A 41,316-nucleotide genomic window follows, 5' to 3' on the forward strand; every position below is an offset into this window, starting at 1 on the left:
AACCGCCCGCTCTACCCGCTGCTGCACGAGTTCCTGCGCACCAGCGAGGTCCCGGTGCTCGCCGTGTGGGGCCGCAACGACGAAATCTTCGGCCCCGCGGGCGCGCGGGCCTTCGCCCGCGACGCCAAGGACGCGGAAGTGCACCTGATAAACGGCGGTCATTTCCTGCTCGAGAGTCACCTGGACGTCGTCGCGGGTTACCTGCGCGGCTTCCTCGGGCGGGTGCTGGGATAAGCAAGGCCGGGGCTGGAACGCGGTCCAACACCGCCGGCGGCCTGCATACACGGGCCACAGCACCACCCTGCCGCAGGTCGCGGCCCGGGCGGGCCCTCGTCGAGCTGTTCGTCCCGGCCGAGGCAGGGCACCCGTGGACGGGCTGGACTTTCTCCGCAGAGTGGGGCAGCCGCGAGACCCTGTACGTAATCTCGTGCAACCCGTCTTGGTCGTCGAGGTCGGAGTCGACGTGAGCCCGGGACAGCGCCGCCCGCTGGCGGCACCCCGCGCGCTGGCACCAACCCCGCCCCGACCTAACGGTGGACGATGTCCTGCTGGACAGGCAAGCTCACCGGTTGACCTGCACTCAGAACTTTGTCTCACTCGCCGCGGACGACGAGTAGCCCGCCCTCGACCCTGGCCAACTTCCTCCCCCTGGGACTGGCGAAGATCGCCGCTGTGCCGTTCATGCGCCAGGCGGCCGCGCACCTCGGCATGTCACCGGACCTGTACCGCGTCATCGGCACGCTGGAGATCGCCGGAGCCGCCGGGCTGTTGCTCGGACCGGCTTCGGCCCCGCTCGGCGTCGCCGCCGCCGTCGGGCTGGCGCTGCTCATGGCCGCTGCAGTGGTGGTTCACCTGCGCCATGGCGACCCGCCGGTCCGGATGCTGCCCGCCGCCGTTCTGACCCTTGCGGCATTGGCACACGCCGGGGTGGCGGTAGCCGCCGGCTGACAACCCGCATTGCGCGCCATCCCGCACCGGAGGCTCGGCGGCGCCTGATGACTCACGAGCCTCCCGTGCGGCGTAACGTCGACAGTGTGGAGCTGACGGCCGACGGCCCCATGTCCCGTGTCGCGCGTGAGCTCGCCCCGAGAGCGGACGATCCGAGCGCGGACGTGACGCGGTGCCTGCGTCGTGAGGTTCCCGAGCTGTGGAGTGCCCCGGAGTTCCCCCCCATCTGCGCCGGGCCCGCGCCTTCGACGAGGGCGGGCACGCCCAGCTCCTCGTCGCCCATCTCGCCGAGCACTGCGGGAAGCGCCATGTCCGGCACGCAAGACGGTCTGGGCCGAGTGAGCCATGGAAGGGGCGGCGTTGAGGGCCGGGCCACCGCTTCCCTGACATGCTGCGGCGGGATCCGCGTAGGCGCCCCGCCGCCGCACAGCTGTTGCATCAGGCGGCTGGTCGGAGGAACGAACAGGCTGCGAGGCAGCCAGTGTCTGCGTCCCCGGTAGCACGAAGCGGATGGTTCCAAGACCAAGACCAGGTCCGGCCCATACCGGCTTCACCCCGCTGGGACCACACCCGCAGTCCCCCCGGGACCTGGAACTTGGTGCACGACCATGATCGCTGCGGTCGACGTCGAGACACGGGTCGCAGGGGCGCTTACATGATGCGGATCTGTGAAAACGGCCAGGCCGACTCTTGGCCCCAGACAGTTGACCGTTGGAGTGGCCGGAATCGCGTCACCCTGCGAGGGATATCCGACGATCGCGGGTCGGCGTCGAGGCCTCAGCGGTGGGACGGGTTGACCTTCACGCATGGGTCAATGCCTAGCGTCGGCAGTATGAAGTCCTTTGCGACGAACGCAACGTTGCCCGCCTTTTCCAGCCTGCCCAGTACAGCTCTGGAGGTCCGACTCGCCGCCCGGCCCGTTGGGCGCCCGACCCTCGACGACTTCGAGATTGTCGAGGTCGGCATCCCGGCCCCAGCACCGGGCCAGGTACTGGTTCGCAACCTGTTCATGTCGCTCGATCCTGGCATGCTCATGTTGATCGCGGGCGGGTCCGCGCTGCCGATGCCAACCTATGAGGTGGGCGAGGTGATGTATGGGGATGCGCTCGGCGAGGTGGTCGCCTCGGCAGACCCGTCGCTGGGCGAGGGAGAGCTGGTGATGCATCGGCTCGGCTGGCGGGAGTACGCCGCTGCCGAGGCCGGTGCATTCCGCCGAGTGGACAAGGCGGCCTACCCCACTCCTTCCATGCACCTGGGATTCGGCCTGGTCGCCTACACAGGGCTCATGGACGCGGCAGGGCTGCGGCCAGGCGACACCGTTTTCGTCTCCAGCGCAGCAGGGGCCACCGGGAGCATGGCAGGCCAGATCGCCCGACTCAAGGGAGCCAGCCGGGTGATCGGCAGCGCCGGCTCGGCTGACAAAGTGGCCCACGTGACCGGCAAGCTCGGGTTCGATGCGGCCTTCGACTACCACGACGGCCCAGTGCTCGACCGACTGCGCGAAGCGGCCCCGGACGGCATCGACGTCTACTTCGACAACGTCGGAGGCGAGCAGCTGCGCGCCGCCATCGAGGTCATGAAGGTGCACGGCCGTATCGTGGTTTGCGGAGCCCTGAACCGGCAGAGCACCGCCCGCCCCGACGAGGGCCCCGGTGACCTGCTGAGTGTCCTGGGCAAACGACTGACCATCCGGGGCTTCATCCTGTGGGACCACCTGGACCGGGCCGCGGAGTTCGGCGAACAGTTTCGCGACTGGCTGCGCGAGGGATCCATCGTCTACGACGAGACAGTGATCAACGGGCTGGAGAGCGCACCCGAGGCACTCCTCGATCTCGTCCGCGGCCGGTACACCGGGAAGACCGTGGTCCGCCTCACGAGTTGACCACAAGGTATTCGTCATACCTGACAACCAGCCCGGAGGAGGCCGCGTGTTGATCGGTGAACTGGCCACACAGACAGGGACCACGACCCGCGCCCTGCGCTACTACGAGGAGCAGGGCCTACTGGAGTCCGACCGGACAACCTCGGGCTACCGCGTCTACGGCCCGCACGCGGTGACCAGGGTCCGAAACCTCCGTAATCTGCTCGCCTCAGGGTTCACCGTCGAAAACGTCAAGTCCTTCGTGCGCTATCTCGACACCGATCTGCCCGAGGTCTTCGCATACTCGCCCTTGTGCGCCGACGGGTACCGCGTCCGCCCACAACGGGTGGCCGAACTGGGGGAGAAGATCACAGCTCTGACACGGCTGCGCGACATCCTCGTTCATCGGATGCCCTGGTTGGCGACGCCCAGTGATGTGCCGCAGAGAGAGGAAGCCTGAACCAGCGCCCCCCTGACCGCTGCTGACCTGACTCAGGAGCGGTCCGTCCACGGGTGGGGAATCGCGGCGAGCCGGTACGAGCCGGTCGCCTGGCAAGCGGGTGGGTGGGTGTGGCCGGGGTCAATCGCTTTCAGCGATGAAGCCGGCCAGAGCGGCAGCGACGGCGTCGGGTTGTTCGTCCGGGATGAAGTGGCCTGCGTCCGGCACGACGACCCCGGTGGTGTTGTCGGCCCACGGTTTGATGGAAGCTGCCATGTCGGGGATGGAACCGTGGCTGCTGGAAATCCCGAGAACCGGCACCGTCAGGTGGTGCTGTTCAAGGGCCTCGTGGTTCTTCCGCGCCGATTCAGTGGCGTCCCGGTAGTAGGCCAGGGAAGCCCGGAGTCCGCCGTCAGCGGTGATGGCCGCGGCGTACTGCTCGATCTCGGCGTCGTCGAAGGTGTCGGAGGCGAGGGTCTTGGCCTTCAGGAACCAGCCGACGTACTCGCGTTCACGGCCTGTGAGCAGTGTTTCGGGCAGGTCGGGCACGAGATGGAATGCGAAGTGCCAAGTCTTCCACGCCACCTCGGGGTCGGTCGGGATGGTGTCGGGGAGGGTGATGCCCGGGATACCGGCGTCGAGCAGTGCCAGGCCGTGCAACCGGCTCTCGTACTTCAGGGCGAGGGAGAAGGCGACCCAGGCACCGATGTCGTGGGCGGCCAGCCAGTATGTCGACACTCCGAGTGCCTTAACGGCGGCGTGGACGTACGCGGCGACTGTATGCGTGTCGTAGCTGCCGTCCGGGCGTTCGGAGTGGCCCTGGCCCGGCAGGTCGATCGCGATGACGTGGAACTGGTCGGCCAGGCGGGGCATCACCTTGCGCCATGCCCACCAGGTTTGCGGGAATCCAGCGAGCAGCGCGACGGCTGGGCCGTTTGGCTGGCCGCCCTCGACCGCATGAAGCCGGATGCCGTCCGCGTCGACCCAGCGGTGGGTGAAGCCGGCCAGGTCGTGCAGGGGCAGGTCGCGGACCGGGTTGTCGGGGACACGGGTGGTGGTTGCCGGGTCAGTCACGGTTTTCCTCCATCGATATCGGTGTACTGGTTCGGTATGTCGGCCGGGGCGGGGCCCGTGAGCGCGGTGGACGCGACGAGAGCGGTGCCCATGTGCACGAGTTCCGAGCAAATCGAATATTCAAGGTGTTCAGCGCCGCCATGGACTTGCCCTGGGCATCCATTCGGAGCCAACAGCCCGGCCTCGGACACCGCGGCACGCGCCACGAGGAACGCCGACGTCGGCCGGCGCCCGGAGGTCCGCCGCTCCGGGCGGCCACCTGCGCGATGAGGGCGACGATGAACAGCAGACCGACCTCTGCGCCGACGGCTGCGACGTTGTGGACGTGCAACTGTTCACGGAGAAAGGAGGGTACGAGAGACGAGAACAGTCCACTGACCGCGAACGCGGCGCGGACAGCCGTGGCCGCTCTCAGGAACCCGGTCCGGGCTGCCCGCCGGTCGGGAAAGGCCGGGCGGCGCATGGGCATCACAGGGCGCTGGCGGGACGTGACGGTCTCCGGGGTGAGATGACGGCCACAAGCCCTGGGACCAGGCCGGCGAGGTAAGCCCAGAACGCCAGGTGCGTGGGGTTCGCTCCCGTATTGTGCGAACAGGCCCGCGACGATGGTGCCCAGCCCCAGCCTGCCCATGTTCGCCGCCGTGGAGACGGTCGACACCAGTCGGGTGCGCTCGGCTCCGGCCGGCTCGCCCAGTGCCGCGGCCCCTGTGGCAGTGAAGACGCTGTGCTCGTGGCCGCGGCGAGTACGGCGGCGGCCGGGGAGAGGACGGCGGCCCACACGGTCGGACAGCGACGCGAACACCTTCGGTGCCGGCGCGGTCCCCACGGCGTAGACGGCGAAGACCAGCGTGGTGGTGAAGGGCCCGAAGCCCATCTGTGGCGCCCAGGGCACATACAGCGGAATCGGCAGCGTCCCGCCCAGCATGACCACGGTGTACGCAGCGGCTACGAGCCAGGACCCGGCGCGCGATCGGCGTCCGCCCGACAGGCGGAACAGTCCGCACGCGGACGTCCGACGCTATGTGGTCGGTCATGGTACGGCCTTTCGAGTGCGACAACCGGGACCTTCACGCTAACCATCTTGGATCGATCGGTCAAAGATATGTTGACCGATCGATCCAAGATGCGAGTAGGATCACCGCAGGGACGTACAGGAGGAGGTGGACGCTGTGTCCGGCCGGAAGCAGTTCGACATCAGCGCGGCCCTGGACCAGGCCATGCGGGTGTTCTGGCAGCGCGGATACCCAGACGCCTCACTCGATGCCCTCGGTTCGGCCACCGGCCTCGGCCGCGGCTCCCTCTACGGCACCTTCGGCAACAAGGAGACGCTGTTCGGCAAGTGCCTGGACCGCTACGCGTCGATTTACGGCGCGCAGTATGAGCAGGCGCTCGCGGCACACCCCGGTGACCCGGTACGGGCGGTCGAGGCATTCTTCGATGTCGTCCTCAGCCGTATCGCCGACCCGTCGGTCCCCGTGGGATGTCTCGTCGCCCAGTCCGCCGCGCAGTCACTGACGCTGAAGGAGGAGAACGCCATGCAGGTGCGTGGCCTGCTCGACGTGCAGCGCCAACGGGTACGTGTGGCACTGGCGGACTCCTCGGCCGACAGCCGGACGCTCGACGAGCTCGCCACGTTCGTCGTCGCCGTCAACCAGTCGCTGGCCGTACTGAGCCGTGCCGGCACCTCGGACGCCGAACTGCGCTCCGTGGCCCGACTCGCATGCACAACGGTGGCGGACACCATCGCCCGGGCGGCATCCGAGGCAGTCGTGGTGCGGCCGTTCTTGAGTTAGCTCAAGGCCGGTTGACGAGATCCCGCCGATTTTCATGATCGGTCGGGATCTTTGTCGTTTCCGGGTCTGGTCGAGCCTCTTCGGGGCGATGGACGGCGGCGGAACCGGACATCCTGGACGTGGCGGGGGACCGGGAGCTACCGGGGGAGGAGGGGGCGCTCTTTACCAGCCCTTTGACAGCGGACCGGCAACCGCATAGCTTCAAGATCCATCTGTATCGCAACAAGTATCTGAGGGGGCGGTCGTGCGGTCTTCGCTTCTCACCAAGCGCCGGTACCTCGACTTGCGCCGGTCCACTTCCACGGGATGTTGAGCGGTCCCTTCCCGCGCCGCCAGTTCTGCCTTCGCACTTCCCCTGGACCGCCATGCCCTCCGCCCGCGTATCGCGGCGCGGCCTGCTCACGCTGGCCGCCGCCATCCCTATCGGCTCCTCACTGCTGTCGGCTTGTGGCGCCGGCGACGGCTCCGGGGAGAAGGTCGTGCCCTTCTACACGACCGAGTCGGACCCCAAGTCGCTCGCCCTCTACCGCTCCGTGATCCGGAAGTTCGAGCACGAACATCCCGGTGTCACCGTGAAGATGACGCTGTACTCGGACGAGAACCAGCTCCAGTACCTCCAGACGGCCATGCAGACCGGCACCGACATCGGGGTCTTCGCACCGCCCGCCGCGAACATCCTCGACTGGGCCGTCAAGGGCTATCTGCTGCCCCTCACCGGCATGATCGAGGACATCGGCGAGGACGACTTCCTGCCCGGCACCCGCATCGTGCACCGGGGCGAGGACTACGCCATGCCGTTCCAGGCCAACGCCTCGGTCCTCTACTACCGGCGGGACCTGCTCGACAAGGCGGGCATCGAACCGCCGCGCACCTACGGCCAGTTCCTCGGCGCGGTGCGCGAGCTGCACGGCAGGGACGGCATCGACGGCATCTCCTCCGGCGCGGGCAATACCCCGGGGATGACGACCCAGTTCCTCGCCCCGTACGTCTACCAGGCGGGCTGGGACTACTACGGCCCGGACGGCGAGGTCCTCTTCGGCGAGGACGAGGTGCTCGACGCCGTGAAACGGCACGTCGCGATCATGCGGTACGCGCGCAAGGGCGCGTACAACACCAACTATCCGGACCTGATGAACACCTACATCTCCGGGAAGGCCGCCTTCGCGACCATGGCGGGCAGGCTCGGCGTCAACCTCGCCGCGCAGAACCCGCGGATCGCCGAGGTCACCGGCGTGCTGCCGGTGCCCGCGGGCCCGTTCCGCACCGGGCGGCTGGCGTACGGAGGCAAGAACCAGTACAGCGTCTTCGCGCACACCCGGCACAGGCGCGAGGCCCGGGCCTTCCTCAAGGAGCTGACCACGGGGGAGAACGCGCTGAAATTCGCGCTCACCGTCCCCGGCCACCTGGTGCCGCCGCTGAAGTCCGTCAAGGCCCGGATGCGCGAGGAGATCGGCGTCTCTGACGACCCTTACCTGAGGAAGCACGGCGACTGGGTGCGTACCATCCTGGATCTCGTCCCGCACGCGATGAGCCCCGACATGGCCATGGGCTCGGTCGTGCACGGGGTCTACGACGGCAAGCGCTCCAACCCCTGCCCCTGGGCGGGCAAGGCGTGGGCGCCGCCTCCGCCCGACGCCTCGATGGTGCAGTCGATCCTGCTGCGCGGCGACGACCCTGAGCAGGCGTGGCGCCGGGCCGTGGACGAGTTCGCCTTCGCGGCCCGGGACTGGCAGTCGGCCAACCCGCAGTGGAGGCCGGCCGCATGAGGACCCTCCGCCTCGGGCGCGCACTCCAGTACGCGGCGCTGGCCGCCGTCGTGGTCATCGCCGATCTGCCGCTGCTGTGGATCGTATTCACGGCCGTCAAACCGGACGATGAGATCATCTCCTACCCTCCGACGTTCTTCCCGCACGCCTTCACGCTCGACAACTTCCGCACGCTCTTCGAGATCTCGTCCTTCGGCACCTACGTCACCAACTCGCTGATCGTGTCCGCGGTCTCGACGCTGCTGGTGGTCCTGCTGGGCACCTGCGCCGCGTACGCGCTCGTCCGGTTCCGGATACCGGGGCTGCGGTGGATCGGTGAGCTGTCGCTGTTCGCGTACCTGGTGCCGCCGATCCTGGTGCTGGTGCCGGTCGCACAGCTCGTGGCGCGCTTCGGGCTCGCCAACAACCTCCTCGCGCTGATCATGATCTACACGGCCACGCTGCTGCCGTTCGCACTGTGGACGCTGCGCTCGTACTTCCACGGGCTCACGATCGAACTGGAGGACGCGGCGATGGTCGACGGCTGCACCCGGTTCGGCGCGTTCGTACGGGTGGTGCTGCCGCAGTCCGTGCCGGGCCTGATCGCGACCGCCGTGTTCGCCTTCAACGCGGCCTGGAGCGAGTACCTCTTCGCCTCCACCCTGATGGCCGAGCCGGACAAGCTGACGCTCAGCCCGGGGCTCTCGCTGCTCATGGACCAGACGAGCGTCTACTCGTGGGGCGTGCTGATGGCCGCCGCCCTGATCGTGGTCGCGCCCGTGCTGGTGCTGTTCGTGATCGTCCAGAAGTTCCTCGTCGGCGGCATCGGACAGGGGGCCGTGAAGTGACTGCCGTGTACCGCACCAACCCCACCGCCGCACGGTCGGACGACCGCGCCCCGCGCCGTGGCCTGTCCGACCGCGCGCTCGGCACCCTCATGCTGGTCCCCGCGCTCCTGCTGCTGCTCGTCTTCGCCGTCTACCCCTTCCTCGCCTCCGTCTTCGACAGCTTCTTCCACGTCGACTTCCTCACCCGCGAGCACACCTTCCTCGGCCTGGACAACTACCGCCGCCTGTGGGAGGACCCGGCCGTGCGCGGCGCGTTCGGGCGCAGCGTGCTATGGGTCGCGGGGAACATCGCGGTCCAGGCCGTCGCAGGGGTCGCCGTAGCGCTGCTCCTCAACGCCGGGCTGCGCGGCCAGACCCTGGCGCGCGGGCTCGTGCTCTTCCCGTACGTCGTCCCCGCCGTGGTCGCCGCGATGGTCTTCCGCTTCGCCTTCAACGACACCTCGGGAATGGCCGGTTACCTGCTGCGGACGCTCGGGCTGAGCGACACCCTCATCAACCCCTTCGCCGACCCGGCCATGGTGATGTCCGCCCTGGTCGTCGTGAACTGCTGGAAGTACGTGCCGTTCATCGTGATCGTCGTCCTCGCCCGCCTCCAGACCCTCCCGAGCGAGCTGCGCGAGGCGGCGGCACTGGACGGCGCCGGGCGGTTCGGGGTCTTCCGGTACGTGACGCTGCCGTGGATCGCCCCGGCGCTGCTCGTCGCCCTGCTGATGCGCACGATCTGGACGGCCTACGACTTCGACCTGCCCTATCTGCTCTCCGGCGGCGGCCCGATGGACACCTCGACCACCGTCCCGCTGGAGATCAGAAAGCTGGCCTTCGCCGACCAGGACCTCGGCCTCGCCTCCGCGCTGGCGGTGTGCGTGGCGATCCTCCTGGTCGCGGGCGCGCGCCTGTACCTGCGCGCGTACCGGGCGAGCGAGGACGCGACGGGCTGAGCAGCCCCCTCACGGGCTGAGCACGCCCCTCACACTCCACAGAAAGGCATCACCCGCCGTGTCCGAAACGCATGACGTGATCGACACCGTCGCCGGCACACCCGCCGCCCTGCGGACCTACCGCGACAAGGCGTACGTCCACACCCAGGGCACCCATGACGCGCTCCTGCCCGGCACCGACGGCCTGCCCCGCGCCGAGCGCGCGGCGCTCGCCGCCCACGCCGCCGAGCTGGACGGCGCGCCGGCGCTGGCCGCGCACTACCGGGCCCTCGGCCCTGCACCCGCCCCCGCCCCGTCAGGGCGCTTCACCGCCCTGCGGCGCCACGCCGAACTCCTCGTCCTCGCCCCGTCCAAGGCGGGCCCGAAGGACATCGCGGCCCTGACGGAGGCGGGCTGGAGCGCCCCCGAGGTCGTCGCGGCCTCGCAGCTCGTCGCGTTCGTCACTTACCAGACGCGACTCGCGGCCGGGCTGCGGGCGCTCGGCGGGCTCCCCGCGGAGGGTGCGGAGGTGCCCGCCTACGAAGTGGCGAGCGAGGGCCGCCCGTTCACGCTCGACGCGCTGGAGTGGGACGCCTGGGTGGAGACGGTCGACGTGGACCGCGCCACGCCCGAGCAGCTCGCCGTCCTGGAGGAGTCCCTGCCGACGGCCAAGACCTCGCCGTACTACCTGGCGCTCGTCCACGACGTGACGGCGCTGCGCGAACGCTCACGGCTCTACAACGCGATCATGTACGCACCGCGCGGCCTCGACCGTCGCGACCGGGAGATCGCCGCGCTCGCCGTCTCCCACGTCAACGGCTGCGTGTACTGCGCGTCCGTGCACGCGCGCCGCTTCACACAGCTCAACAAGGACGCCGGTCCGGCGCAGGCCATCCTCGACGACGGCCCCGACGCCGAACTGGGCACGGCACGGCGGCGTGCCGTGGTCGACTTCGCCGTACGCCTCACCCGGGAGCCGGGCCCGCCGCTCGACCTCACAGCGCTGCGCACGGACGCCGGGCTGGACGACACCGAGATCCTGGACCTCGTGCACGTCGTCGCCGTCTTCGCCTGGGCCAACCGCCTGATGCTCACCCTGGGCGAGCCCCGTACCACCGACTGAGGAGAACCCGCATGACCGCCACGCTCGACCACCCCCTCGTCACGGCCGCCCGCCGCCTGGCCGACGACGTCCTCGCCCCCGCCGCCGAGGCGCACGACCGGGAGGGCGTCACACCCGAGGCCATCGCCGCCGTCAAGGCGTCGGGCGTGCTGGGTGTGGCCGCCCCGGCGGCGTACGGCGGCGCGCAGGCCCCGGCGGCCGTCGGCCGGGAGATCGCCGAGATCCTGGCCGGCGCCTGCTGCTCGACGTTCTTCGTCCAGGCCCAGCACCACACGCCGGTGCGCACCCTGGCCGCCGGGGAGGAGGCGGCGCGCGAGCGCTGGCTGCGCCCGCTGAGCGACGGCACGACCCTCGCCGGGATCGCCTTCTCGCACCTGCGCGCCTACCCGAAGCTGCCCGCGCGGGCCACCCGGGTGGCGGGCGGCTGGCGCTTCGACGGGCGCGTCCCGTGGTACACCGGCTGGGGTCTGAACGAGGTGGTCCTGCTGGGCGGCGCGACCGAGGACGGCGAAGTGGTCTTCGGCATCGCCGGTGCCCACGAACAGCCCGGCCTCACCGCCACGGCCCCGCTCCAGCTCGCCGCGCTCACCGGTTCGCGCACGGTCGGGCTGCTGCTCGACGGGCTCGTGGTGCCCGACGAGGCGGTGGCGGTGCGCCTGCCGTACGAGCGCTGGGCGACGGAGGACCGCCCGAAGAACACCAACACCAACCCGGCCGTCTTCGGCGTGGCCCGCGCCGCGCTCGACCTTCTCGAGGCGTCCGGCGACGGGGAGGCGAAGGAGACGGCGGGCACCCTGCGGACCCGCCTGGACGCGGCGCGCCGCGACGCCTACGCCCTGGTCGACGAGGTCCCGCCCGCCGAACGCCTGGACGACAGGCTCGCGGTCAAGACACGGGCCTACGACCTGATGCGCGCCGCCACCACGGCCGCGATCGCCGGGGGCGGGGGCCGCGCCTTCGGCCTGACCCACCCGGCCCAGCGCCTCGCCAGGGAGGGCCTGTTCCTCGTCATCCAGGGCCAGACCACCGAGGTCCGTGACGCCCATCTGAGGGCGCTGCGCTCCTGACGCCGTCGCCACGCAGCGCTGTCACGCATCTCGCCAACTCCCTGCCCCCACCCGCCCCTTCAACCACGGGGGTCCATTCGGCAGAAGGAACACACGGTGCGACGAAGAACGCTCCTCACGGCCCCAAGCGCCACCGTCCTCGGCGATTCCGCGCCAGCGACTGCCGGCCCGCTGAAGCCAATCAAAGTCCTGGGACGCTGACACCATCGGAGGAAACGCACCGGACACTGACCGGACGTAGCCACAACGGAACACCCCCGCGTCGGCGGGGATGGCTCTGTTCACGAGAACGGACGCCGTGCTGGACTCGTGTGGACCTGCCACCACCGCTCTGCCTCGGCGCGAGCCAGTTCGGCGTCGTACTGTTCGGCGTCAAAGTGGAACTCCGGCGGCGGGGAGACGGGGGCGTGCGGAACCTGCCAGTCCGACCACAGCACGATGTCCCCGAACCGCTGCACGACGACGGACAGGAAACCGCAGCAACCGCCGGTGCACTCCGGTTCCCCCAGCTCCAGACGGCGCGCCTCGCTGGCCGCCCGCAGGAGGCTGGGCCGGCCAGCAGGCAGCACATCAGCCGCGAACGGCCCACGGCCGCCCGCGTAGACCGCCCCTTCGATCACGTCCTCGCCATTGAGCCAGAACCGCAACTGGGCAGCGAACCGGCGTCCCGGCGGCAGCACCTGGATCTTCAAACGATCGAACATCAGACCACCCTATGGGGTGCGCTGAAGTCGGCGAGTGGCCCCGCCGACGCCCACCTCCACCCGGCCGGGGGAAGCGAAGACGAGGTGCCTCCCGCTCTCGTGAACATCGACCACGGACCGGGCGGTGCGCCTCCCGATGTCGTGCACATCTGCCGTCGGAACTCGTGAGCAGGACCATGGGGGTCCTGTCCACGACGATCCTGCGCCTACTGTGCTCCCCATCGTCGTGGGTCACCCTGCGCGTTGCGGCTCGGTCGAGGGGTTTCCGAGACGGTTCAAGCCCTGGCATCAACAAGCCGCGCGCTGCGCCATCCAGAAGCCCAAGGAGAGACGTCGTCTTTCCAGCGCCCGTAGAAAGGTGGAGCGTGGCAGTGTCGACTCGCTTGTCGGAAACGGGCTGGTGACCTGCCGCTTGGCCGCGCTGGGGTCACCAGCCCGAGTCGTACGCAGCTGCTCTCGTAGCTTGATTCCGCCAGCCACTGGTGGTGCTACCTCAGCGCCCTGGCCTATCGCGGCGGTCAGGCCGGCACCCACGGCGGGCTGCTGCGGGACGGGCGCGGGGTCAGGCGGCTGGACGGGCTTAGAAACGGCGTCTAAGGGGGCTGGTGACTTCAGCGTCTGGTTGATGTCGCGGGCCCCGCCACAGGCGAGAACCGCAACGACCCGTTGTAGGTATGCGGGGAATTTCCGCATATCGGCGCGGGATTTTCACCCACCAGCCTCCACGTTTCAGCGGTCGGAGAATTCCGTCGGTTCTCCAGCGACAGCCGCATCCATCACGTCACCAGCCTCGCCCTGGGCGCCCGACAAGGTGACAGGGGAAGGAGGGGCCAGGCCCCTCTCCCCCCGGTACACGTGCAGGCCTCCCGGTGGGCGCCTCCCTCCCGGTCACCTGTTGCTGGCCCGGAACCACGGGCCCGGGGGCAACGAGCGTGTGCCTACGAACCTTGGTCGTTGCTGGGGGTGACCGGGAAGGATGCCTCGTCGCGGTCGGTGCCGTCGGTGATCCACCATTTGTTCCCGCTGAGAAGGGCCAGTTCTGCGCGGCCGTCGCCGTCGAAGTCGTGGACGGCGAAGAGCGTGCCGTCGACGGGGCCGTCGTCACCTGGCACGGAGCGCTTGGTGTCGCGCCAGGGCTTCGACCCGAGGCCGTGCTCGGAGCCGCCCCGCAGCACCTCGATCCGCGCGTCCCCCGTTTCCTTCTTCTTGGTGAGCTGTACGGCCAGGTCGTCGCAGCCATCGCCGTTGATGTCTCCGGCGGCGAGCCTGGTGCCGAAGCCCTCCTTGAAGTCGCCGCCCTCCATGGTGACCCACTTCCCCGGCTCTTTCCCGTAGCGGACGCTGACCTGGCCGCGCTGGTGGGGTGTGTCGATCTCGTCGTAGCTGTCGACGAAGCTCCGGCCGATGGCGATGTCCTGCCTCCCGTCGCCGTCGAAGTCGCCGAAGACGACGTTCTCGCCCTCCGGCAGCCGCTCGGGCTCCTTGCTCAGGCCTCCGGCGGTACGGGCGCCGCCGGTGAACAGCAGGGGCGGATCCCACGGGGAGTCGTAGAGCGAGAGATCGGTGGCGCGGTCGTCGTTCGCGTCCCCGGCGACCAGCACGGGTGAGGCGCCCTCGTGGACCGGGCTGGGGATCTCCACGGTCCGGGTGGGTGCGCCGGAGCGCTTGAACGGTCCCTTGAGGACGACCAGTTCCTGATCCTCGTTCGAGTCCCTGAAGGCCGCGAGGTCGGTGTGGCCGTCCCCGTCGAAGTCGCCGGCGATCGGCGCGGTGTCGTATCCGCTGCCCGGCAGTGGGACGCGCCCGTGCGGTCCGCCGGCCTGCGGGCCCTTGGGGCCTCCCCACAGGACCTGGGCGGCGCCGCTGACGATGAGGTCGGCGTGGCCGTCCTCATCCAGGTCGGCGACCGTGGGCTGCCACGGGTCATCGCCCGTCTGGACGTCGTCCGGCAGACCGAGGTCGTCGTGGGTGAGAACGCTCGTGCGGTCGTGGTCCGGACCGTGCTCGGAGCCGGGCACGACGGTCACGTCGAAGTTCTCCGCCGTGTCGGAGAACTCGTGCACCAGATCGACGAAGCCGTCCCCGTCGAGGTCGGGGGCCGCGGGCGGGTCCTCGTGTGCCGAATCGGCTGGTCGGCAGGGGCTGTTGGGCACCGAGCGCGCGCCGTCGGACGGGAGAAGGACGAGGAACGCCACCACGGCCACCACCACGAGAAAGGCCGCCACGGCGTGCCACATGCGCAGGTGGCGGAGGAACGGACCGCCTGTTGTCGGAAAGTGCATCAGCCCACTTCACGGGCGTGGACGCCGCCTGCACAAGGAAGCTGATCATTTCGTTACGGGGGCGATGCTCGGCGGCCCGGCCTCCGTTCCGGCCCATGGTACGGCGGGTCCACGTCGTTCAGGACGGCGACGTCCACGCGGCTCAGGTGCCGCTGATGACCGACGTCGAAGCCGCCGACTGGCTCACCGCCACGGCGGCGGGGAGATCTGACCCACGTCCGGACACACCGTGCCCCGGGGAGTGAAGGTCCCCCGGGGGTCCGGTGTCCAGGTCTGTCTCCTGCGCACGATGGCCACCCACCGGGTCCCGCGTCATCAGCTTCCACAGCTGCATCGCACACGCGCAGCAGTTCAGCGGCCCCGCCAGGGCTGAAGCTCGCGGAAGGCGTGGTGCGTCAGCGGGGTCTCGCCGAGGCCGAGCCGATGTGAGTGTGCGGTGGGGTGGCAGCGGGTGGGCGTCAGCGGGCTGGTGATGTGGGTGTCCTGGTAGTGGGTCCAGAACGGGGTTGTGGTCGCTGTCATGGGGTGACCAAGCGGCTGTTGTGGTGTGGCTAGCAGGTTGGTTGCTGGCTGTCATGGGTTTCGCTGTTCCTGTGTGAGGGGCTGGCGGGGTCGGGTGGGCTGGGCCGTATGACGGTTCAGGGGGGTCCGGCGAGTGAGGCCGAGGCGGGATCGGCTGGGGCTGTGCCGTTGGCGCGGGGTGTGGTGGTGCGTCGGCTTCTTGCGGTGGATGGGGAGAGGACGCTGTCGGGGCTGCATGTGCGGATCGCGGCGGAGTTGGCGGGTGTGTCGGAGCGGACGGTGTGGCGTTGGCTGGCCGATGGGCGCCGGGGCCATGTCGAGGCGCGGCCGCGGCAGGACGGGTTTTCGCTGAGTGACGCCTTGTGGGAGGTCCTCGCTCAGGCGGGTGGGAACGTCGCGGAGTTGCGGCGCAGGATGCTCCGGGCTCAGGAAGAGGGGGCGTTGGAGGGGTGGGGTGCGCAGTGTGTGCCCTCGCTGCCGACGCTGCACCGGGTGATCAAGCGGGATCTGGGGGCGGGCCGGGTTCTTGAGGTGGCTCGTCCGGCCGGGGCCAGGGTGGGGCTGGAGCCGAGCCGGTATGACAGGGCGCTGGCGGATTTGGGTTTGGTGGACGGGGTGGGTGGTCCGCTTGTTGTCGACGGGCCGCCCGCCGACGTGCCGGTGCCGGAGGATGCCGCGGATGCGGGGGTGCGGGGCGGCGGTGTGCGGTTGTACGTGCCGGGGGCCCGGCTGGTGTCCACGCGGCAGGTGGCCGGTGTGGTGGAGGCTGTGGGGCATACGGTCGCGGCCCGCGGGATGTGCTGTGTGTACGGGGACACGGGCCTGGGGAAGACGGTCGCCGTCGAGCAGGCATTGCATCTTCTGCCCGGCCGGGTGCCGGTGTGGCGGGCGGTGGCCGGCGTGGCGCCCGGTCTGCCGCAGCTGCGGGCCTCGCTGTGTGAAGCGCTCAGGCTGCCGTCGGGGGCGCTGCCGCACCGGGCCGGGCCGGCCAGCCAGGCTCTGACGCGGGCACTGGCCGAGCCGGGTGTGCTGGTGGTCGATGACGCCCAGCGGCTGACGCCGCTAATGTGTGGGTTGCGGGGTTGACCGGCTGGTGACGTTGCTTTTCTTTCGGTGTCTCGTTGATGGCTTCGGTGGCATGCGGGTTGTTCAGGTGCTGCCTGAACGGCGGTCACGAGACGGTGGTGGGGTGTGGGGGAGCGGTTTCTCCGGCTGATCGATGGCGGGCTCACCAGCCCGGCGGACGCCAGCGAGGTCCGGGACGTGTGGGCTTTTCAGGCCGAGTGCGTGGGCGCGTTCGTGTCGACCTGGGTGGTGCGCGGGTTCTCCCCGACGACGATCCGCTGCTACGCCTCGCTGCTGGAACGGGTGCTGGACCGTTTCGACCGGGCGGTCTGGCAGCTTGAGCCATCGGATGTGGATGCAATGCTCCGTGATCTGCTGACGGCGGGTCGGGCTGCGGGCACCAGGCGCCAGTATCTGCAGATGCTGCGTGCTTTCCACGGGTTCGTCCAGGCCCGTTACGCCCCGCAGGTACGGGCCCTGTACGGAATCCCGGTAGGTGATCCGCTGGACCGATACAACCGGCTGCGGCACATCAGTGACGGCTCGCCCGCCCTCCAACCTCCCACGGCAGAGCGGCTGACGGACTTCTTCGCCTTCGCGCGCGCCCATCTCGCCACCACCTCCGACTATGCCGCCGCGGCACGCGATTACGCGCTGCTGCGCACGCTGTACCACTCAGGGGTACGTGTGAGTGAGCTGGTTCGCCTCGACAGCTGCGACGTCCACCCTCAGCTCGGGCCGTCGGGGAAGCTGCACGTACGGTTCGGCAAGGCTGCGAACACCTCCGGCCCGCGTCCCCGGTGGACTCCACTGCTTGACGGCCTCGACCGGATCCTTGCCTGGTACCGGAGCGACATCCGCCCGCTCTTTCCCGACAGCGCGCCGCTGTTCTGCGACAGCCGCGGGGAGGCGCTGAAGCCGGAGACCGTACGCGACCGGCTCGCCCGCCTGGTGCAATTGGAAGGCCGGCCTTCCCCCGAGCGGTTCACTCCGCACGCGCTGCGTCGTGCCTGCGCGACCCACCACTATGAGCAGGGCATGGACCTGATCGCTGTCCAGCAGCTTCTCGGCCACCACCACATCGCCTCGACCATGGCCTACGTCAAGCCCTCGCATACCTTTGTCGAAGACGCCTGGCGCCGCGCCACCCGCACTGCCGTCGCCGGCCTGGCCGGTCGAGCCCCGGGCAGGAACTGATGACCACACCCGAACCGCACGCCCTCGCGCCCCTGGGCCCCGGCCAGCTGGTGGAGTGGAGGCTGCGGATGACCGCGGCGCAACGTGGAGTCTGGACCGGCACCGAACTGCGCCGCCTCCTGGCCGAGCGCGCCGGTCTCGAATTCTCCGCGGCTTCGGTGTCCGCGCTGTTCACCAAGCAGCCTTCCCAGGTGAAGCTGTCCACGCTGGCCGCATTGTGCACCGCCCTTGACTGCACCCCGGGTGATCTCTTGGCCCTGCGCGACGCCGGCCCGCAGCCCAGCTCTTCTCCTTCACCCCACGTCGTACCTGACACAGCTCCACCGCCATCCCGAGCCGCCACCCCGCCGTCCGCCCCCTTCAACCGATCCCTGCCGCCGCTGTGACGGCCCAGGCCTCGCCACGGCTCCGTATCCGATGACATCCACCGCAGCCGACGTCGTCCGCGGCCGCTGCGCCACCTGCCACAAGCTACGGCAGCTGCGCGCTGACACCGGACGCTGCGCATGGTGCTCGCGTACTTGCTCCGACTGCGGAGCACCCCGACGATCAACGGAGGTGCTGTGCGCGGCATGCAAGCGCCGGGCTGTCGGGCAACCGGCACGGGGCCAGTGCCAGAACTGCGGGCGACGGCGGGTCGTGGACGCCGTGAGCCAGCGTTGCCGCTCCTGCACCGACCCGGCTACCGCTCCCGCACCGGCCCGCTGCGACGAGTGTGGCACCAGCGGCCAGTGGGCCAAAGGACTGTGCAAGCGATGCTACGAGTACTCGCCTCACACCGTCCTGACTCGCGCAGCTGGCTGGGCGGGTCGTATGCCCGAACCTCCCTCATGGTGGACGGACTTCGCTGCTCACCTCGCAACGCAGCGCCACCCGTTGTACGCAGCCGACACCATCGCCGAGACCGCGCGCCTTCTCCTCAGCAACACCGCCACCAGCCCAGCCTCCCTGCTCGCGCACGCCCGCGAGGACAGACCTCAGGTTGTCGGAGCGCTCACCGACTTCTTCCGCACCCACGGTCATCTCACTCCGCCGCCTGGTCTCGCTGAGCAGAGAGCGGTAGCTCGCCGCAAGCACCGTATCGACGCCGTCCCCGCACCACTGCGCCCTGACGTCCGGGGCTTCGCCGACTTCTTACTGATCCAGCGTGAGCGGGCCCGACAGCTGGGTCTGCGGCCGAATCAGCTGAAGACCATCGAGATCCGCCTGGACACCGTACGTGACCTGGCGATCTCCCTCCATGCCCAAGGGCTCACGAGCTGGGCCAGCGTCAGCACAGCTCACCTGGAAGCCTTCCTGGCGAAAAACTCCGCACGCCGGGCGTCCTGGCTCGCGGGACTGCGCCAGTTCTTCTCCTACGCCCACCGCACCAAAGCGGTCTTTCACGATCCCACCGACTCCGTGACCGCCGCGCAGCACCGGGGATTTCGCGGCTCCACTCTGACATTGTCCGAGCAGCAGGCCCTATACCGACGGTGGAGCACCAACGTGGACACCCACCCGCATGAGGCGTTCGTGGGACTCGCCGCTCTGCTCCATGCGGCGACCACCACCGAACTACGGCTGCTCACCTGCAGCGATATCGACCCTGTCCCCGGCGCGGTCCAGTTCCCCGGCAGACTGGTAGCCATCCCGCTGGATCCCGCGACCTGGAATGCTCTGCAGCGCTGCCAAGAGCATCGTGGTCAGCTCCGCTCGGACAACCCTCATCTGCTCGTCACCCGGCTCACCCGCACCACCCGTGGCCCGGCCGGGGCTGCGCACATCCGCGACAGCCTGGCCCCCGTCGGCCTGCTGCCGCGCATCCTGCGCTCCACCCGCCTCCTCCGCCTCGCGGACGAGCTCGACATCAAGGTGCTCACTGCTTCTCTGGGAATGTCGTACGCAGGAGTCGCTCACTACTGCCCTGACACGGCCCCCACCAGCCGCACGTGATGGGAGCGGGAATCAAAAGCTCAACCGCCCAGAGGGGGGCGCCTGCTCCTTCCTTTTCCTTCCGCTGTGCCGCTATTGATGCTGTCAGCGGCTGCTCGCAGGGACAGGGTGGCGGTGTCGATGGCGGCGCGGACAGCTCCGCTGTTGGCGCCGGCGCGTTGGAGCCGGTCGGCGTCGATGAGTCCGGCGGCCGCCAGGGCGGCGTCGCTGGCGGCACACGACAACGGGCCGGGATCGTCGTCGAGCGTGGCTTCCACTGCGCTGCGGACCAGGCGGTGGCTCAGAAGCTGCAGGCGGGTCTCGTCGGCCGGTGAGGCGATCGTCGAGCGGTAGCCGGTGAGGAGTTCCGTCAGGCCGCGAGGTGGTTCGCGTCGGCACCCGCAGCTGAGGGGCCGGGGTGCATGACGCGCCAGCTGATGCGCGGCCGGACGACAACGTGGACCAGGACGACGACGGCTTGACGAACCGCGCCACCCCACGCGCCGGTGAACCGCAGCTGGTCCTCACCCAGTCGCCCAGCCGCAGCCATGGACGCACCCCACCAGCTGCCCACACGAGCGTCGCGACGGCCAAGAGGATCCGGTACCTCTCCGCGTGCCGCCACGTATCGGCTAACTGGCTGTCGTGCGCCTATGCCCAGCGCATGCCGATCGCGGACAGCTGCTCTTGTCCAGGAGCAGTTTTTGTGATCAGGGGCGGGTGCTCTGGCCTGGGTTGATCAGTTTGGTGTGTGGTTATGGTCAGGCGGTGCTGGGTGCTTCGGTAGCCGTGGCGAGCGTGGAAGCTGGTCCTGGGCTGTGGGTCTGACCTGCAGGTTTGTCAGATAGCGGGCCGTGGTGATCAGGTCGTGTCATCTCGACTGCGCTCGGTGCATTTCCGCCGATCGTTGGTATGTGGCGGTGCTTGGACGAGCGGCCCGCTTTTTGGGGCCGGGACATGGCCGGCGGGCTTGGGGTTGGGCATGTGACCTGGCAGGGCAGTGGTTCGTTATGTGGAGGCGACGCGGCGTGGGCCTGGTGCGCGTACGGCGGGCAGGTCGTCTCTGTCCTGGTCGCCGGTGAGTGCGTCGGCTGGCAGGCGACGGTAGTGGTGCAGCAGAGCGGCTACCTGCTCGGGCTCGACGTCTACGGCGGCGACGAGGGCGGCTAGGAGTTCTGCGCGGGAGGTGCGTTCGCCGGCTGCGGCAGCTGCGCGGACCAGGATGTTCAGCCTGCGGTCGACGTCCTCGGGCCAGAGCACCGAGGTCTGGCGTCGCCGCTGCTGGTGCAGCAACTCCATAGCGCTCCCTCGGTGACAGGCGACATATACCGAATATATATTGCGGCTCATGGTGACGCTGCTGCAAGACCGTCAGATTCCTCCGCGAGACGGCTCGGTGCCGGCAACGGTGCGGATAGGCGGGCGGGAACTTCAGCCGACACCGGTGTTCGACACCTACTGGCGTTTCGCCTCGGCCCGGCAGGCTGTGTATGAGGCTCGTCTGGCCGGGCGGACCCAGCCGTGGACTGATGATCCGATTCTGGCTGGGCACCGGTTCACGAACTGTTACCGCGCCGCCGACCGGGTGAGTCAGGCTGTGATCAGCGACGTGATCTACCAGGGTCCGCAGGAGTGGGAGGAGGTGTTCTTCCGCACCCTGCTGTTCAAGATCTTCAACAAGGAGTCCACCTGGGAGCTGCTGTCCCGCGAGGTGGGGGAGGTGCGCTGGGAGACGTACGACTACGGGGCCTACGACCGGGTGTTGTCAGCTGCGTTCGCCAGGGGGGAGCGCTTGTACTCGGCTGCCTACATCGTGCCCCCGCCGCAGCTGGGGGAGGAGCGCAAGCACCGCAACCACCTGCGGCTGCTGGAGATGATGATGACCTCCGGCGCGCCCGAGCGCGTCGTTGGGGCGGCCACGATGCGCGAGGCCTACGAGGTGCTCCTCGGCTACCCGGCGCTCGGCCCTTTCCTCGCCTACCAGTTCACCATCGACCTCAACTACGCGCCGCATCTTGCCTTTTCGGAGATGGACTTCGTTGTGCCAGGCCCTGGTGCGCGTGATGGCATCCGCAAGTGCTTCGGCCCTGCCGCCGACGGCATTGAGGCCGATGTCATCCGCTACATGGCCGACTCCCAGCAGGAGCATTTCACCCGCCTGCGGCTGCCCTTCGCCGGGTTGAAGGGACGACGGCCCCTGCAGCTGATCGACTGCCAGAACCTGTTCTGCGAGGTCGACAAGTATGCGCGGGTGGCCCACCCGGACGTCGCCGGTATCAGTGGTCGTAGCCGTATCAAGCAGGCCTACCGGCAGGACGGAACACCGCTGCGGGCCTGGTTCCCGCCCAAGTGGGGCCTGAATTAGGCGTCGGCTGCTCGTTGTGTTGGATCAGGCGCCAAGGCCGAACAGCGGTGTGGTGAGGGAGTGTTGGAGGGCGCCGAGTTCGGACTTGGTGCAGTCCAGGCGGGCGCATCCGGCCATGACGGTCAGTGTTCCCGGTGTGAGCTGGGCGTGGCGGGCGACCCAGGCGCACAGGTGGCCCAGGGCGAGGTAGTTGCCGTAGGCGCGGTCGAACATGTAGTGGCTGCGGTAGTAGGCGGCCAGGTGCACGGTGTCGGTGGCGCTGTCGAGCTGGAAGGAGCAGTGGCTCAGGCAGGGAAAGTCCAGCGTCTGGGTGTCCAGGGCCGCGGCCCTGATGACGGCCTCGGTCTCCGCCGTGGTCTGCGGCGGTTCTTCTTCCCATGCCTCGTCCTCGTCCGTGACATGGGCCGTGCCGGCCTCGTAGACGGCGCTCCACTTCGCCGAGGAGCGCAGCTTGTCCAGGCGCCGGATGACGCGGGCGAGCTGGTCGACCGGTTCCGGCTTCTCGGCGGTGCCCGGGTAGGCGATGAGCCGTCCGAAATAGGTGCCGTGGGCGTTGCGCCTGACCTCCCGCAGCCGCGGATAGAAGGCGCGGTAGCGGTCGGTGAGCTCATCGTGGGTGGTGCACGTGGCGGCGAGCTGGGCGGGGAAGAGCGTGTTGACGACCGTGTCGATGGGGTAGAGCGGCGGCTTGGTGCGGGCGGAACGCAGCCGGTCCAGTTCCGCGCGCAGATGCGGGTCTTCCTGCAGAGGGTTCGCAATGCGCACCACGGTGTGGAAGGCCCCTTTTGCCCGGTATCTCGGACAGGCGGGAGCAGGCCTCCAGCCATGCACGGGAGACGTCCGGGGCGTCGACGGTGAACGTGTGCAAAGGCTCGCTCCTTGATCGGCGGTGTGGGCGGGCGCCGTGCGGTGGTGCGGGCCGTCAGGCCCAGAAGTGGTCGGACCCTTCGCGGCCGGGCGTGCGCCGCAGGTCCACGCGGAACAGTTCTGTGCTGCCGGTGGTGGCGGCCACGGTGCTGTCCACCGCCAGCTCCTGCGTCACCCACGCCGCGCGGCCCTGTTCCGGTGCGGGTACCGAGTCCAGGAACGAGAGCTGGTCGGCCGTGTCCGGCGGGGTGCTGGTCAAGCCTGCGGGCAGATGGTCGTAGCGCGCCCCGGGGACGGTGAGCAGCAGGCAGTCGCCGGTGGTCAGGTGCAGGGTGGCGGCGTGCGCGGCGGGCGTGAGTACGTGGATGTGTGCCTGCGTTCCGAGCGGCAGGCCACCGGCGAGTTCCGTTTTGAGAACGCCGGGGGAGTGCTTCAGCCACACGGCCTCGGTGGGCCGGTCGATCATCTTCAGCCGCACCAGATGGCGCACGGTGGTGGCGTACGGGGTGCCCAGCCAGCGGGCCATCCGGTACACGTCCAGTGGGGACTCGGGGCGCGCGAGGCCGCAGCGGGCCAGGGCGGCGCGGGCGGCGGGGCGGGGCATCAGGAACCAGGAAGCGAAGGCCTCGGCCTCCCGCTCGTGCTGCGGCCACCCCTCGCCCCACCGGCCCGGTGACTGTTCCTGATGATCGATGCTGGTGCCGTGGCCCATGCGGTGGTGGCCCAGTTCGTGAGCGGCGGTGTGCCGCATGCTCACCTCCTCCAGACCGGTGTTGACCAGGCACCCCGGAACGCCCTGGCTGCCGTCGATGTACAGCCCCAGCAGGCCGCCCAGCTTCTGCCCCATGACCTCCACGCCTGCTCGGCGCAGCGCGCCGAACACGTCGATGTAGTCGTCGACGGCGACGGCGAGCGCCTCGTGGGCCTGCGCGGCCGCGATCATCGCGGCGCCGTGAGCACTGTTCCAGCTCACGCACCGCGCTCCGGCCCGTGAGGCAGGCGCAAACCGCCCGCCTCCTCTTCCTCTACCTGGCGGCGGGCCTGCAGGTACTGGATGAACTTCGCCACCTCGATGCGGTCTCCCTCGCTCAACGGCCGTGCGGTGCGCGGCAGTCCGGCGAGCGCGTGTTCCCCGGCGTCGGCTGCTTCCTCCTCGTCGAGGAAATAGGACGCCGGCAGCCGGTAGAGACGGGCGAGCTTCTGCAGCTCCATCACCTCCACCTTGCGTACGCCGCGCTCGATGTCGCTGACCGCTGAGCGGACGATGCCGGTTCGCTCGGCGACCTGCTGCTGGGACAGCCCCAGGTATTCGCGGGTGGCCTTCAGCCGCTGGCCCAGCCGGGTCCGCTGGTCGGTGTCGGTGTCGATGGGGGACGGCGCCTTGCCGTTCATTGCTTGTGCTCCTTCGCCTGCATGGTGTCGTACACGGTCTCGGCGAACGCCCAAACCGAACGCAGGGAGCGCCCGGCCTCGGCGTCGGCCGGGACGGAGACCCCGAAGTGCTGCTCGATGCGCGCCAGTACCTCCATGATCAGCACCGAGTCGACCGGCAAGTCCTGTCCCCCGGCGGCCAGTTCCTCGTACACGTCGTGGCTTGGCCTGTCCTGGTGCTCAGCCAGTAAATCGATCACGATGTCCACGATCTCCTGGACGCTGCGCGACGGCATGCTCCGCTTCTGGCCCTTTCGCTCAACTCCGGGACACAGCGCCCGGCCTGACCTACTGTAGAGCGATGTCGGGAAATCCGACAGGTCTGTTGGAAGATCCTTCATGGGAGTGTGCGTGCACCTGGCCCGTTATCAGCAAGCAGCCCTCAAGACCCTGCGGCCCGCCGCCGACGGGACCGACCCGGTCCTGATACCCCTGCTCGGACTCGTCGGGGAGACCGGATCGGTGGCCACCGCCTACAAAAAACGCCTGCGCGACGGCGCCGACGCCGGCCCGTCCAAACAGCAACTGCGCGAGGAGCTCGGCGACGTCCTGTGGTACACCGCCACCCTCGCCCACCTCCTCGGCCTCGACCTCGAAGACATCGCCGCCGCCACCCTGGAAAAGACCAAAGACCGCTGGCGCGCCACCCCCGACGACCAACGCCCCCGCTTCGACGCCGACTACCCTCCCCACGAACAACTGCCCCGACAGACCACCGTCACCTTCACCCCCACCCCAAGGGCCGACGGCCGCACCGTCATCGCCCTCACCCGTGAAGACGGCACTCCGGCCGGCGACCCCCTCACCAGCGCCAGCCACATCGAGGACGACTACCGCTTCCACGACGCCTTCCACCTCGCCCACGCCGCCGTCCTGGGCTGGTCACCCGTCAGCCGCTTCCTCCTCGGCTGCAAACGCCGCAGCCGCCCCGGCATCGACGAAGCCGAAGACGGCGGCCGCGCCATCGCCATCGAGGAAGGCATCAGTGCCCTGGTCTTCTCCTACGCCAGCCGCCACCACTACTTCGAAAACGTCCGCCACGTCGACCACGAACTGCTCATCACTATCGACCACATGACCGCCCACCTTGAAGTCAGCGTTCTGCGCGCCGCCGACTGGGAGAAAGCGATCATGACCGGCTATGCCGCCTGGCGGCAGCTACGCAAGCATGGCGGCGGCCGCCTCGAGTTGGATCTCGATGCTCAGACGCTGACCTTCACCGAGCCCTGAGCAGTAGACGTTCGGCAGATGGCCCGCCAGGCAAACCAGTGGAAGATTAAGAGCCGCTCGTTGTGTCAGGCGGCCATGAAGGCCAGGCCAGGCCGGGCGGACTGCCCCGATCCGAACTCCCACGTCACTACGCCTGGCAACGCGATCGGAAACGTAGTGTGCTGGGAGGCCCGTTCGGACCACAGTGTGCTGCGCTCTGGCGTTCTTCCTGTCCGGCTTTGCTGAGATGGAGCGTGCGGCGTCGGCATACAGGGGGCGTCGAACAGGGGGAATGCTGGCAGCGACCAGTCAGGCGGTCGCCTCGCAGCAAGCCTGTTGCTGTCCGGCGCCGTGCGATACGGACGCTGAGGCAAAAAGCAAAATCTCATGCTGCGCGACATCAGAGCCCTTCACTGGCTACGTTCACGTTGACGGAGAGACCGTCAGATACGCCTGAAGTGGAAGGGGTTGCGGCGTGCGGCACAAGAAGCTGCTGTTCGCGCTGATTGTCCTGGCTGCGGTGATTGTCGGTCTGTTGGCTGGGATCATCGAGTACGCCGACGAGGGGCAGCTGGTCGGGGCGGTCAAATACGGGGGATCGGCGTTCGGGGGCGCCATGGTGGTGGGCCTGATGACCGTCGCCTGGCTGAAGCCGTCATGACGATGCAGGATGAGGACCACGGCCTTCTTGCCTTCAGGCATGTGTGGCGTCGGCTTGACGCCCTCGCTGACCTCACTTCTCCGGCCATCGCCCACCAGTTTGCACTTCAGGTGGTCTACCTGCGGTGCCGGTCGGCGCCGCTCTGGATGGGCCTTGTAAGGCACTCCGGGCAGGCGGAACCGGCCCTGAGCAAGGCGTGGGCGGGCCTGGGTCTCGACCGCGCCTTCAACCTGGGGACTGGTAGCGCTACCAAGACCCGCCAACTGTTCGGGGAAGCTGATCAGGCACTCGCTGGTTTGATCGCGGAAGTGGACCGGCTGGAGAGCCCGAGCGGCCTGTTCGATGCGTGCCTCGACCGGTATTCGTCTCGATATGCCAAGGGGGGCGACTACTACACGCCGCAGAGCCTGGCTCGCCTGTTCGTCGGCCTGGCCGCGCCTCGAGCCGGGGAATGCGTCCTGGATCCGGTCTGCGGTTGTGGAAGGCTGCTGATTGCCGCCGCGCGGTGGGCGGGACAGGGAGACGGAGTTGGTGAGTTGCGGCTCCACGGCAGAGACATCCGGCCCGAGGCGCGCCGTGCAGCAGCAATGAACCTGACACTGAACGCGCTCCGTCCGGACCTCGGAGTCAGCGCAGTGGACAGTCTGCGTCTGGGGCCCACTGGCCTGTCGGCCGATGTCGTCTTGGCCAACGTGCCCTTGAACATGAAGGAATGGGGCCACCAGGAGTTGACGGAAGACCCCCGGTGGAGCTTCGGCCTTCCCCCCAGGGGAAACGCCAACTTCGCCTGGGTCCAGCACACCCTAAGTGAACTCTCACCGCAGGGCCGGGCAGTTGTCTTGTTGCCGGACAGTGCAGCGAGGAGCACGAACGTTGCCGAGACGCGCATCCGTCAGGCCCTGGTGGAGAACGACCTGGTTGCCGGGGTGGTGGCGCTGCCCACCCGGCTCTTTCCGCACACCCGAACAGGTACGACGCTGTGGTTGTTCAGTAAAGATAAGAAGCCACACGGCAGTTGGGGCCGGAGTTCCAGGGCCGGTGAGATCCTCTTTGTTGATGCGCGGAGGTTGGGCACCTCCACGGACCGATCGGGGCGTCATCTTAAGGATGAGCACATCGATCACATCTGCCGCATCTTTGCGGCCTGGCGCGGCATCGGTTCTGCGAAGGGCGAAGACGTACCCGAGGCGGTGAGCTGGTGCCGCACGGCGCGGCTCGACGACATCGTGCAGCGCGTATACGACCTGAGCCCGAGCAGCTATGTCAATGCGCCGTCTGAAACCACCAAGCCAGCGCTGGGCGAGCAAGACGAGCGCCGTCCGAGGGAAGTGCTCTACGAGCACTTCAGGCACGCTGCACGCATCAATCTCAAGCTACGGCGTGTGCTGGAAGTACAGCCGGCCGGGGCGGACCTGAAGAAGGCCCTGCCCGAGCGTGAAGCGGACAGTGCGCGACGGCGCCGCCAACCGCAGAGCGAACCGGGGACGCTGGGAGAGGAATGAACCGTACAGAACAGGAGCGTCGCAAGATCGGGGCCTCGATCTGGCGCACCTACGAGTTGGGCAACGTGCCGGGAGTCGAATTCGTGGCGTACGGGGTCGTGCGACCGCAGCACGACCCCGAGGGAGTACCCATGGTCCGGGCCCGTGACATCGTTGATGGGGCCGTGGACGAGAGCAACCTCGCGCGCATCTCTCTAGACGTGAACTGCAGGCACCCGCGCACCTCCCTTCAGCCCGGCGACCTCCTCGTTGTGCTGGTGGGTCGGGTCGGAGATACGGCAGTCGCCACTCGGCAACACCAGGGCTGGAACGTCGCCAGGTCGGTCGCCGTCATCCGGTTCAGCCCGGACGGACTGGCCAACGGCATCAGCACATGGATCCGTTGGTGGCTGAGAACGCCACAAGCCCACGGGTTTCTTCGCGCGTGCTCGGCGAACGCGGAGCACGCAACCCTCCCCCTGTCCGACCTCAAACAAGTCCCCGTGTCGCTGCCAGCGCCCCATCTGCGTGCGCGGCTCTTGCGCACTATGAGCCTCGTAGAGCGGCGCATGGAGCTGAACACGCAGATCGCGGCGCGCGCAACTGAACTTGCGGATGCGTATTTCGCCCGCTACGCACAGGAAAACCGGCATGCCTACCAGCCAGGACTCACGATCGCCGATGTGAGCCGAGTAGTCGGCGGATCTCCCATTGCCCGGTCAGCCGCTGGCATCGTCGACGGTGCGGTAGCGATCGCGTGGGTAGCGCCGAGAGAGGTCCTCAACAGCACGTCGGTACAGCTGGACCGGACAGCGGAGACCAGCTGGGCACCTCGCGGCGCGGCATGTAATCCCGGGACGCTGCTGGTCGCGCCGCGCCCCGGCGAGGTGAAGACGGTGATGTCCACAATCTCCGTAATCCCAGGCCGTGGAACGCTGGCGATCCAAGCCAACGGGGAGCCGGACCGGATGTGGCTGCTGCACGACCTGCGCTCCAGAAGCCAGGAGCTTGTCGCCACGGCGCAAGGCGAGCAAGCGCGTGCGATGAGCCGGAAGGCATTTTCCCGATTGAACGTGTCATGGCCGTCCGCGACGGTGCGGAAGCGGTTCGCCGAGATCGCGGCACCGCTCCATGACCGCGCCCACACCGCGCTGGCAGAGAATCGAGCACTCGAAGAGCTGGTCGCCTCTGAAATGGCCGGGCGGCTGGATGGCGAAAGGTAGGGCCGTGCCCCCTCGCAGAAGGAAGCCAACCGCAACGCTCGACCTGTTCTGGAAAGCCGCGGACAAACTACGTGGCGCCATGGATGCGTCGGAGTACAAGAGCACCATCCTTACGCTGCTCTACCTGCGCTTTTTGTCCATTGAGTTCGAGCAGGCGCGGCAACAGCTCGACGAACAGGGCGTGGGCGACCTGGATGACCCCGCTGTTTACGCCGCGGAAGGTCTGCGGTGGATTCCACCAGTCGCTCGGTGGGACACCCTCACTCAGCAGATCAAATACTCTGACATCGACGCCGTCACGGCTTTGAACGAGGCCATCGTGGCGTTGATGCGCAGCAATCGTGACCTCACCGATGTGTTTCCTTCCGCCTACGGCCTCATCGGCCGTCTGGACCGCCGGGGAGTCACAGAACTCTTCGCGCTCTTCGGAGACGACCTGGCCACCGCAGGCGGGCAGCGGCCTCTGCGAGGCGTCATGGGCGAGCTGTACGAGTACCTGAGTGCGATGTACTACGCGCTCCTCCCCGAGTTTGCCCGAGTGGAAGGGAAGAAGGGAGGAGGATTTTACACCCCGGCCAGCGTCGCCCGGCTACTCGTTGAGATGCTCCAGCCTCAGCAGGGACGCATATACGACCCATGCTGCGGCTCCGGCGGACTACTGGTGCAGGCCGCAAGGTTCGTACAAGTACGTGGGGGACGACCAACCAGCGATCTCGCCTACTACGGCCAGGAAGTGAACCAGCGCACCTGGCGGCTAGCACGGATGAACCTGGACATCCACGGAGTGGTCCCGGCGGGGCTCGGACGTGCCGACACCTTCAGCCACGACCTTCTGCCAACACTCACCGCCGACTTCGTCCTGGCCCATCCGCCCTTCAACATCTCCGACTGGGCACGCAACGAAGTCGACACCCGCTGGCAGTACGGAGTTCCGCCACGCCGTAACGCGAACTACGCCTGGCTCCAGCACATCGTTTACAAGCTCAGCGATCAGGGGAGCGCTGCGGTTGTACTGGCGAACGGGTCGATGTCATCGAAAATGATGGGCGAAGGCGAGATCCGCAAGGCCATGGTGGAAGACGACCTGGTCGCCTGCATCGTGGCGCTCCCCGCCCAGCTCTTTCGAACCACTCAGATTCCAGCATGCGCCTGGTTTCTAACCAAGGACAAGTCGCCCCAAGGCGCACGCAGGCTGGCGGACCGGCGGGGCGAGACACTATTCATCGATGCGCGCGCGATGGGCGTGATGGTCGATCGCGCGCACCGGGTGCTTACGGACGATGACCTGAACGTAATCGTGAGCACCTATCACGCCTGGCGCGGTCTTGACCCCAGCAGTGAGGATTACGGCGATGTGCCGGGATTCTGCCGCTCTGCAGCGCTCGAGGAGATCCGAGAGCAACAGCACAACCTCACACCCAGCCGCTACGTGGGCACGCGGGAACTAGCCCAGGACAGTAATAGCGGGCCGCTCCAGGACCGGGTCGACGTGCTGAGTCGAGAACTGCTCGGGCTCCTGTATCAGGCAGATCAAATAGAAGAGGAGATCCGCCAGCACCTTGATGTCTAGAGGTAACGGCCTTCAGCGGAGTCTCGGACGCTCGATCAGCGCGAGGACTCCGGTTCGGTCTGGGCTCGTACCCGGTCCAGCAGGCTGATCACATGCCGGGCGTACTGTCCGTGTCCGAGCAGGTCAGGCCCTTCCTCGTGGTCGAGGAAGGGCTCGTCGTTGAAGAAGCGCGCGTCGGCCATCTGCTCATTGTCGGGACAGGGCTCGGCCCGGTACGGGCGTTGGCGAATCAGGTCGGTGGGGCGATGTCGATGTGGGTGAGGAGGTGTCGCTGGTCGGGGTGGAGGAGTAGCCAGCCGCGTTGCTGGTTGTGGAGCCAGCGGCGGGCTGCTGGGTGGCGGGGGTGGGTGTGGGCGTGGTGGTAGGCGCGCTGCCACAGGATGGGCCAGGGTGGGTTCCACCAGGCGTCGATCGTGGCGAGCACCTGCTGGGTCGGAGAGGGGCTGGTCCGTTTCTTTGCGAGTTGGCGTTGGCTGTCGAGCCACTTGCCAAGGGGGAAGCCGTCGCGGACGGTCTTGATCGGAGGGCAGAGGTGGCCGTGGTCGGCTGCCCAGGTGCGGGCGTGTCGGAGGGCTTCGGCGTGGGGCCGGGGCCGGGGACTGGACTGCCAGTGGCCGGCTGTCTGGGCGGTGATGCCGATGGCGTTCAGCAGGTGCTGCTGGCCGGGGTGGAGTTGGTCGTACTGGAGGCATGCCCGGGTGATCCAGGTGCCCAGGACGGTGCTCGGGGCGGGGATGCGGGCTGCGGGGTCGAACGGGCGGCCCGCCTTGATGTGGTCGCGGGCGCGGTAGTAGTTGCGTTGCCAGTGCAGGTCCCACGGCGGGTTCCACCGGGGGTCGATCGCGGCGAGCTCGGTCAGGTGGGGTGAGGGCGGCAGAGCGCGGCGTGCCCGGTCCTTGGCGCGGTTGCGCTGGCTGAACAGCCACCACCCCAGCGGATACCCGTCGTGCAGGGTGTCACGGGGTGCTGCGAGGTGGCCGTGTTCGGCTGCGTAGGCGCGGGCGTGCGCGAGGGCTCTTTCGAATCCGGGTACCAGGTCGGGGCGGTGTCCGAGGCGGCTGCGGGGTGCGGCGGGTGGCTTGGGGGCTGCGGAGGGCTTGGGGGGAAGGCCGGGCTGCGGGCGCAGCGGCGGGGCTTGTCGGCGCCTTAGCTGCTGGCCGTGCCCGTTGTGTTCGCTGGGGTGTTGCTGATGGGGCACGGCGGGTTTTGCGGGCGGTGGGCTTGGGCTCGGGAGGCGTGATGGCTCTCTTGCGTGCCTTGGCTGCCGGCGCAGGGCTTTGGACTGTGCGGACCGCCTCGGCGGTGATGCCGATCTCGGTGAGGAGGCGTTGCTGGTCGGGGTGGAGCTGCTCGTAGGTGCGGCACTGGGTGCGTAGCCAGCGCGCGGTTGCGTCGTCGAGGCCGTTCTGCGGGTGCAGAGGCCGGCCAGCTGCTGTGTCGCGGACGCGGTAGTAGCGGCGCTGCCATGTCAGCTGCCAGGGCGGGCACCACCAGGGGTCGATGGCGTTGAGGGCCTGAGCGCGGCTGGCGGGTAGGGGCCGGTTGCCGGTGCGCTGGTAGTTGCGCTGGTTGGCGAGCCATTGTCCCAAGCGGAAGCCTTCGTGGACGGTGGTGGAGGTCACCGATGCCAGCCAGCCGTGTTCGGCGGCGTAGGAGCGGGCGTGGGCGAGGGCTTCCTCGGCACTGGCCTTGAGGTTGCGGCGCCGTGGCCGGGCGGCCGCCGCGGCGTGGGCGTCGATACCGATCTCGGTCAGGAGGCGTCGTTGTTCGGGGTGGAGGGTGGGGTAGCGGGTGCACTGCAGGTACAGCCACTCACCGAGGTTGTAGCTGGTGGTGGGGAAGCCGCGGGTCGGCTGGAGCGGGCCGTGGACCTGGTGGTGAGTGCGGGCCTGGTGCCAGATGCGCTGCCACAGCGTGCTCCAGGGCGCGTTCCACCACGGATACAGCGCCGTGAGAGCGGTGGCTTGGTGGGCGGGCATGCGGGTGTGGCGTGCGCGTGTGTTGGCGAGCCATTGGCCCAGCGGATAGCCGGCGGGGGTGTCTTCCTTGGGCACGGCGAGGTGTCCGTGTTCCTGGTGGTAGGCGAGGGCGTGGGCGAGTCCTTGGGCGAAGGCGCGTTCGGCTTGGAGGCTGTGGCCGCGTAGCCGTTTGGCGGGTCCCGGTACCGGCGGGGTGCTGTCGGCGGCTGGTGGGTGGGGGAGGAGGTCGCTGAGGGGGCGAGGCCGGTGTGCCGAGTGCACCGCCCACAATGCCTTCCGGGCAGTAGGGGTGGAGGCGGTCTGGGCGCGTACGCAGGAGTGGGCCCAGGTGAACAGTGGCCCGTGGGTGATGGTGGCGAGGTGGTGGGCGAGCCACGGCCGCCCGAGCTGGTCGGCGAGTTCGGCCAGCAGTTGAGGCAACTCGCCAAGCCGGTAGGGAAGATGGCCGCACGCTTGGGCGATGGTCTGCTGCTGCCAGTAGGGGCTGGCCACTACCCGCGCCACGGCGACGGTTTCCGGATATGTGATCAGGTCGCGGGCGGCCACCTTCCACCAGCCAGGATCGGCGCCGGCGGGCCGGGTGGCATCGAGGCGGGCCGGCCACAGATGCTCCTCGTTCGGCCAGGGCCGGTCCCACCAGGATCCGGTGACAGCACGGGCGACTTCGAAGGCCTGCGCGCCGGCGGGGCAGTGGCGTAGCAGTCGGACATGCCGTCGCTGGGCGTCGACCACCTCCGGGCACCGGCCAAGAGGCACGGGCAGGCCGCTGGTTCCGGGCAGGAACAGCAGCCAGTACCGGTGGCGTGCGCAGACCCGCTCTCCAGGTGTCAAGTACCGGCGGGCGGGCACACGGCGGCCGGTGCGGGCGGCACAGCACGCGGGACAGGCGGGCCCCCACGGGGCGACGGCTTCCTCACCGCGGGTCAGGCGACCGGCCGGGCCGCCTGGGTAGTGCGCGTGTGGTTCTGCCCGCGCCCACGCCGGCAGAGCTCGTTCCAGCACCGCCGCTGGAACGCGGCTGAGAACGCACACCCGCTCGCGTGCCTGGGCGTCGAGGTGGATCTCGCTGTCCGGGTACAGCATCCCGGCGACGTTTTGCTGGCCATCGGTCTCGGTGATAGCGGCGAGCAGGTCGCGCAGGCCGAGGTGGTAGCGGGCGGCGAGCCGGTTCAGGAACGACAGCGTCAGCTCCCCGCACAGCGGTGCCACGCGTCCGGCCGCACCGCCGGCCAGTGCCGTGACGAAGACGCCGGACGCTGCCATCCGTTCCCTGCCGCTGGCCGTGCTGCGGACCCCCGCACGAGACGGATGCTGGTGTGCCATCTGCGCGCACTATGCCCGGCGAGGGCGGCGGGGCCGGGCCTGGGCTTCGGCTGCCGCGTCGAGCTCGACCTCGCTCAGCAGCTGCTTGGTGATCCGCTCGGTTCCTTCGGTGAGGGCGATCAGGGCGGCTTCGCGGATGAGGTGGGAGAGGCTGCCGATCCGCCCTCCGGTGCGGGCATGGAGGTAGGCGGCATGCTTGACCAGGATTCCGGGCCGGTGCGCGCGCAGCCTCAGCAGATTCTCCATGGCCCGCACGAGGTCGTCCCATACCGCCCTGTCCTGCTCGGTCGCATACGCCAGCGGACGGTGGCGGAAGATCTTGAAGCGGCCGGCGATCTGCGCCCCGCGCACCCCGCTGAGCAGTGAGGAAGTCTCGATGTCGATCGCGGAGTACACGAAGGTGGCCGGGATGCGTTCGCCGAGGTACTTCAGCTGGTCGGAGGTCTCAGCTCCGGCGCGCCGCTGGGTGTCCAGGAGGTGGACGTCGTCGATGAGGACCAGCTGGGTGCCCAGCTCACACAACAGGTCGCATACGGCGCCGGTGATCTGGGTCTGGTTGAGGCGGTCGGTGATGGGCATGCCGAGGAACCGGGCGAACTCGCTGACGAGCATCTTCGGGGTGGCGGCCGGCGGCACGCTGATGAACAGCACAGGCCTGCGCTCTGCCTGTCCTGGGTGCTGGCGGGCGTCAGCCAGATGGAAGGAACGCCCCAGTGCCATCATCGTCGTGGTCTTACCCGTCGTGGCCGGACCAGAGATGATCAAACCGCGGCGGGCGCCGGCCTGCTGGCGGCGGTTGACCAGCAGCAGCCGGCGCACCGCGGTGAACACGCTGTCCATGGCGGGGGTGCGCATGACGGCGAGTTCGGAGTGGTAGTCCTCGCGCTCGGCCTGGGACCAGGCTGGATCGGCGGCGTCGCGCACGGGTGCCGGGGCACGGCGGACGAAGGCGTCCCATCCCTGCCATACGGTCGGAGGGGCCAGCGGTGCGAACCCCGCGGCGTCGTTCGAGACGAGCGGACTCACCATCGCAGGGATTCCTCAAAGGGGTCGTAGACCGTGACCTTGGCGCGGCGCGCAGCAGGTACGCCAGCTCCCTGCACTGGAGCAGCCGAGGAGTTGCTCGGCTGTGCACCTTCAGCCGGCCAGGCGTCCACGGCGCCGTCGTCGGTCAGGGGCTCCTCGTCGTCCTCACTGTCGTCAAAGACGTCCTCGTCGGCGGGCTCAAGCACCTCGGCCTCCGGCTGCTGGCCGTACAAGATCCCCCACACCGCACCGTCCGTTGCGGCGGTGCGGGTGCGGGCGGCGACGACCTTCTCCCGGCGGGTGCCATGTCCGGCGGCGGCGCGTTCCAGCAGCTCGCGCAGGGCAAGCGCCAAGTCGTGTTCGTGCTGGGCGCGGTGGGTGCGGCGGGCGACGGTGCGCTTGATGTACTGCCAGGTGAAGTCGGTGAACGGTGCGCTGACCAGGGTGTGGTGGATCCACGGCACGGCCTCCCACTCATATCCGCGCGGCTGGTCAGGCTTCGGCAGGCGCACCCAGACCTGGCCGGGCGCGTGCGGGTTGTAGTGGATCTCCCACAGGCCGTCCGCCGCCGGGGAGCGCTCGCCGCGGTAGGGGTTGAGGACCTTGTGGTCGTAGGTGCGGTAGTCGATGCGGACGCCGTAGTCGTTGATCTTCTGCCGCCTCACAGGCATCAGCTCGATGTAGTCCTCACGGCCCAGCGGCACCGGGACGTACCCGCATACGGCGACCAGTGCCGCCCACATCTCGTTCGGCGACAGCGCACAGCGGGGCATCATCGGATGCCGTAGCCCGTCGTGCTCGCGTTCCTGCCACCCGCAGATGATCCACTCCTGCAGCAGGTCGTTCAGCTGGGCCAGCGTCCACACCGCCTCGCCTTCGGCGTCCTGGCCGCGCTCGCCAGTGTGCGAGCCTGTGTAGGCGGCCACGTGCTGCACGAACAGCGTGTTGATCGAGGAGAAGGCGCGCTCCACGTGCCCCTTGGCGGGCCCGTTGCCCGGCGGCGTGGGCTGCACGGAAATGCCCAGCGACTCACAGGCGGCGATGAACGAGGACGAGACGAACACCTTGCCCTGGTCGACCACGATGGTCTGCGGGGTGATCACCGGCCGCGCCGCGGCACCTTCCAGCCGGGCATCCACGCTCAGCAGCCGCTCGTAGGGCACTACCGAGTGTTCCATCGCCAGCGCCTCGGCCCAGCTGGGCCGCATCGGCGCCGGGACCATCATCTGCGCCAGCAGTTGCGCCGCGTCCACGCTGCGGGTCCCTTTCGCACGCAGCACGGCCGCGCAGATGGTGCGGGTGGCCACATCCAGCGCGATGGTCAGTTCCGGACGCTCCACCACCCCGTCGTCGAGCACCACGAAGGCGTCCAGCACCGTGCTGTCCATCATCACCAGCTCACCCGGCGCCATCACCGTCGTCGGGACGAACGGGGGAGCCGGCCGGGCTGAGCGCCAGCGGCGTTGCCGCGCACTGCCCAGCAGCCCGCGTCCGTCGGCGAGGGTGTGCACGAGCCGATTGAACGTCGCACTCGAGGGCAGGGGTACCACCCCCTCTCCGTACTGCTCGGCCAGCAGCCGCTCGGTGTATACCCGCAGCCGTCCCCGCGCCCCGCTGGAGCGCTCCCGCACGGCCTCCAGCACCTCCCGCAGGGCGGCTACCACCCGCTCGTCCGCCCGCCCCAGGAAGGACCGTGGCCGGGTGGCACGGTGGTCCACCAGCCCCCACACCCCCTCACGGCGGTAGCGGGCCCGCATCCGCCGCACCGTCACCACACTGGTGGGCATGCCGGCCGCCGACAGTTCCGCCGCCTTCGCTTCCTCCCGCTGCGCCAGCGTCCGCGCCTGCGGGGCGTACTCCGCCCGCGGCGGACCTGCCGCACCCGGCCCACCCGGCTGCCCCGTCTCTACCTCCCGCACATGCCGCTCCCACGCCAGGGCTCGTTCCCGTACCGCCTCGGGCAACGACTCCAGCAAGCCCAGCGGCGGCACACTGGGCCCTCCCGGCGCATCCAGAACTTCGAACCCCGCATCGGCGAACAGCAGCGACAGCAAAACCGCTGCTACCGCACCGTCCTCGGCGACCAGCCGCACCTGACCGTGAGCAAGGGCCGCCACCGTCCAGGTACGCCCCCCGAACCGCACCTGGCACCCCAGCTCCACCACCGGCCTGCCCGGTACTTTGCTGCCCGCCCTCACCCAGCCGCCTGCGCCCACACCGGCATCCGCTCATGCATCGGCGCCCCCAGCTCCGCCGCCAGCCGTCCCGCCCACAGAGCATGAAAGAGCGCAGGAAGCACTACCAGCGGATCCCCGATCCTGCGTACGCCCTCCCATAGCGGCGCGGGCTCGGCGAACGCCTCCTGCAGCGCGGCAGCCAGCAACCGACCACCGTGGTGCCGCGGGTGCCGGTATCCGGCCAGCCAGGTCACATTGCGCCGGTAGATCGCGTCAACAGGCCCGAGCACCCAGTACTGCCAGCCCGCCGCCGTACAGATCTCTCCCACCATCGCAGCAAGAGACCGCTGACGCCGAGACAGCTCCCCTCTCCCTGTACAGTCGACGAGCACCCCTTGGCCACCTGCCAGCCGGAGCATCAGCTGAGGAGCATGCGCCCGCACCCCGCTCGGCTCGCGCCACCGCAGTTCAAGCGGCCGGGCGGCCAAGCCGCTGACGCGCGGGTCGCGATCGAGGAGCATCACGTGCAGTCGCATCGCCGCAGATCCGTAGTACACCAGCCGCCCAGTGGTTGACGACCACCACCATCCCGGCGCCATCCGCTTGCCCTTGCGAGCTGGGAACGGTTGCAGCGGTGGGCACCGCTCAAAAGCCACCTCGGGAGCAGCAGTTGGCCATCTCAAACACTTTGTCGTTCTGTCGGCGGCCAGGAAAAGCACGTCCACGGACTCACCACCGGTCCGCCCGGCCTTCTCCATGTCCCGCCCCGCACTGTGCACACCAAGCTCAACGGCTCGTCGGCTCATCGGGTAATGGGCACAGCCCTTGTGGTGCGAGGAGGTGCTTTCATGCCCGACCTGCCGCAGCGCCACCGGCGGTCTCCCTGCCAACGGATCGACTCGAGGGCGCTCCAGGGCAAAACCCGTCGGGATCTACGTCCAGCGCATGCCGATGGCGGAGAGCTGTTCGATCCGTTCCGGCGACAGCGTCGCGGCTCTGGATCTCTGATTCCCGATCCATGCCCCGAGCTTGATCTCTCGTTCCTCCTGGTCCCCGCTGCTCGCCCCGTCGCGAGCGTCGTCCCCGCTGGCGACGGCGATCCGTTCGACGTGCTGCCTCGGTACTTGAAGGTGTCCCTCGCGCTCGTAGAACTGTCTGGCGGCAGCGTAGTTGAGCGCCCACTTGTCGGCCTGTGTGCGGCGCGGACGCGGCTTCTCGTCCTCGGTCGCGGGCTGGATGCCGAAGGTGTTCTCGCACATCCACTGCTGGACATTGGTGAGTTTGTCCCAGCCGAAGCGCACTGTCTTGACCCATCGTCCGAGGTCCTCGCCCTGGCGTACGACGATGCCCGGCTCGGTCGGTAGCGCGCTGCCGGCTTCCAGGTGCTGCCGGGTGAGGTGGAAGGCGCGTTGCCATTCCACCGGCCAGGTGGGGCACCACGATGGGTCGATGTCCTCGAGCTGTTCGCGCCGCTCGGCCGACAGCACCCAGGCCGAGGTGGTCTTCACTGGAAGGCCCTGCACCTGCCGTTGCTCGGCCTGCAGGCCCCGGCGGGCGGCGGCCCGCGCGTTCTTCAGAAAGATGCCGATCTTGAAACCCTGGTGCGTGGCGTCCGTGGGGGCCAGAAGGTGGCCGTGTTCGGCCGCCCACCCACGGGCCGCAGTGAGCGCTTCCTCCCAGGCGACGTCGTAGTGCGACCACACCATGCCGAGCCGCTCCAGCTGCGCGATGCGGTCGTCGTCCATGTCCCCGCGGTCGTAGAACCTGCGAGCGTCGGCGATCCATTGCCCCAGTGGGAACCCCGCCAGGGAGGTGGGCCACTGTTCGGCTTCCGCCTCCTGGTCGTTCTTGGCGGGCACGCGGTACGTGAACGGCACGCGTAGGTCGCCGTGGAGTCGGTAGTAGATGGCGGCGGCTTCGATGCCGCGCCGCCAGTGGGCGTGTTCGGGGTTGAGGACGCGCAGGTTGATGAACGCGGCCAGCTGCGCGGGGTCACGCGGCGTGGAGAACTTCAGCAGTGCTCGCGCCGGCGGTGACAGTTCTCGGTCGCTTCGGTCGCTGCCGGCTGCTTCGTCTTCCTGGCCCCCGCTGCGGGTATGCACGCCCCTGGTACGGCTTCGCGCCTGGGGCTCGGCGAGCTGCTCCACGATGCGGGCGTCATGCGCCCTGAGCGCTTCCAGGAGCTTGGCCAGGCCGCCGTACGCCCGGCTGGTGAGCATGTTGTCGGGTGTCTCCCCGGGCCCCAGCAGTACTGGCACCACGAGGGACGCCATTTTGCCTTCACCCGGCTGGATGCGCAGCGCCCGGCCGACGGCCTGGACGAGGTCGGGCATGGAGCCGCGCACGTCGGCGAAGTACACGGAGTCGCAGTTGCGGGTGTCCACGCCTTCGCCCAGGACCTTCACGGAACTCAGAAAGCCCTTCTCCACCACGGTGCCGTCCGTGGCGATGCCGTCGGCGAACTCCCCGAGAACCCGCCGCCGGTTGCTGGGCTTGTGGTCACCGCACAGCCAGTCCGCCCAGATCGTCTTGGGGTACAGCTCCGGATCGCTGTCGTGTAGCTGTGCGGCGATGTCGGGAAGGCCGGCCGCGAATGCCTCGGCTTCCTTGACCACGTGGTGGAAGGTGAGGGTTCGGCGGAAGCCCTCCTCCGCGGCCGCCTTCACCAGGGCCGTCTGCAGCGCGGCGAGCCGGGCCCCGCGCACCTGGTCCGACCTGCCGTCCGCACCGAGCAGCACGGCGGCCTGGAGCTGGATGTCGGTGACGTCCACGCACACCACCTGGTACGGCGCACAGATTCCCCTGTCGATAGCCTCCGACAACGTCAGGGTGAAACACCGGCTGCCGAACGGCCCGTTGGGGTCGTCTTCCATCGAGGCCACCAGCTCGCCCGGCGCGCCCTGCTCGGAGTCTTCGTCCAGCTGCCACAGCCGGGGCGTGGCCGTCATGTACAAGCGGCGCAGGGACGGAATCTTCTGATTGTTGTGCACGACTGCCCACGGCTTCCCGATCCGGCCGGAACAGCGGTGGGCTTCGTCCACGACGATCAGGTCCCAGCCCGGAAGGCCGGCCTCATGAGCGCGCTCCAGTGTGCCCAGCCCCAACGAGGCGTACGTGGCGAACACGGTCACCTTGTCGAACGGCTTCACCCAGGAGACCAGCTCGTCCACGTCCGTGGTGTTGGGGAAGGACACCTGATCCCCGCGCAGGGACGAGACCCCGATGATCGGGCCCGTGCGGCCGCCGGCGCGCCAGGAGGCCTCGGTCTGGGCGAGCAGGTCCAACGAGGGCACGAGCACTAGGACCCGGCCAGCGCGGAGCTCCTCAGCGCTCCGGGTAGCCACGAGGCTCTTGCCGGATCCGGTCGCCATGATCACCTGAGTCCGCAGGCCGCCCTCTGGTACAAGAGATCTTGCAGGCAATTCGAGGGCGCGAAGTACCGCGTCCACGGCTTCTCGCTGATGGGGACGGAGTTGCATCCCTGCCATTCCGATCTGTTTTCTCCTGTAGGCCGGTGGGTGCTCTGACGTGACAGCAAGAGGAACCCTGCACGTAGACGGCGTGTGATCGGCTACGGTGAGAGCACCGAGACTTGATCCCAGCAGCCGATCATGCGGGGGAGAAGCGAGATCCCAAAGACTTCACACCCTCTCAGACGTGCCACTACTTGAGTCCAGAGTCTATCTGGCATCCCAAAGTGAAGCACTAAAATCGCTGGAAGCTCTTCAACAAGCCCTTTAAGACCCAGCCACTCCATTCGCCCCCAGTCGTCTTCCGGCCTGGTGGTCACGGCGTATCGGGGGTACACGGCTCCGCATGTCACCGAAGACCGAACGCATCATGCCCCTGCGCACCGTGCAACAGCTGCGCCGCATCCACTTCTTCTACGCTTTGGGTGCCCTTCTGTGGGCGGCGTCCGCCCTGTGGAGCGGCAGGCAGGCACCGGGAAGCCCGCAGATGTGGGCATGCGTCCTCCTTTTGGCCGCCTTCAGTGGCCTCCTCGCCACCGCCAGCCTTTTCCTGCGGCGTCTACAGGGCCCTGAGGCGGGCCGGCTCGCGAATCACACAGCAGCAGAGAAGATGGCAAGCCCCCAGCACGCTCACGCCTGAGCACCCGCCCACAAGGCTCAGTTACGGCCCCAAGAGCACGGGCTTATGTCTGGTGGGGCGTTGGCCGGGCATACGGGTTTCACCCCTTTGAGGGGAGCTCGTTTCATGCTTGGCATAGTCGCGGCGGTGTTGTTCTTCGTGGCGTTTTTGATCAACGCGGCGGATCTCAGCACCAACGATGCGTTCTCTTCGACGAATGTGATGCTTCTGGGGCTGACTGCCCTTGCTCTGCATGTGGCCGGGCTCGGGAGCGGCTGGGCCCGCAGACTCTGACACAGGTGTACTCGGTGACTAGCCGTCACCGCCGCGGCAAACGCAACCTCGAAGCGGTCTGCGCCGAGTACGGCGTGGTCCTCGACTCCGCCCACGACGCCCTGGCCGACGCCCTCGCGGCG

39 protein-coding genes and 2 pseudogenes are annotated in these 41,316 nt (G+C 68.8%); 23 read left to right on the forward strand and 18 right to left on the reverse strand.

Annotated features, from left to right (window positions below; genetic code table 11):
• From ABZ016_RS39915 to ABZ016_RS39930, 4 genes are all read left to right on the forward strand, one after another.
• A partial coding sequence (locus ABZ016_RS39915; protein ID WP_356921673.1) for an alpha/beta fold hydrolase occupies positions 1–234 on the forward strand: 234 nt, incomplete at its 5' end.
• Positions 235–588: 354 nt separating this feature from the next.
• A complete protein-coding gene (locus ABZ016_RS39920) occupies positions 589–948 on the forward strand; it encodes a DoxX family protein (RefSeq protein WP_356921674.1) in 360 nt (119 codons plus the stop codon).
• 832 nt (positions 949–1,780) lie between these two features.
• Positions 1,781–2,830: an NADP-dependent oxidoreductase gene (locus ABZ016_RS39925; RefSeq protein ID WP_356921675.1), complete on the forward strand. Its 1,050-nt coding sequence runs from the start codon at positions 1,781–1,783 to the stop codon at positions 2,828–2,830.
• Positions 2,831–2,876: 46 nt separating this feature from the next.
• Positions 2,877–3,269 carry a MerR family transcriptional regulator gene (locus tag ABZ016_RS39930; RefSeq protein WP_356921676.1) on the forward strand — a complete coding sequence of 131 codons (393 nt, stop codon included), beginning with the start codon at positions 2,877–2,879 and terminating at the stop codon, positions 3,267–3,269.
• 120 nt (positions 3,270–3,389) lie between these two features.
• Here ABZ016_RS39930 and ABZ016_RS39935 read toward each other — a convergent pair whose 3' ends face one another.
• Positions 3,390–4,322 carry an alpha/beta hydrolase gene (locus tag ABZ016_RS39935; protein WP_356921677.1) on the reverse strand — a complete coding sequence of 311 codons (933 nt, stop codon included), beginning with the start codon at positions 4,320–4,322 and terminating at the stop codon, positions 3,390–3,392.
• Positions 4,323–5,491: 1,169 nt separating this feature from the next.
• Between ABZ016_RS39935 and ABZ016_RS39940 the strand changes: the two genes are divergently transcribed.
• The 6 genes from ABZ016_RS39940 to ABZ016_RS39965 all read left to right on the forward strand — a co-directional run bounded on the left by ABZ016_RS39940 (position 5,492) and on the right by ABZ016_RS39965 (position 11,815).
• Positions 5,492–6,115, forward strand: a complete 624-nt coding sequence (locus ABZ016_RS39940) for a TetR/AcrR family transcriptional regulator (protein WP_356921709.1) — start codon at positions 5,492–5,494, stop codon at positions 6,113–6,115.
• Positions 6,116–6,480: 365 nt separating this feature from the next.
• Positions 6,481–7,881 (forward strand): extracellular solute-binding protein, encoded by a 1,401-nt coding sequence (locus ABZ016_RS39945; RefSeq protein WP_356921678.1) that lies wholly within the window; start codon positions 6,481–6,483, stop codon positions 7,879–7,881.
• Positions 7,878–8,708 (forward strand): carbohydrate ABC transporter permease, encoded by an 831-nt coding sequence (locus ABZ016_RS39950; protein WP_356921679.1) that lies wholly within the window; start codon positions 7,878–7,880, stop codon positions 8,706–8,708. The genes ABZ016_RS39945 and ABZ016_RS39950 overlap by 4 nt, the downstream gene beginning before the upstream one ends.
• On the forward strand, positions 8,705–9,646 hold the full coding sequence (locus tag ABZ016_RS39955) for a sugar ABC transporter permease (RefSeq protein ID WP_356921680.1): 942 nt from the start codon (positions 8,705–8,707) through the stop codon (positions 9,644–9,646). Before ABZ016_RS39950 ends, ABZ016_RS39955 begins: the two co-directional genes overlap by 4 nt.
• A gap of 58 nt (positions 9,647–9,704) precedes the next feature.
• On the forward strand, positions 9,705–10,748 hold the full coding sequence (locus tag ABZ016_RS39960) for a peroxidase-related enzyme (RefSeq protein ID WP_356921681.1): 1,044 nt from the start codon (positions 9,705–9,707) through the stop codon (positions 10,746–10,748).
• Positions 10,749–10,759: 11 nt separating this feature from the next.
• Entirely contained in the window at positions 10,760–11,815 is a 1,056-nt protein-coding gene (locus ABZ016_RS39965) for an acyl-CoA dehydrogenase family protein (protein ID WP_356921682.1), read from the forward strand.
• 281 nt (positions 11,816–12,096) lie between these two features.
• Here ABZ016_RS39965 and ABZ016_RS39970 read toward each other — a convergent pair whose 3' ends face one another.
• From ABZ016_RS39970 to ABZ016_RS39980, 3 genes are all read right to left on the reverse strand, one after another.
• A complete protein-coding gene (locus ABZ016_RS39970) occupies positions 12,097–12,519 on the reverse strand; it encodes a hypothetical protein (RefSeq protein WP_356921683.1) in 423 nt (140 codons plus the stop codon).
• A 938-nt stretch (positions 12,520–13,457) separates the two neighbouring features.
• Positions 13,458–14,801 (reverse strand): FG-GAP and VCBS repeat-containing protein, encoded by a 1,344-nt coding sequence (locus ABZ016_RS39975; protein ID WP_356921684.1) that lies wholly within the window; start codon positions 14,799–14,801, stop codon positions 13,458–13,460.
• 351 nt (positions 14,802–15,152) lie between these two features.
• Positions 15,153–15,323: a hypothetical protein gene (locus ABZ016_RS39980; protein WP_356921685.1), complete on the reverse strand. Its 171-nt coding sequence runs from the start codon at positions 15,321–15,323 to the stop codon at positions 15,153–15,155.
• 162 nt (positions 15,324–15,485) lie between these two features.
• Here ABZ016_RS39980 and ABZ016_RS39985 point away from each other — a divergent pair, with 162 nt between their 5' ends.
• The 4 genes from ABZ016_RS39985 to ABZ016_RS40000 all read left to right on the forward strand — a co-directional run bounded on the left by ABZ016_RS39985 (position 15,486) and on the right by ABZ016_RS40000 (position 19,520).
• Positions 15,486–16,409: an AAA family ATPase gene (locus tag ABZ016_RS39985; protein ID WP_356921686.1), complete on the forward strand. Its 924-nt coding sequence runs from the start codon at positions 15,486–15,488 to the stop codon at positions 16,407–16,409.
• 105 nt (positions 16,410–16,514) lie between these two features.
• Positions 16,515–17,585: a tyrosine-type recombinase/integrase gene (locus ABZ016_RS39990; protein ID WP_356921687.1), complete on the forward strand. Its 1,071-nt coding sequence runs from the start codon at positions 16,515–16,517 to the stop codon at positions 17,583–17,585.
• Positions 17,585–17,971: a helix-turn-helix transcriptional regulator gene (locus ABZ016_RS39995; protein WP_356921688.1), complete on the forward strand. Its 387-nt coding sequence runs from the start codon at positions 17,585–17,587 to the stop codon at positions 17,969–17,971. The genes ABZ016_RS39990 and ABZ016_RS39995 overlap by 1 nt, the downstream gene beginning before the upstream one ends.
• A 490-nt stretch (positions 17,972–18,461) precedes the next feature.
• A complete protein-coding gene (locus tag ABZ016_RS40000) occupies positions 18,462–19,520 on the forward strand; it encodes an integrase (protein WP_356921689.1) in 1,059 nt (352 codons plus the stop codon).
• A gap of 349 nt (positions 19,521–19,869) precedes the next feature.
• Here the strand turns inward: ABZ016_RS40000 and ABZ016_RS40005 are convergent, their stop codons facing one another.
• Both ABZ016_RS40005 and ABZ016_RS40010 read right to left on the reverse strand, forming a co-directional pair.
• Entirely contained in the window at positions 19,870–20,049 is a 180-nt protein-coding gene (locus tag ABZ016_RS40005) for a hypothetical protein (RefSeq protein ID WP_356921690.1), read from the reverse strand.
• Positions 20,050–20,507: 458 nt separating this feature from the next.
• Complete coding sequence (locus tag ABZ016_RS40010) at positions 20,508–20,798, reverse strand: hypothetical protein (protein WP_356921691.1); 291 nt, start codon at positions 20,796–20,798, stop codon at positions 20,508–20,510.
• Between the two features lie 49 nt (positions 20,799–20,847).
• Here ABZ016_RS40010 and ABZ016_RS40015 point away from each other — a divergent pair, with 49 nt between their 5' ends.
• A complete protein-coding gene (locus ABZ016_RS40015) occupies positions 20,848–21,864 on the forward strand; it encodes a nucleotide kinase domain-containing protein (protein WP_356921692.1) in 1,017 nt (338 codons plus the stop codon).
• 24 nt (positions 21,865–21,888) lie between these two features.
• Here the strand turns inward: ABZ016_RS40015 and ABZ016_RS40020 are convergent, their stop codons facing one another.
• The 4 genes from ABZ016_RS40020 to ABZ016_RS40035 all read right to left on the reverse strand — a co-directional run bounded on the left by ABZ016_RS40020 (position 21,889) and on the right by ABZ016_RS40035 (position 24,398).
• Positions 21,889–22,632 (reverse strand): hypothetical protein, encoded by a 744-nt coding sequence (locus tag ABZ016_RS40020; protein ID WP_356921693.1) that lies wholly within the window; start codon positions 22,630–22,632, stop codon positions 21,889–21,891.
• 154 nt (positions 22,633–22,786) lie between these two features.
• Positions 22,787–23,704, reverse strand: a complete 918-nt coding sequence (locus tag ABZ016_RS40025) for an ImmA/IrrE family metallo-endopeptidase (RefSeq protein ID WP_356921694.1) — start codon at positions 23,702–23,704, stop codon at positions 22,787–22,789.
• The gene (locus tag ABZ016_RS40030; protein ID WP_356921695.1) at positions 23,701–24,123 is read right to left on the reverse strand and encodes a helix-turn-helix domain-containing protein; all 423 of its coding nucleotides are present in this window, start codon (positions 24,121–24,123) and stop codon (positions 23,701–23,703) included. Before ABZ016_RS40030 ends, ABZ016_RS40025 begins: the two co-directional genes overlap by 4 nt.
• Positions 24,120–24,398, reverse strand: a complete 279-nt coding sequence (locus tag ABZ016_RS40035; RefSeq protein WP_356921696.1) for a phosphopantetheine-binding protein — start codon at positions 24,396–24,398, stop codon at positions 24,120–24,122. Before ABZ016_RS40035 ends, ABZ016_RS40030 begins: the two co-directional genes overlap by 4 nt.
• A 103-nt stretch (positions 24,399–24,501) precedes the next feature.
• Between ABZ016_RS40035 and ABZ016_RS40040 the strand changes: the two genes are divergently transcribed.
• The 5 genes from ABZ016_RS40040 to ABZ016_RS40060 all read left to right on the forward strand — a co-directional run bounded on the left by ABZ016_RS40040 (position 24,502) and on the right by ABZ016_RS40060 (position 30,306).
• Positions 24,502–25,392: a nucleoside triphosphate pyrophosphohydrolase family protein gene (locus ABZ016_RS40040; protein WP_356921697.1), complete on the forward strand. Its 891-nt coding sequence runs from the start codon at positions 24,502–24,504 to the stop codon at positions 25,390–25,392.
• A gap of 454 nt (positions 25,393–25,846) precedes the next feature.
• Entirely contained in the window at positions 25,847–26,032 is a 186-nt protein-coding gene (locus ABZ016_RS40045) for a hypothetical protein (protein WP_356921698.1), read from the forward strand.
• Complete coding sequence (locus ABZ016_RS40050) at positions 26,029–27,534, forward strand: N-6 DNA methylase (protein WP_356921699.1); 1,506 nt, start codon at positions 26,029–26,031, stop codon at positions 27,532–27,534. Before ABZ016_RS40045 ends, ABZ016_RS40050 begins: the two co-directional genes overlap by 4 nt.
• On the forward strand, positions 27,531–28,736 hold the full coding sequence (locus ABZ016_RS40055) for a hypothetical protein (protein WP_356921700.1): 1,206 nt from the start codon (positions 27,531–27,533) through the stop codon (positions 28,734–28,736). The genes ABZ016_RS40050 and ABZ016_RS40055 overlap by 4 nt, the downstream gene beginning before the upstream one ends.
• Positions 28,723–30,306 (forward strand): class I SAM-dependent DNA methyltransferase, encoded by a 1,584-nt coding sequence (locus tag ABZ016_RS40060; protein WP_356921710.1) that lies wholly within the window; start codon positions 28,723–28,725, stop codon positions 30,304–30,306. Before ABZ016_RS40055 ends, ABZ016_RS40060 begins: the two co-directional genes overlap by 14 nt.
• 35 nt (positions 30,307–30,341) lie before the next feature.
• Here ABZ016_RS40060 and ABZ016_RS40065 read toward each other — a convergent pair whose 3' ends face one another.
• From ABZ016_RS40065 to ABZ016_RS40100, 8 genes and pseudogenes are all read right to left on the reverse strand, one after another.
• A complete protein-coding gene (locus ABZ016_RS40065) occupies positions 30,342–30,488 on the reverse strand; it encodes a hypothetical protein (RefSeq protein WP_356921701.1) in 147 nt (48 codons plus the stop codon).
• A 47-nt stretch (positions 30,489–30,535) separates the two neighbouring features.
• A complete protein-coding gene (locus ABZ016_RS40070; protein ID WP_356921711.1) occupies positions 30,536–30,730 on the reverse strand; it encodes a hypothetical protein in 195 nt (64 codons plus the stop codon).
• A gap of 78 nt (positions 30,731–30,808) precedes the next feature.
• A pseudogene (locus ABZ016_RS40075) lies at positions 30,809–31,342 on the reverse strand (helicase associated domain-containing protein); the annotation flags it as partial.
• Positions 31,263–33,548: a Helicase associated domain protein gene (locus tag ABZ016_RS40080; protein WP_356921702.1), complete on the reverse strand. Its 2,286-nt coding sequence runs from the start codon at positions 33,546–33,548 to the stop codon at positions 31,263–31,265. The pseudogene ABZ016_RS40075 and the gene ABZ016_RS40080, both read right to left, overlap by 80 nt.
• A gap of 69 nt (positions 33,549–33,617) precedes the next feature.
• Positions 33,618–34,637, reverse strand: coding sequence for a TniB family NTP-binding protein (locus ABZ016_RS40085; RefSeq protein ID WP_356921703.1), 1,020 nt, complete (start codon positions 34,635–34,637; stop codon positions 33,618–33,620).
• Positions 34,631–36,799, reverse strand: coding sequence for a Mu transposase C-terminal domain-containing protein (locus ABZ016_RS40090; RefSeq protein WP_356921704.1), 2,169 nt, complete (start codon positions 36,797–36,799; stop codon positions 34,631–34,633). The genes ABZ016_RS40085 and ABZ016_RS40090 overlap by 7 nt, the downstream gene beginning before the upstream one ends.
• Positions 36,800–36,828: 29 nt before the next feature.
• Positions 36,829–37,683, reverse strand: coding sequence for a TnsA-like heteromeric transposase endonuclease subunit (locus tag ABZ016_RS40095; protein WP_356921705.1), 855 nt, complete (start codon positions 37,681–37,683; stop codon positions 36,829–36,831).
• Positions 37,684–37,743: 60 nt separating this feature from the next.
• Positions 37,744–40,299 carry a Helicase associated domain protein gene (locus tag ABZ016_RS40100; RefSeq protein WP_356921706.1) on the reverse strand — a complete coding sequence of 852 codons (2,556 nt, stop codon included), beginning with the start codon at positions 40,297–40,299 and terminating at the stop codon, positions 37,744–37,746.
• A 328-nt stretch (positions 40,300–40,627) separates the two neighbouring features.
• Here ABZ016_RS40100 and ABZ016_RS40105 point away from each other — a divergent pair, with 328 nt between their 5' ends.
• The 3 genes and pseudogenes from ABZ016_RS40105 to ABZ016_RS40115 form a co-directional block, all read left to right on the forward strand.
• Positions 40,628–40,921: a hypothetical protein gene (locus tag ABZ016_RS40105; protein ID WP_356921707.1), complete on the forward strand. Its 294-nt coding sequence runs from the start codon at positions 40,628–40,630 to the stop codon at positions 40,919–40,921.
• A gap of 105 nt (positions 40,922–41,026) precedes the next feature.
• Entirely contained in the window at positions 41,027–41,194 is a 168-nt protein-coding gene (locus ABZ016_RS40110; protein ID WP_356921708.1) for a hypothetical protein, read from the forward strand.
• Between the two features lie 23 nt (positions 41,195–41,217).
• Positions 41,218–41,316 (forward strand): annotated as a pseudogene (locus tag ABZ016_RS40115) (3'-5' exonuclease); the annotation flags it as partial.

This window comes from Streptomyces sp. NPDC006372 (genome assembly GCF_040612515.1).
GTDB lineage: Bacteria > Actinomycetota > Actinomycetes > Streptomycetales > Streptomycetaceae > Streptomyces.

Bases quoted from the DNA above. Each gene is read 5' to 3' on its own strand.
- ABZ016_RS39925 (WP_356921675.1), top strand. From the start codon at position 1,781: ATGAAGTCCTTTGCGACGAACGCAACGTTGCCCGCCTTTTCCAGCCTG.
- ABZ016_RS39945 (WP_356921678.1), top strand. From the start codon at position 6,481: ATGCCCTCCGCCCGCGTATCGCGGCGCGGCCTGCTCACGCTGGCCGCC.
- ABZ016_RS39950 (WP_356921679.1), top strand. From the start codon at position 7,878: ATGAGGACCCTCCGCCTCGGGCGCGCACTCCAGTACGCGGCGCTGGCC.
- ABZ016_RS39965 (WP_356921682.1), top strand. From the start codon at position 10,760: ATGACCGCCACGCTCGACCACCCCCTCGTCACGGCCGCCCGCCGCCTG.
- ABZ016_RS39970 (WP_356921683.1), bottom strand. From the start codon at position 12,519: ATGTTCGATCGTTTGAAGATCCAGGTGCTGCCGCCGGGACGCCGGTTC.
- ABZ016_RS39975 (WP_356921684.1), bottom strand. From the start codon at position 14,801: ATGCACTTTCCGACAACAGGCGGTCCGTTCCTCCGCCACCTGCGCATG.
- ABZ016_RS39980 (WP_356921685.1), bottom strand. From the start codon at position 15,323: ATGACAGCGACCACAACCCCGTTCTGGACCCACTACCAGGACACCCAC.
- ABZ016_RS39995 (WP_356921688.1), top strand. From the start codon at position 17,585: ATGACCACACCCGAACCGCACGCCCTCGCGCCCCTGGGCCCCGGCCAG.
- ABZ016_RS40005 (WP_356921690.1), bottom strand. From the start codon at position 20,049: ATGGCTGCGGCTGGGCGACTGGGTGAGGACCAGCTGCGGTTCACCGGC.
- ABZ016_RS40010 (WP_356921691.1), bottom strand. From the start codon at position 20,798: ATGGAGTTGCTGCACCAGCAGCGGCGACGCCAGACCTCGGTGCTCTGG.
- ABZ016_RS40015 (WP_356921692.1), top strand. From the start codon at position 20,848: ATGGTGACGCTGCTGCAAGACCGTCAGATTCCTCCGCGAGACGGCTCG.
- ABZ016_RS40030 (WP_356921695.1), bottom strand. From the start codon at position 24,123: ATGAACGGCAAGGCGCCGTCCCCCATCGACACCGACACCGACCAGCGG.
- ABZ016_RS40035 (WP_356921696.1), bottom strand. From the start codon at position 24,398: ATGCCGTCGCGCAGCGTCCAGGAGATCGTGGACATCGTGATCGATTTA.
- ABZ016_RS40040 (WP_356921697.1), top strand. From the start codon at position 24,502: ATGGGAGTGTGCGTGCACCTGGCCCGTTATCAGCAAGCAGCCCTCAAG.
- ABZ016_RS40050 (WP_356921699.1), top strand. From the start codon at position 26,029: ATGACGATGCAGGATGAGGACCACGGCCTTCTTGCCTTCAGGCATGTG.
- ABZ016_RS40055 (WP_356921700.1), top strand. From the start codon at position 27,531: ATGAACCGTACAGAACAGGAGCGTCGCAAGATCGGGGCCTCGATCTGG.
- ABZ016_RS40060 (WP_356921710.1), top strand. From the start codon at position 28,723: ATGGCGAAAGGTAGGGCCGTGCCCCCTCGCAGAAGGAAGCCAACCGCA.
- ABZ016_RS40065 (WP_356921701.1), bottom strand. From the start codon at position 30,488: ATGGCCGACGCGCGCTTCTTCAACGACGAGCCCTTCCTCGACCACGAG.
- ABZ016_RS40080 (WP_356921702.1), bottom strand. From the start codon at position 33,548: ATGGCAGCGTCCGGCGTCTTCGTCACGGCACTGGCCGGCGGTGCGGCC.
- ABZ016_RS40085 (WP_356921703.1), bottom strand. From the start codon at position 34,637: ATGGTGAGTCCGCTCGTCTCGAACGACGCCGCGGGGTTCGCACCGCTG.
- ABZ016_RS40100 (WP_356921706.1), bottom strand. From the start codon at position 40,299: ATGGCAGGGATGCAACTCCGTCCCCATCAGCGAGAAGCCGTGGACGCG.
- ABZ016_RS40105 (WP_356921707.1), top strand. From the start codon at position 40,628: ATGTCACCGAAGACCGAACGCATCATGCCCCTGCGCACCGTGCAACAG.
- ABZ016_RS40110 (WP_356921708.1), top strand. From the start codon at position 41,027: ATGCTTGGCATAGTCGCGGCGGTGTTGTTCTTCGTGGCGTTTTTGATC.